The following is a 57518-nucleotide window of genomic DNA, read 5'->3' as shown; positions in this document are numbered from 1 at the left end:
CCCGCGGCGACCTTGCCGTTCAGGAAGTTCTCGAAGATCTTCGGCCAGTCCGCGAGCAGGATCACCGCGAGGAGGACGAGGACGAAGACGGCGTACTGGATGGCGAGGCTGACGCGGCGGCGCTGGCGGGGGCTGAGCCCGCTTTTCGCGGGCTCAGCCGTGGTCGGCGTGGTCGTCATGATCAGGAGGTGGGCGTCGGGGTCGTGACGGGCGCGGCGCCCATCCACTCCTGGTACTCCTTGGTCCAGGTGCCGTCCTTGATGGCCTCGGCCAGGGACTCGTTGATGACCTTGAGCAGCGCGGCGTTGCCCTTCTTGACGGCGAAGCCGTACTGGGCGTGGGTCGGCACCTGGCCGGACAGCTCATAGGCGGAGGAGACGTTCGGCTTCTTCATCCAGTCGACGACGACCGGCAGGTCCTGGATCACCATGTCGACCTGGCCGGACTGCAGCGCGAGCAGCAGCTTGCCGGAGTCCTTGAACTCCTTGGCCTCGATGCCCTTGCTCTTGGCGAGCGTGAGGCTGGTCGTGCCGGCCTGCACGCCGACGCTCAGGTTCTTGCTCTTGGCGGTCTCGAGGTCGGGCACACCGGCGCCCTTCTTGGTCACCAGGCCGAGCACTTCGTCGAAGTAGGGGTTGGAGAAGTCGAGGTGCTGCTTGCGATCCTCGGTGATCGTCATTCCGGCGGCGGCGACGTCGCACTTGCCGGCACTGAGCGCGGCACCGCCCTTGATCGAGTCGAAGTCGATGTCCACGATGTCCTGCGTCACGCCCAGCTTCTTGGCGACCAGGTCGATCATGTCCACGTCGAACCCGACGACCTTGCCGCTGGCGTCCTTGGACTGGAACGGCGGGTACGGCAGGTTGGTGCAGGTGGTCAGCTTTCCGGGGGCGACCAGCTGTACTCCGCCCGCCGCTGTGGCGGGTGCGGAGGACGAGGCGCTGGTGCCCGTCTGCGAGGTGCTGCCGCAGGCGGACAGCGCCAGGGCGGCGGTCAGGGCGAGCGCACCGGTGGTGTAGCCACGGCGCGTCCTGGGCCAGAGGGCCATGTGCGGGCCTCCTCGAGTGATATGTAAGGAAAGTTGGTTTTTGTGAAGTTTAAATGGCCTTTTGCTGCGGACCGTCATCTGAGAATTAACAATGCGTCAACAGAACGGAGTCGGTCCTGAGACAGACCCCATCTCAGCATGTGGCACTATGGAGCGACGGGTGACCCCCGTAACCCCTCTTACGAGACGATCGGGGAGGGGCACCTGGCGGCTACCGAAGCCAGGCCTCTCGCGCCGTCTGCCGAAGGTCTCATCCGTCCGATGACTACTGGGGTCGCTGTGACTACCACACCCGCTTCCGTTGAATCCCTCGATCTCGATCCCGCCTTCGCGTTGCATCGCGGCGGCAAGCTCGAGGTCCGATCCACCATCCCCGTCCGCAACGCCGACGACCTTTCCCTTGCCTACACCCCCGGGGTCGCCCGCGTCTGCACCGCGATCGCCGACACGCCGTCACTCGTCAACGACTACACCTGGGTCTCCAACGTGGTCGCCGTCGTCTCCGACGGCACGGCCGTGCTCGGCCTCGGCGACATCGGCCCGGCGGCCGCCATGCCCGTGATGGAGGGCAAGGCGCTGCTGTTCAAGGAGTTCGGGGGCGTCGACGCGGTCCCGATCTGCCTCGACTGCACCGACGTCGACGCCCTGGTCGAGACCGTCGTACGACTGGCGCCCTCGTTCGGCGGCATCAACCTGGAGGACATCAGCGCGCCCCGCTGCTTCGAGGTCGAAGACCGGCTGCGGGACCTGCTCGACATCCCCGTCTTCCACGACGACCAGCACGGCACCGCCATCGTGGCCCTCGCCGCGCTGACCAACGCGGCCCGGCTGACCGGCCGCTCTCTGGGCGACCTGCGCGCAGTGGTGGCCGGAGCCGGCGCGTCCGGGGTCGCGGTCACCCGGATCCTCCTGGAGGCCGGCATCGGCGACATCGCGGTCGCCGACTCCAAGGGCATGATCTACGACGGCAGGGAAGGGCTCAACCCGGTCAAGCAGGCCCTGGCCCGCGACACCAACAAGGCGGGCCACAAGGGCTCGACCGAGGAGGCCCTGGCGGGCGCCGACGTCTTCCTCGGCCTGTCCGGCTCGACGGTGTCGGAGGCGGCCATCGCCTCGATGGCCGCGGACTCGATCGTGTTCGCCCTGTCCAACCCCACCCCCGAGGTGCACCCCGAGGTGGCCGCGAAGTACGCCAAGGTGGTCGCGACCGGCCGCTCCGACTTCCCCAACCAGATCAACAACGTGCTGGCCTTCCCCGGCGTCTTCCGCGGCGCGCTCGACGTACGGGCCACCGAGATCACCGAGAACATGAAGGTCGCGGCGGCCGTCGCGCTCGCCGACGTGGTGGGTGCGGACGTCAGGGCCGACTACGTGATCCCCAGCCCGTTCGACGCGCGTGTAGCGCCCGCGGTGACCGCCGCGGTGGCCGCCCAGGCTCGCGCCGACGGGGTCGCCCGCCTGTAGTTCTGCGGGAAGCCGTAACTCCCTTAGGAAACCGCCAAATTTCCTTTACTCTCCGTGCTATAAAGAGGGCTCTCTGTAAGGATGCGGGCGCCGACTCCTGTTGCCGCGAGGAGAGCGATGGAACGCGAGCCCAATCGACTGCTACAGCAGCTGATCGCGGAGGCCGGCTTCTCCCACAAGGGGTTGGCCAGGCGCCTCAACGACCTGGGAGCCGCGCGTGGCACCCCTGGCCTGAAGTACGACCACAGCTCCGTGCTGCGCTGGATCGGCGGTCAGCGGCCTCGGGACCCTGTGCCGTGCCTCCTTACCGAGATTTTCGCACTCCGGCTCGGCAGGCCCTTCTCCCCCGTGGAGGTGGGCATGCCGGCCATCGTTACACCCCTGGATCTCGGACAGGAGTTCACGCACACGTGGAAGGAGGGGGTCGCGACCGTGACGGCGCTGTGGCGGGCCGATATGGAGAGGCGGCGCTTCCTGATCGATTCGACTTTCGCGATTGGTGCGGGCTCGGTAGGGGCCGTCCGCTGGCTGACGGCCCCGCCGGAGGAACGCCCGGGCGGCTCCGGCACACGCCGCGTCGGCAGGGCCGACATCACCGCGATCCACGAGGTCACCCGTTCCTTCGGTGAGCTCGACAACAGGTTCGGCAGCGGACGCGTCCGCGCGTCGGTCATCAAATACCTCGACACCGCGGTCTCGCCGCTGCTCAAAGAGGGCGCCTACGGCGAGGCCACGGGCAGGCAACTGGCCGGGGCCGCCGCGGAGCTGACCCGCCTGGCCGGTTGGATGGCCTACGACCTGGAGCAGCACGGCCTGGCCCAGCGCTACCTGATCCAGGCGCTGCGCCTGGCCCAGGGCGCCGACGACCACGCGCTGGGCGGCGAGATCCTGGCCGGCATGGCGCACCAGGCCATCTACATGGGCCAGCACGCCCACGCGCTCGACCTGGCCAGGGCCGCCCAGCTCTCGGCCCGCCGCGCGGGCGTCCACACCCTGCTGTGCTCCGGCCTGGTGCTGGAGGCGCACGCTCAGGCGGGCCTCGGCGACGCGCGCTCCTGCGGCAGCGCTCTGCACGCGGCCGAGGTGGCCTTCGACTCGCGGGCTCCCGCCGACGAGCCGGCCTGGCTGAGCTACTTCGACGAGGCGTACCTGGCGGCCAAGTTCGCCCACTGCTTCCGCGACCTGGGAGAGGGGGAGCGGGTCGTCCGGCAGGCGCACCGCTCGCTCGACATGGACGGCCGCTACGTGCGCGGGCGGATGTTCAACCTGTCGCTCCTGGCGGCCGGGTTGCTGCAGTGCGGGGAGCTGGAGGAGGCGTGCAAGGTGGCGGAGACCGCGTTCAAGCTGGCCGGTGAGCTGCAGTCGGTCCGGTCTCGTTCGTACGCGGCCGATCTGCGTCGGCGGCTGGAGCCGTACAAGAGCGAACCCGCGGTGCGGGCGCTGCGCGAGCTATCCGCTGTTTGAGCCTTCCGCTATTAGATGAGCCCGCCGCCGGATCTCCGGCGGCGGGCTCGTTATGTACCTATCTATTACTGCATCATCTCGCCGTTGGGCCCGACGATCGACTTGGTCGCGGCGTACTGGGCCTTGTTGTAGACGTCAGCGGTCTCGCCGTCGAAGTAGGCGGAGCTGATGAAGTCGATCCGGCCGTTGCCGTCCTGGTCGTGGAACATGCTCGTCACGCCGTTGACGAAGCCGGTGCGCTTGTTGTTGTCGTACTTCATCAGCCAGGGGCCGCCGTCGGCGCCGGGGGTCATGGAGCACTTCAGTACCTGGTGCGTCTCGACCTTGAAGGTGTTGACCTGGTAGGTCTTCGTACCGGTCTTGCCGGCGCACCACTTGGGCGTCACGCCGGTAAAAGCCTTGTCGCCGTCCGGGTGGGGGGCGCTGGGGTAGCCGAAGGCGGTGACGGTCTGGCCCATGGGCTGGTTCCAGGCGACGCCCTGGCCGCCGACGATGTCGCCGAGGCGGCCCAGGTCCTTGGCGATGCCGATGACGTACTCGGCCATGTAGAACTTGCGCGAGGTGCCGGGCTTGACCCACTTTTGTGTGTAGTAGTGGGTGATGGAGTAGTTGCCGAGCTTGTCGACGCCCTTCTCTCCCAGGCCCTTGTAGGCGGCGTGCTCCAGCTGCGTCACGGGGAGCGTCTCGGGCGCGCCGAACTTGAAGCCGTTGCCCTTGCCGGTCCTGGCCGCGTCGTACTCCTTCTTACCGACCTCGACCTTCTCCAGGACCGCGCCGGGATAGTCGGGGCCCACCTTGTCGGCCGGGGTGTCGGCGCCCTCGGACCAGCAGTTGCCGAGGGTCAGGACGCACTTGGCGTACTCGGCGGGGCTGATCTCAACCGGCTTGACCCACTTGTCGCCACGCCACTCCTGGAACTCCTTGAACGACACCTTCTTGTCGTTGGGGAGCGCGAAGCCGTTGTGCACGGCCACGAACGCGAAGTCGCCGTCGTAGTCGTCGTAGGTGTCGAGGTCGTAGGTGGTGAACGCGTAGGCGCCCGCGTACACGCCGAACGGCGCCTTGCCCTGGTAATAGCCGGGCACGAACACCCACTTGCGGAAGACGTCCTTGCCGCGCTCGTAGACGCAGTGGCCTGCCGTGGCGACCAGGTTGCGGTTCCTGGCCTGGACCGACGTGGCCGAGCACCAGCGGTAGTTGCCGCCGCTGTCGAGGAAGAAGACCTTGCCGATGGTCTTGGGCAGGTTCACGGCCTTGGTCTTGGTGGCGGCGGGCGTGGTGCCGGTGGGGGAGGCCGAGCCGGGCTTGCCGTCGGGCGCCTTCGCCTGCGTGGAGACCAGCTTCTGGACGTCCTTGGCGTCGACGTTGTACTGCGTGGCCTTCTTGAGGGCGGCACCGTTGGCGTCGAGCCAGAAGTAGGCGTTGCTGTAGGCCTCGGCGGCCTTGGGCGCGAGCGGGTCCTGTACCCAGTCGGGGGCGGCGGCGTTGGCGGGGAGGGTGAGGGCGGCGGCGCTCAGGCTGGCGGCGGTCAGGGGGACGAGCAGGCGCTTCACTGAGGATCTCCACAAAGTTAACAAGCAGGTTGTTAAGACCCTATCGACCCTCTGGTCACTCTGGTAACAGATTGTTCGGGAGTGTTACAGAAATGGTGGAGTACCAGGTCATGGCCTAGTTTGTGCAAGAGAAAGGCCGAAGGGCCCGGCAGGATGCCGGGCCCTTCGGTAAAGCTGGTGGACGATGACCTAAGCCCTCGTCCGGTTCAGCGAACTACTTGACGAGCTTGCCGGACCACGAGGCCGCAGCGGCCTTGTAGATCGCAGCGGTCTCACCGTCGAAGATCGGCGAGGTGATCGTGTCGTAGCGCTTGTTGCCATCGAGGTCAACGATGAGGCTGGTGACACCGGTGACGTAGCCGAGACGCTTGGCGTTGCTGTAGTTCGCCAGCCACGGGCCACCGTCGTAACCGGCGGTGACGGCGCACTTCAGCGACTGCTGCTCCTCGACCTTGCGGGCCGGGATCTTGACGACCTTGCTGGCGGTCTTGCCGTAGCACCACTTCGGCGTAACGCCGGTGTAGGGCTTGCTACCGTCAGGGTTGGGGCCGAAGGGGTACCCGAAGGTACGAACGACCTTGCCCGGAGCCTGGTTCCACGCCACACCCTGGCCGCCGACGTTGTCGCCCAGACGGCCGACGTCCTTCAGCGCGGCAGCGGAGGTGTACAGGTCGTAACGGACGAACTTGGTGTCCGTTCCCGGCTTGTACCACTGCTGCGTGAAGTACTCGGTGATGAGGAAGTTGCCGCGGCGGTCCTGGGTCTTGTCACCCTTGCCGTGGTACCCCTTGTACTCGCTCTCGGTCACGACCGAGGTGACGGGCTCACCGAAACGCTTGCCGTTGCCAGTGCCGAAGCCGGCCCGACGGTACTCGTCAGCGGTGACTTCGACCTTCTCGACGACAGCACCAGGGAACTCGGGGCCGGTCTTCTCCTTGGCCGTGCCCCGCTTGATGCCGTAGTAGTCAGCCCGCTTCGGGTCGAGACGCCCGGCGCGGTACTCGTCGAAGCCAACCTCGACTTCCTTGACGAACTTCTCGCCCTCGTAGGCCTTGAAGGTCGCCCAGTCCACCTTGGAGGCGCTGTTCTGCACGCCGCCGATGCCGTTGTAGACGGTGACGAACGAGTAGTCGCGGTCGAAGTCCTCGTAGACGTCGAAGTCGTAGTGGGTGAAGGCCTGCTTACCCACGTACAGACCGTAAGGCGTCTTGCCCTGGTAGTAACCCGGGACGAAGACCCAGCGCGAAACGACCTCGTCGTTGCCGGCGATGTCGTAGACGCAGTGACCGGCCGTGGCGACCAGGTTGCGGTACTGCGACTGGACCGAGGTACCCGAGCAGTAGTAGAGCTTGCCGTCGCGGCCCTCGAAGAACACCTTGCCGATGGTCTTCGGCATGTTGACGTTCTGGGACTTGACGGCGACCTTCTTCTCCTCGCCAATCGGCAGGGAGGAGCCGGGCTTCGTGTCGGCGCTATAACCGCCACCACGGGAGATCTTCTCAACCTCGAGGGAGTCGGGGTTGAAGGCCACAGCCTGCTTCAGCGCCGCGTTGTTCGACTTGGTCCAGAAGTTCAGGGTCTCTTCTGCCTGAGCCTGAGTCTTCGCCAGGGCGTCGGACGCGACGTCGCCGGTTGCGTTGGCCGCAGCGGTGCCGGCGAGGCCGGCAGCCAGCAGACCGGTGGCCAGAATGGCGCCACCGGCGGGGAGGAGGATGCGCTTCAAGGTAACTCCTTGGTCTGTCGTGGAGCGCTTCTTGCGCCCCATGCGTCAGTAAAGGGATAGCCAGGAACATACAGTGTCGATCTTGAAGTTAGGTAGCTGCTTTGGAGGGAAAAACAGCCCTAAGTCCGGCGTGATCGTTCTGTGATGTTTAAGTCGCGATAGAGGATGACTTGCCGGAAGTGCCGGATGACACCGTTTCCGCAGATCAACATAAGGAAGTTGTCAGTGTGACTGCGGTGGCTCCAGTGCTGCCCTCCCGACTGCGATCCGACTGATGTGACGCAGATCACACCACCTTGATGGCACCGTCCGGGCGCCCCATGCGTCCAAACGCCCTTCAGATTTGCCCGGGAACGCCGAAGGGCCCGGCGATGCCGGGCCCTTCGCGAGTTACCACTGTGCGCACCGTCCTGGAACGGTCGCGGTGTGTTACTTAGATGATCTTGCCGGACCACACGTTCGCAGCGGACTTGTAGACCGCAGCGGTCTCACCGTCGAAGTACGGCGAGGAGATGTAGTCGACTCGCTTGTTGCCGTCCTGGTCGTTGAAGGTGCTGGTGACACCGTTCACGTAGCCGAGACGCTTGCTGTTGCTGTAGTTGAGCAGCCAAGGGCCACCGTCGGCGCCCTCGGTCATCGCGCACTTGAGCGCGACGTGCTCTTCGATCTTCTTGGCGGCCGAGCCGACGACCTTCTTGCTGGTCTTGCCGTAGCACCACTTGGGCGTGATGCCCGTGTAGTTCTTGTGGCCGTCAGGGTGCGCCGCGGCCGGGTAGCCGAACACGCGGACGTACTTGCCCGTGGGCTGGTTCCAGGACACGCCCTGGCCGCCCACGACGTCACCCAGGCGACCGACGTCCTTGGCAGCGCCTTCGATGATGAAGAACTCGGTCTTGTAGAACTTGGTCGCCGTGCCGGGCTTGAACCACTGCTGCGTGAAGTAGTGGGTGATGGTGTAGTTGCCACGAGCGTCCTGGGCCTTGGTGCCCGGGCCCTTGTAGGCGTCGTACACCGCCTTGGTGACGTTCTCGGTGACAGGCTCGCCGAACTTGTACCCGTTGCCCTTGCCGACCTTGGCGGCGTCGTACGCCTCCTTGCCGACCTCGATCTTGGCGACCTCGGCGTTGGGGTAGTCCGGACCAGCCGGCTCGGCCTTGCTGCCGCGCTTGGCCCAGCACGCCTCGATCGACGTCGGGTCGAGCTTGCACTTGCGGAACTCGTCCCGCGAGATCTCGACGTCCTTGGCGTCCTTGATGCCCTGGTACTTCTCGAAGTCGGCCTTGGAGACCTTCTTCGCGGTACCGCCACCGAGCTGGATGCCGTTGTACACGGTCACGAACGCGTAGTCGCGGTCGTAGTCCTCGTACACGTCGAAGTCGTAGTGGGTGAAGGCCTGCTTACCCACGTAGATCCCGAACGGCGTCTTGCCCTGGTAGTAGCCGGGGACGAAGACCCACTTGGACATGACGTCCGAGTTGGTGGCCGTGTCGTAGACGCAGTGACCGGCCGTGGCGACCAGGTTGCGGTACTTCGACTGGACCGAAGTGGCCGAGCACCACTTCTTCTCGCCCTTGCTGTTGACGAAGAACACCTTGCCGATGGTCTTCGGCATGTTCACGTTCTGGACCTTGGTGGAGGTCTTCTTCTCCTGGCCGATCGGGACGGACGAGCCAGGCTTGCTGTCGGCGCTGTAGCCGCCCTTGCTCTGCAGCTTGGCGACGTCGCCGGAGTCCCAGACGTTGGACTCCTTCGCGGCCTTGAGGGCGGCGTTGTTGGTAGCCGACCAGAAGTCCGCGATGGCCTTGGCGTCAGCGGCGCTCTTCGCCATCGGGTCGGAGGCTACGTCGCTGGCGGCCGTGGCCGTACCGGCGAGGCCGGCAGCCAGAAGGCCGGTAGCCAGGATGGCGCCACCGGCGGGGATGAGGATGCGCTTCAAGGGAACTGCTCCTTGCTCTGTCGTGGGTCGCAACACGCGTCCCATGCGTCAGTAAAGGGATAGCAAGGAACATAGCGTGGTGATCTCCGCAGGTAAAAGCCGTTCTGCCCCATCCGGTAGGCGCCCTTACCGTCGTGACCTTTCCGTTACCAGTCAGAGATCTTAGCGGAGCGTGATCAAATTGCCACGTTTTCGCAGGGTATGAAGGGGGTTCGGTGGAAGGGTCGTGAGGGGTGCGACACGCTTCGCAGTCGCCTCTATGTGACTCAGATCACAGGAACCAGATTGGCGCGAGCTCCGTCTAATATCGCCAAATCCGCATAAATGATCTTGTGAGAGCACGCAAAAGGGGCTCGGCCGAACCCGGCCGAGCCCCTTTTTGGGTGTTGAGTGGTTACTTGTACAGCTCGCCGTTGGGGCCGACGATCTTGCCGGACCACGTGTTCTTGGCCGAGTTGTACACAGAGGCCGTCTCACCGTCGAAGTACGGCGAGGTGATGTAGTCGATGCGGTCGTTGCCGTCCTGGTCGGCGAAGGTGCTGGTCACGCCGTTGACGTAGCCCAGACGCTTGCCGTTGCTGTAGTTGGCCAGCCAGGGGCCGCCGTCGAAGCCGGGCGTCACGGCGCACTTGAGGCCGATGTGCTCCTCGATCTTCAGCCACGGAGCGCCCACGGCCTTGGCGGTGGTCTTGTTGTAGCACCACTTCGGCGTCACGCCGCTGTAGGGCTTGTTGCCGTCGGGGTGCGGGCCGGCCGGGTAGCCGAACGCGCGGACCTGCTTGCCGGTGGGCTGGTTCCAGGACACGCCCTGGCCGCCGACGACGTCGCCGAGACGGCCGGCGTCCTTGGACAGCAGGATGTAGTAGCGCCCGCCCCAGTTCCGCTTGGGGCCGACGAAGCCGTCGTACTCCTTCTTGGTCACCTGCTTGACGCCGTTGAAGGAGATGCCGTTGTAGACGGTCACGAACGCGTAGTCGCGGTCGTAGTCCTCGTACACGTCGAAGTCGGTGTGGGTGAAGGCCTGCTTACCCACGTAGATTCCGAACGGGGCCTTGCCCTCGTAGTAGCCGGGCACGAAGACCCAGTTGTCGAGCAGCGCCTTGTTGCTGTCGGTGTCGTAGACGCAGTGGCCGGCCGTGGCGACCAGGTTGCGGTAGTTCGACTGGATGGACGTGGCCGAGCAGTAGCGGAACTTGCCCTTGCCGTCGACGAAGAAGACCTTGCCGAGCGTCTTGGGCATGTTCACGTTCTGGGCCTTGCCGGGGGCCTTCTTCTCCTCCCCGATGGGAGTGGCGCTGCCCGGGTTGCCGTCAGGGCTGTAGCCGCCCTTCGAGACGACCTTCCTGACTTCCTTGGCGTCCCAGGTGTACGCGGTGGCGGAGCGGAGGGCGGCGAAGTTCGACGCGGCCCAGAAGGACGCGACCGAGGAGGCCTGTTGCGTGTTGCGGGCCATGGGGTCGGTGGCGATGTCGCCTTGTGCCTGAGCGGTGCCTGCCAGGCCGGCGGCCAGGAGGCCGGTCGCCAGGACGGCGCTACCGGCCGGGAGAAGGATGCGCTTCAAGGTAAAACTCCAGACGCGGGGCGCCTCGTGCACCCCAGAATGCAGCAAACGGACAGGCGGGAACCTATCGGTCTGACTCTGGTCGTGTGAATTACCCGATACTGGAGTCAAGCGCGACGATCATGGCCGTGACCATCTCGAGATGTGAAACCGGCTGATCACTCGGGGTGGCGATACGCTGGGTGTAACTTACGTCACATTTTGCGGTGTTGCGAGCCCTGCGGCGCGTCGGTAGACCTCGCCGGTCGTGGCGTTGAAGGTCGGGGAGGACACCGCGTCGTAGGCGCCCTTGGCGTCTCTGTTCCAGGTCAGGCTGTTGATCCCGGTGAGGAGTCCGAGCTTCTGCACGGGCTGGTAGTTGAGCAACCAGGGGCCGCCGCTGGCGCCGGCGCTGAAGTCGCACGGCTGGAGCTGCACGCCGTACTGAAGGTCGAGGCTGGGGGCGACCGTGCGTCTTGTGCTCCCCGAGCAGACCTTCAGCGTCTTGCCGTCGAACGGGTGGCTGCCGTCGGGCTGCGGGCCCGCCGGGTAACCGAAGGCGGTGATGGTGAGAGCCAGGCCCTTGCCGATTGTCAGGCCCTGCCCGCCGACGTTGTCCTGCAGTCGGCCCACATCCTGCATGGTGAGCTGGCCGTTCTTCTCGACCCACTTGAAGCCGCGGTGCACGGTCACGAACGCGTAGTCGAAGTCGTAGTCGCCCTTGCCCGGCCAGTCCTCGTGCATGCTGATCGACGCGCCCACGTAGATGCCGTCGGGCGTCGCCCCACCGGGACCCGGATTGGGGACGAAGATCCAGTAATCGGCGGGCTTGCCCTGGCGTGAGTCGTACGCGCAGTGTCCGGCGGTCGCTACCACGCTGCGGTTCTTGGCCGCGATCGAGCTGGCCGAGCACCAAAATTCCTTGTCGCCGAAGCGGAAGAAGACCTTGCCCATGGTCTTGGCGGCCGCGCTGTCCTTCGGGAGGGCGGGTCCGACGTTCGGCGGGATCTGCCGGCTCTTCGCCGGGACGACCCGCAGGCTCTTCGCTGGGACGATCTGGCCGCCCCCGGAGGCGGTCTTGGAGGTGGGCGAGGACTGCGAGGCCGGCGTGGCGGGGCTGTACTGGTCGGCATTCTTGAGCCGGTCGGGCTTCCAGTATTCGGCGACCTTCTTCATGTCCGCCGCCGACTTGGCCAGCGTGACCGAGTAGACCCGGCTGTTCGGCGCGGCCGAGGCGGTCCCCGCGAGGGCAGGCAGCATCAGCAGCGCGCTGAGCGCAGCCGCTACCAGGTGCCATGCCCGGGGGATCATGGAAATGCCTTGCCTTTGGGGGTTAGTACTTCTGGGGGTGTAACGATGGATTTTTCCAGATCACTCACTGTATTGCAGCTCGGATGGAGATTCGTTATCTGATCAAGCGTGACTTGTGTCCCATAAGGAGTGCGTCAAGGGGTTCGATCCGGATAGCGTCTCCGATCCATGTGAGGATCGTTTCCGCATGTCAGAGGCATAGTACATGAGCCGACTTCGTTGTCCATCCGCCTTTCCTGTGTGTTTCTTGATCACGCGTGAGAAGGGCCCCGGCCGGGAGTAGCCGGGGCCCGGGGTGGGTTGCTACGGCATGTTGCCGGTCCACCGGTTCGCGGCGGCCTTGTACACGTTGTAGGTGTCGGTGTTGAAGTACGGCGACGAGATGTGGTCGTAGCGGTCGTTACCGTCCGTGTCCCACGCGACGCTGTTGACACCGATCAGGTAACCGGTACGGGTGGAGCTCTTGTAGCTGTACAGGAGCGGTCCACCGCTGGCGCCGGCGGTGAAGGCGCACTTGAGGCCGATGTGCTCCTGGAGGTTGTACTTCGGCGCGGCGGGCATCGGGGCCGTCTTGCCGTAGCACCACTTCATCGTGCGGCCGGTGAACGGCTTGTCTCCGTCGGGGTGCTCGCCCGCCGGGTAACCGAAGGAGAACACGTTCGCCTTGGTGCTGCGGTTCCAGGTGAAGCCCTGGCCGCCGACGTTGTCACCGAGGCGGCCGACGTTCTTCCGCGTCCACTGCCACTTGTCGTTGACCTTCTCCCACTTGACCTTGATGCCGTTGTAGACGTTGACGAACGCGTAGTCGTAGTCGTAGTCCTCCTTCACCACGAAGTCGTCATGCGCGTTGAACGTCTTGGCGGCGTAGATGCCGTAGGGGGCCTTGCCCTCCCAGGCGTTGTTGCCGTCCCAGTACGACGGGATGAAGATCCAGTTGTCGTAGAAGGTGTCCTTCTTGGTGTCGTAGACGCAGTGGGCCGACGTTGCCACTAGGTTGCGGTACTTGCCCTGCACGGAACTGGCCGAGCAGTACCGCCAGCTCGCCGGGTTCGCCGGGTTCGACCCCGGCAGCGTGAAGAACACGCGTCCGACCGTGTTGGGCAGGTTGACCTGCTTACTCTTGATGCTTTTGGTCTTCTCCTCACCGATCGGGGGGACGGATCCGGGTGGGCCGTCGGGGGTGGAGTTGACGCCCTTGACGCCGTTGGAACGCGCGTCGAGGTTCGTGTCGTAGTCGGCCGCCCGCTTGATGCGGTCGGGCGTCCAGAACTGGACCGCCTGCTCCGCGGGAGTGGCCGCGTTCTTGGACACGACGTCGGAGGGTGGGGTCGCGTTGGCGGCGGTGCTGCCGACCATCCCCGCGGCCAGGCCGATGGCCGTCAGACCGGCGAGCGGGATCGCGATACGCCTTGCTCGGGAATACATGAAGCTCCTCTCAGTTCTCGGCGGCCCAGAGCGGGGTACTGCGCCCCGGTGGGCCAGGAAAACGTTCGGAACGTTAATGAATGGCGCAACCCGACAGCCAGGAAACGACGTGAAAAAGTCTGGCCCGGCTCCATTCCGTTATGGAAATAACCAGAACGCATGTATTCCTAGAAAGCATTTCTGCAGGTCGATGCCGGTGTTAATTTCCTCTGGCACCACTGGTAACAGTGATTATCAAATGCCACCGCTTATCAACCGAATGTTATTCTGGTTAGATGGGTGACATGGATCCACGCACCCCCTGTCTCATAGGTACGGCCCAGCGCACCGTTCACGAACAGCCGGGCCCGGAGCCACTCGACCTGTGGGAGGACGTCGCGCGCGAGGCGGCTCGCGAGGCGCGGCTGCCGGTCGAGCGACTCGACTCGATCCAGCTCGTCTACACCGACTCGTGGCAGTACGACTCCCCGGTCGGCCGGCTCGCCGACCGCCTCGGCGCCGCGCCCCGGCACCGGGCCTACTCCATGGTCAGCGGTACGGCCCCGCAACTCCTCATCGGCGAGGCCGCGGCCAGGATCGCGGCGGGGGAGCTCGACTCGGCGCTGATCGCCGGCGCCGAGGCGTTGGCCACGCGCCGGTCCTACCGGCAGGCGGGCGAGCACGTGCCGTGGAGCCATCCGGCCGATCCCAAGCCGCCCTACGGCTGGGAACGGCCGCCGCATCCGGCGGAGCTGGCCCACGAGCTGTTCCTGCCGGTACACACCTACCCGATCATGGAGACGGCCCGCCGCGCGTCCCTCGGTATGTCGATAGATGAGGAAATGGTGGACCGGGGGCGGATGATGGCGCCGATGACTGAAGTCGCGGCCGCGAACCCGCACGCCTGGCGGCGTACCGCCCGAACTCCGGAGGAACTGGTCACCGGCAACCGCTTCATCGGCTGGCCGTACACGCGCAACACCGTGGCCGTGGGGGAGGTCGACCAGGCCGCGGCCGTCGTCCTGGTCGCCGCCGGGCTCGCCGACCGGCTCGGCGTACCGCGCGATCAGCGCGTGTACCTGCGCGGCTGGGCTTACGGCGAGGACACGTGGGAGGTGGCGGCGCGGCCCGCGCTCGGCGCCTCGCAGGCCATCGCGCGCACCGCCGAGGCCGCGTTCGCGCGGGCCGGGCTGGGCCTCGACGACATCCACGCGCTCGACCTCTACAGCTGCTTCGCGATCGCGCTGCGGCAGGCGTGCGACGCGATCAAGCTGGACCCGCTCGACCGGCGCGGCCTGACGGTCACCGGCGGCCTGCCGTACGCGGGCGGCCCCTCCAGCGACTACGTCCTGCACTCGACGGCCACCATGGCGGGGCTGCTGCGCGCCCAGCAGGGTCACGGGCTGGTGACAGGGGTCGGCATGCACCTGACCAAGCACACGTACGCGATCTGGTCCACGGACCCGGGCGGCACCCTGGGCGATGCCGCGCCTGTCTTCACCGCCGATCCGGTGGAGATCGTCGCCCTGTACGACGGTCCCGCCACGGTGGCCGGCTACACGGTGACGCATGGGCGCGACGGGGCGCCGGAGAAGGGCATCCTCGTCGTGGACCTGCCGGGCGGGGGGCGCGCTCATGCTCACGTACTGGAGGCCGAGCTCCTGACGGACGCCATGTCCAGGGAGCTGGTCGGCCAGGGGGTGCGGCTGGCGTCCGACGGGAAGGTCAATGTGGCGCTCTGGTGAGGTTAAAGACTGTGCAAGAATTGTGACCGCGCGATTACTATCTGCTGTTGACATTTTTATGTCAGAGGCGGACGCTGGTGTCATGCGGAGGACCACGGTGCGGATCGACGACGCACTCCTCAACGAGGCCAAGGCGTACGCGGCACGAAACGGACGCAGTCTCACCTCAGTGATGGAGGACGCTTTGCGACAACTACTCAACCGCTCCACGGAAGTGGCCGACCGGCCTCGTGTGGAGCTGATCACGTCCGACGCTCGGCCGGGCTACCAGCCGGACGTCCAGCGACGGCTCGACGAGGGTGAGAAGCTCGAGCACATCATGTACGACCTCGACTTCGAGCTGAAGGTGCAGGATGTTCCTCGCTGACACCAACGTCCTCGTCAACGCCTTTCGAGCCGAGGTCCCTGACCAGAAGCGCTACCTGGCCTTCATCGACGACATGATCAACGGCGATTCGAGCTACGCCGTGAGCGACTTCGTCGTCAACGGCTTCATCAGGCTGGTGACCAACCGACGGGTCTACCTCAACCCCGACCCGCTCGACCGGGCTGTGGAGTTCGCACAGACCTACCGCAACCAGCCACATGCCGTCCTGGTCAGTGGCGAGGACAGGCACTGGCAGATCTTCACCCGGCTGTGCCGCCAACGGGGAGCGAAGGGCAACCTGGTGCCCGATACCTATCTCGCCGCACTGGCCATCGAGCACGGTTGTGAATTCGTGACCTGCGACGCTGATTTCGCCAAGTTCCAGGGCTTGCGCTGGCGGCATCCCCTCAACTGAACTGGGGAGTGAAACAGCACTCCTCGGCAGGGGATGTCCGTGGCCGATCAGTTCGACGTCATCGAGGCGGGCGCCCGTGGCCGGCGCCGGTGGGTCGGGATCGGTGTGGTGGCGGTGCTGCTGGCGGTCCCCGTCGTCAGCCTGCTGGCCAGCCGTGACCCCGAGCCGGATCGCGCGCCGCCGACGCCGACCCCCGCACCGCTGCCCATCCGGTCGTTGACCAGGATCGAGGGCGCGCCCAACGTCGTGAGCGCGCCGGTCAAGGCCAAAGGCGGCAACGAGGTCATCCGGGTGGTGTTCCCCGACGGGACGCGGGCGGCGGTTCGCTACCCCGCCGAGCTGCGGCTCAACGAGCTGGGCGCGCGGCCGTTTCAGGGGGCCTGGATCGCCGGGCAATACCGCAGCTTCTCTGCCCCCTACGGCGGTGAGATGGAGATCTCCAGGGGTGCTCAGCCGATCAGGAACCTCACGCCCAACGTCACGCTCTGGCCGGGACCGGCGGGTGTCGGTTCGGCTGGGCAGGTGCTGATGTTCGCGTTCGGCAAGTGGCGGCTGGCGATGTACGACCGGCGGGAGGGGCTGACCTTCGAAGATCGGCTGGCGACGGCCAAGGGCCTGCGCGGGAAGGTCGGCAAGGACGGCTACCTCGTCCTGAGTGGCGGTGGCTCGATCCGTCTGGCGAAGCCGGGCGAGACCATCCAGGGCGAACCGGTCGGGCCGCAGCTCTGGTTCGGCGGCGGGACCGGCGACATGGTCGTGTTCATCCCGACCCCCAGCTGCCGGAAAAACGCCAGGACGCCGTCGGCGACCAACGGCCTCAAGCGGCCCGCCCGTACCGTATGCAGGGGCGATGTGCAGATCGTCGCCTCGGGCTCGCGCGCTTTCGTCCAGCAGGCCATCGCCGGGATCCGGATCACCCTGAAGTAAGGTGCGGCCATGTTCGCCGTAACCGCCTCACATACCGATCCCGACAATCCTCTCGCCGGGCTGACGCTCGGCGAGCATCCGGAGCCGCAGGTCCCGGACGGCTGGACGACCGTCACCGTACGGGCGACCGCCCTCAACCACCATGACCTGTGGACGCTCAAGGGCGTGGGCATCAGGCAGGACCGGCTGCCGATCGTGCTCGGCTGCGACGCGGCCGGGGTGGACGCCGACGGTAACGAGGTCATCGTGCACTCGGTGATCGGCTCGGGGGCCGACGAGACGCTCGATCCCAAGCGTTCGCTGCTGTCGGAGGTCCACGACGGCACGTTCGCCGACCGGGTCGCCGTGCCGCGCCGCAACCTGGTGCCCAAACCGGCCGCGCTCAGCTTCGAGGAGGCCGCCTGCCTGCCCACGGCCTGGCTGACCGCCTATCGCATGCTGTTCGACAAGGCCGGTCTCGAGCCCGGCTCCACCGTGCTCGTGCAGGGTGCCGGCGGCGGGGTCGCCACCGCGCTGATCGCGCTCGGCCGGGCGGGCGGTTACCGGGTCTGGGCGACCAGCCGCTCGGCCGCCAAGCGGGAGCAGGCCGCCAAGCTCGGCGCGGACCGGGTGTTCGAGCCCGGCGCGCGGCTGCCCGAACGGGTCGACGCCGTCATGGAGACTGTCGGTCAGGCCACCTGGGACCATTCGCTCAAGTCGCTCAAGCCCGGCGGCCGCATCGTGGTCTGCGGTGCCACCAGCGGCGCGGTCCCGCCCGCCGACCTGAACCGGGTGTTCTTCCTCCAGCTCTCGGTGATCGGCTCCACGATGGGCACGCGTGACCAGCTCCAGCGGCTGGCCGTCTTCCTGGAGCAGACCGGGCTGCGGCCGGTCATCGACCGGACGATGCCGCTGACCGACGCCCGCGACGGCTTCGCCGCTCTGGCTGAAGGCGACGTATTCGGAAAAATCGTCTTTACGCGCTGAATAAGTGAAGGGTTACTTATGCGCACCCGGGATGATACAAAGAAGGTGAGGTTGTATCACCCGGGAGGCGCCGTCATGGACGTCGAACCGTTCGGCCCAGGCTCGTTGCACTGGGACACCGCCGGTGAATACCGCAACCTGCTCGTGGCGGGCAGCGCGCTGGTCCTCCAGACCATGCACCCCGCGGTGGGCGCGGCCGTCGCCCGGCACTCCACGTACAAGCAGGACCCGTGGGGCCGCCTCCACCGCACACTCACCTCGGTCCAGAAATGGGTGTACGGCGGAGTGGGCGGCCCGGCCGAGGGTGAGCGGCTGCGCGAACTGCACAAGCCGATCAGCGGGGTGGACGAGCAGGGCAGGTCCTACCACGCGCTCAACGGCGCGGCCTGGGCCTGGGTGCACCTGTCGCTGTTCGAGCGCTTCGTCACCCTCAATCGCTACTTCGGCACTCCCTACACCGAAGACGCTGAACGGCGGCTCTACGAGGAGTCGCGGCAATTGGGGGCGATCCTGCGGGTGCCGGAGCGGGAGATGCCCGCGACCGTCGAGGAGTTCTGGTGCTACTTCGACGAGATGACGGCCGAGCGGCTGGAGCCGCATCCGACGGCGATCGACGTGCTCGCCGTCATGCGGGGGACCCCGATGCCGCCCGGGCTGCCCCGGCCGCTGCGTCGGCTCTGGGCGCCGGTGGGGGTGGGATCGGGGGAGTTCAACTACTTCGTGACGGTGGGGACGCTGCCGCCCATCGTACGGAAGAAGCTGGATCTGCCCTGGTCGGCGCGGGACGAGTGGCGGCTGCGGCAGCTCGGGCGGGCGGTGGCGGTGATCGCCCCGCGCCTGCCGGAGCGGCTGCGGTATATGCCGATCGCCTATCACGCCCGGAAGACCGCCCGAAGCCTGCGCGGCTTGGAGCAGGCCCTTCGCTCGGCGTAGCGACCAGGGACTGCCGGGCCCTCCGCTCGGCGTAGCGACCGGGGACTGCGTGGCTTGGAGCGGGTCCTTCGCCCGGCGTAATGGCCCGTCGGGGTCAGGGTTTCAGTGAGTCGCGGATCTGCCGGGCGGCCTCGTCGAGTGTGGCGCGTACCTCGTCGATCGCCTTGCGGGTGAGCGGGGCGGCCGACGCCTCGCGGCGCACCTGCGCGACGAAGTCGGCCAGGCGCTCGCCCAGCTCCGCGTCGAGCTCGGCGCGGTTGGGTGGCGCGCCGCCCAGCGTGCTCCAGACCTCGGACCAGATCCTGCGCCACTCGCCGGTGAGCCGCTCGCCCTGGTCCTGCCAGTTGGTGGCGTGCTCCATCCACTGGCGTTTCTGCTGCTCCTTGAGCCGCTGGATGTTGGCCTTCTGCTGGTCGCGCACGCGCCTGGGATCGTCGGCGACGCCGGTGCGTACGTCCTTGGCCATCTTGGTGAGCTCGTCGCGCAGCGACTTGACCGTTTCGCGAACGTCCTCCTTCACCTCGCGCGCGATGTCGCGCACCGAGGCGGAGATCTCCTGCTCCAGGTCGTCGAGCTCGTCCAGGCGGGCGTTGAGCTCGTCGCGACCCCGGTCGGTGATCGAGAACACCTTCTTGCCCTCGATCACCTCGTGCGTCACCAGGCCCTCCTCCTCCAGGCGGGCCAGGCGCGGGTAGATCGTGCCGGGGGAGGGGGAGTAGACACCGAGGAAGCGGTCCTGCAGCAGGCGAATGACCTCGTAGCCGTGCCGAGGGCTCTCCTCCAGCAGCTTCAGCAGGTACAGCCGGAGTCGGCCGTGACCGAAGACAGGGCTCATCGCTTCTCTCCCTTGAGCAACGTGACCTCGCCGGAGACGGTCGTCGCCGTCACTGAGGCCATGCCACCACCCAGCCGTCCGGACACCGACTTGTTGCCCGGGCGGCTCGCGTCTGACAGGTTTTCGAACGTGCTGACCAGCCTGCCGGAGGTGGATCGCATGCTGACGTCCGCCTCCACGTTCTCGGGCAGCCTGACCAGGATGTCACCGGACACGCTGTTGAAGGTCACATATCCGGTCGGGCGCAGCTCCAGATCGGCGGTGATCCGTCCGGACACGGTGTTGGCGCGCAGGCGGCGCGGCGTGCCGTCGGCGACGGTGAGCTCGCCCGAGACGCTCTTGAACGCCAGATCGCCGTCCATCGCCCGGCTCTCCACGGTGCCCGAGACGGTCGTGGCGCTCACGTCGCCGCTCACCCCGTCGAGCACGATGTCTCCGGAGACGCTCCTGACCTGGGTCGCCTTCTCGAATCCGGCGACGACCGCCGAGCCGGAGACGACTCCCACGTTGACCGTGCACTTCTTGGGCACCGCGAGCGTCAGGACGCTCTTGCGCCGGTCGCGCCGCAGCCAGCCGAGTATGCCCTCCCAGGTGAGGTCTTTGTAGGCGACGCTGAGCTCCCCGCTCTCCTCGTCATAGGTCACGATCAGCGGAGCGGAGTCGATCTCGGCCACCTCCAGTGTCGGTGGTCCGTCGGTGGCCAGCACGGCCACTCGTCCCGCGACGATCCGCACGTCAAGCGCGGTCACCGAGCCGAACGTCAGCTGCTCCGGCCGCTCGATCGTCCACTGCCGCATGATGCCTGTCCCTTCCGACGACACGTCCACACAAGACACGATATGTCGCGTCTGTCGAAAACTCAAGATGTATCGCGTGTGGCAGGCGATGAGCGCCGTCCGTGCTTCTCATCGGGCGCGAGGGTCCGGCGCGCCTCCGTCTTCTCATCGGTCGTGGCGGTCCGGTCCGTCGCGCCGCGTCAGTCGTCTTCGTCGTCGAGCCGGGCCAGCCAGGTGGCCAGGCGCTCGACCGGCGTCTCGAACTCGGGATTGAGGTCCACGAACTCACGCAGCCGCTCACCCAGCCACAGCAGGCTGACCTCTTCCTCGCCACGCCGCTCGACCAGCTCCTCGATCCCCCGGTCGGTGAAGTACATCGCTCTCCATTCATCAGTCGCGCAGCCGCGTCGTCAGGTCGCCGGCTGGGGTCCAGGCATCGGCGCGTCCACGTCTGACTTTAGTCAGCAGGCCGCGCCGCTCGAGCTCGCGCGGATCGGTCCGCGCGGTCGGCAAGACGATCTTGTGAGTACGCGCATGGCCTGCGACCCGCACCTCTTTCAGCAGTAAGCCCCCGCCGATAGCGGCGAGGGCTTATGCGGTGAAGCGACTGGCTGACTAGCCGAACAGCTCGCTCAAGATCCCCTCGAGCTCGTTGTCGTGGGAGGAGTGCGAGCCGGTCGCGGGCGAACTGTTGGGAGTCCGCGAGACGCGACGCAGCGCGCGGCCGTTCAGCAGGTCCGGGTCCTCGGCCAGCTTGAGCGTGAGGTAAGGCCACGGCCCCATGTTGACCGGCTCGTCCTGCGCCCACACCAGCTCGGCCTGCGAGCCGTAGCGGGAGAGCTCGGCGGCGAGCTCCTCCGCCGGGAACGGGTAGAGCCGCTCCAGGCGGACCAGTGCGACGTCGTCGCGGCCCGACTTCTCGCGCCGGTCGAGCAGGTCGTAGTAGATCTTGCCCGAGGAGAGCACGACCTTGGTGACCTTGCCCGGCTCGACGATGGTGTCGCCGAGGACCGGCTGGAAGGTGCCCGAGGTGAAGTCGGACGCCTTCGAGACCGCCCGCTTGTGACGCAGCAGCGACTTCGGCGTGAAGACGACCATCGGCTTGCGCCTGCCCGACTCGACCTGCCACCTGAGCAGGTGGAAGTAGTTGGCCGGAGTGGACGGCTGCGCGACCGTCATGTTGTCGAGCGCGCAGACCTGCAGGAACCGTTCGATGCGGGCCGAGGAGTGGTCGGGACCCTGGCCCTCGAAGCCGTGCGGCAGCAGCAGCACGACAGCCGACCTCTGGCCCCACTTCTGCTCACCGGACGAGATGAACTCGTCAATGATCGTCTGGGCGCCGTTGACGAAGTCGCCGAACTGGGCCTCCCAGGCCACCAGGGCGTCGGGACGCACGACGCTGTAGCCGTACTCGAAGCCCAGCGCCGCGAACTCGCTGAGCAGCGAGTCGTAGATGTAGAACTTCGTGGTGCCCTGGTTGAAGACCTTGAGCGGGGTGTGGTCCTCGCCGGTCACCCGGTCGACCAGCACCGCGTGGCGCTGGGTGAACGTGCCCCGCCGGGTGTCCTGACCGACCACGCGGACCGGGTGGCCGTCGATGAGCAGCGAGCCGAAGGCCAGCGTCTCACCCATGCTCCAGTCGATCGCGTCCTGCTCGACCGCCTGGCCGCGGCGCTGCAGCACCGGCGCCAGGCGCGGGTGCGGCGTGAAGCCCTCGGGCAGGTTGAGCTGGGTGTCGACGATCCGCTTGAGCGTCTCGTCGGTGATCGCGGTCGGCGTGTCGTTGTGCGACCACTTGATCACCTCAGCGGGCGGCACCCGCATCGCGCCCGCCTCCGGCGGCTTCTTGGCCGCCTCGCGGGTCTCGGTGAACGCCTGCTCCAGCTTGGCCTGGTAGTCGCGCAGCGCCTGCTCGGCCTCCTCCACCGTGATGTCGCCCCGGCCGATCAGCGCCTCGGTGTAGAGCTTGCGAGTGGAGCGCTTGGCGTCGATCAGGTCGTACATCAGCGGCTGGGTGAAGGCGGGGTTGTCGCCCTCGTTGTGGCCGCGGCGGCGGTAGCAGATCAGGTCGATGACGACGTCCTTGCGGAACGCCTGGCGGTATTCGTAGGCCAGCTCGCCCACGCGGACGACGGCCTCGGGGTCGTCGCCGTTGACGTGGAAGATCGGCGCCTGGATCATCCGGGCCACGTCGGTCGCGTAGACGCTCGACCTGGACGAGGCGGGCGACGTCGTGAAGCCGACCTGGTTGTTGACCACCACGTGCACGGTGCCGCCGGTGCGGTAGCCGCGCAGCTGCGACAGGTTGAGCGTCTCGGCCACGACGCCCTGGCCGGCGAAGGCCGCGTCGCCGTGGATGAGCACCGGCAGGACCGTGAAGCCCTCCTCGCCGCGCTCCAGCAGGTCCTGCTTGGCGCGGACGACGCCTTCGAGCACCGGGTCGACCGCCTCCAGGTGAGACGGGTTGGCCACCACGGAGGCGGCGATCGTCTTGCCGCTGGGAGCGGTGAAGGTGCCCGACGCGCCCAGGTGGTACTTCACATCGCCCGAGCCGTGCGCGGTACGCGGGTCGATGTTGCCCTCGAACTCACCGAAGATCTGCCCGTAGGACTTGCCGACGATGTTGGCCAGGACGTTGAGCCGGCCGCGGTGGGCCATGCCGATGACGACCTCGTCGAGGTCCTCGTCGGCGGCGTCGCTGATCACCGAGTCGAGCAGCGGGATCAGGGACTCGCCGCCCTCCAGCGAGAAGCGCTTCTGCCCGACGAACTTGGTCTGCAGGAACGTCTCGAAGGCCTCGGCCGTGTTGAGCCGGCTCAGGATGTTGAGCTGCTCGTCACGGGCCGGGGAGGCGTGCGGCTTCTCCACCCGCGCCTGGATCCAGGCCCGCTCCTCGGGGTTCTGGATGTGCATGTACTCGATGCCGACCGTGCGGCAGTAGGAGTCGCGCAGCACGCCCAGGATCTCGCGGAGCTTCATCAGCGGCCGGCCGCCGAAGCCGCCGGTGGCGAACTCGCGCTCCAGGTCCCACAGCGTCAGGCCGTGAGACTGGATGTCGAGGTCGGGGTGCTTGCGCTGCTTGTACTCCAGCGGGTCGGTCTCGGCCATGAGGTGGCCGCGGACGCGGTAGGCGTGGATCAGCTCGATCACGCGCGCGGACTTGGCCACGTCGTCATCGTGCGAGGCCGAGATGTCCTGGACCCAGCGGACCGGCTCGTAGGGGATCCGCAGCGCCTCGAAGATCTCGTCGTAGAAGCCGTCCTCGCCGAGCAGCTGCCGGTGGATCGTGCGCAGGAAGTCACCCGACTGGGCGCCCTGGATGATCCGGTGGTCATAGGTGCTGGTCAGCGTCATGACCTTGGAGACGGCCAGGCGCGAGAGCGTGTCGGGCGAGGCGCCCTGGTATTCGGCCGGGTATTCCATCGCGCCGACGCCGATGATCGTGCCCTGTCCGGGCATCAGGCGCGGGACCGAGTGGACGGTGCCGATCGTGCCGGGGTTGGTCAGCGAGATCGTGGTGGCCGCGAAGTCGTCGACTCCGAGCTTGCCCGAGCGGGCCTTGCGGACGACCTCCTCGTAGGCCATCCAGAACTGCCGGAAGTCCATGTCCTCGGCGCCCTTGATGGAAGGCACCAGGAGCTGCCGCTCGCCGTTGCTCTTCTGGACGTCGATGGCCAGGCCGAGCCCTACGTGCTGCGGCTTGACCAGGGTCGGCTTGCCGTCGATCTCGGTGTAGGAGTAGTTCATCTCCGGCATGGCCCGCAGCGCCTTGATGACGGCATAGCCGATCAGGTGCGTGAAGGAGACCTTGCCGCCGCGTCCCCGCTTGAGGTGATTGTTGATCACAATGCGGTTGTCGATGAGCAACTTGGCCGGGATGGCCCGGACGCTGGTCGCGCTCGGAATGACGAGCGAGGCGTCCATGTTGGCGGCGGTGCGTGCGGCGGCACCGCGCAGTTTGACTTCCTCGGCGCCCGCGGGCACCGGGGCCGCAGGCTGCTTCGGCTTGACATCGGGGACCGGGGCAGCCGGTGCAGCCTTGGGTGGAGCCGCCATGGGAGCCGGAGCGGTCGCTGTGCCGTTCGCCGCCTCCTTGGCGGGCATTCTGCCCGGTCCATAATCAGGGTTGTAGTCAGCGAAGAAGTTCCACCAAGCCCGGTCCACAGACTCAGGATCTTGGAGGTACTTCTGGTACAGCTCGTCGACAAGCCACTCGTTCTGTCCAAAGCTTGCCAGCGGGTTTGTCCGCGACGACTCAGACGACACGGCGGAAATCGCCCTCTTCCGCAGATCGGCGTTGATGTTAGAGAACCTGTCCAAGGTTACTCGTCTTGCCCGGCGGCGCGCGCAAGAGACGCCCCGCGGCCTCGCCCGATCCTCTCAAGAGAGTCCGAAGAGGTCACGCCCCCCTAGTCAATCCAGGGGGTGCCGCAATTATCACTGTTTGGTATCAACAGCTGTGCGGCAGGTTTATTTCACTCCAGACAGCACTCTGGTGCTGATCCGCACCTCGGGGGACAGCTCGGTCAGCAGGTTCGCCAGCTCCTCGCCCGCCTCCTTGAGCTCCTCCATGGACATCGGCTCCAGCCGCTCCAGGATGAAGATCGCGTTCGTGGTCTCCTCGGTGAGGCGGGTGCGCGCCACCTGGCGCCAGTTCCACCTGCGGCAGGTGACGCCGATGTCGTCGCGCCAGATCACCTCGCCGGGCTCCGGGGCGCCGAGCGCCTCCGCCTCCTCGTCGCCTTCGGCCCTGACCAGTCGCGGCGGGCCGGCGTAGTGGTCGAGGTCCTCGCCGCCGATCGGCAGCGCGTGCTTCACGCTGATCGAGTTGTACGCGTCGACGGCCTGGTTGATCTCCGGCAGCGGCAGCCTGCGGGTCAGGGCGTCGACCGAGGGCCTGGTCTTCTGCGGCTTGGCGCCGAACGCGCGGTAGGCGTCCTTCCACGCGTCGATCTTCTCGGTCTGTACGGGCTGCTCCGAGGCCGCGGCCAGCCAGGCGCGGGAACGGTCGTCGGTGGGCCCGTTGCGCAGGCCGTGCGCCGTCATGACCAGCACCGCGAAGTCGGGACGCAGGGCGAAGACCGCCTCGTCCACCCAGATCTCATCAAGCATGCGGACCAGTTTATTCGCCAAGGAAACTCGCAAAATTCTCTTTGCAAAATTGACTTTGCGGTTTAGCCTTCGTCTATGGAAGAGCAGTTCAAGATCAGTGATCCTCAGGTGCTCAAGGTGGTGGCGCACCCCCTGCGGGTGCGGCTGCTCGGCCTGCTGCGGGGCGACGGCCCCGCGACGGCCAGCGAGCTGGGGCGCAAGGTGAGGGAGAGCTCCGGCTCGACCAGCTACCACCTGCGCGAGCTGGCCAAGTACGGCTTCATCGAGGAGGACCCCGAGCGGCGCGACGGCCGGGAACGCCGCTGGCGGGCCCGCCATCAGTACACCTCCTGGGACAACCTGGAGATGGCGGCCACACCGGAGGGGCAGGAGGCCGTCCGGATCATGCAGCTGCGCCAGTTGGAGGCGCTGGGACGGGCGGTCGAGGCGTTCGAAGCGGGGGAGTGGCCCGCCGAGCTGGTCGAGGTCTCCGGGATGAGCGACCATCTGGTGCGGCTGCCCGCCGCGGGTGTCCGTGAGCTCAGTGAACGCGTCGACGCGCTGGTGCGCGAGCTCAGCGAACGTTACGCGGACGACCCCGGCGCCGTGCCGATGACCGTCTGGTCGGCGGCCTTCCCTCGAAGGCCGCGGGAAGGGCAGGACGGCTGATGACTCCCCGATCCGCGTTACGCCGCTACCTGCTGGTCAGCTTCCTGACCTGGCTGCCGCCCGGCCTGATGACGGCCGTCATGGTGTTGCTGATGACCGACCGGGGTCTCAGCCTGGCCCAGATCGGGTTCGCCGTCATGGTGTTCTCGATCGTCACCATCGGCCTCGAACTGCCCACCGGCGGCCTGGCCGACGTGATCGGCCGCCGGACGGTCCTGGCGATCTCGGCCGCGTTCACCGTCGCCGCGCTCGCGCTGATGGCGGTCTCGACCACGTTCTGGATGTTCCTGGCCACCGGCGTGCTCAAGGGCGTCGCCCGCGCCCTGTCCAGCGGCCCCGCCACCGCCTGGTACGTCGACACGCTCCACGACCTCGAAGGACCGGACGCCGACCTCAAGCCGGGCCTGGCGCGCGGCGGCGCGATGGAGTCGGTGGCGCTGCTCCTGGGCGTGCTGGTGGGTGGGTTCGCGCCGCTCGCGGTGCCGCCGGCGGTGATGACGCCGCTGGCGCTGCCGCCGCTGCTGGGCGCGGCGGCCGGGATCGTACTGCTGGTGACGGTGCTCTTCGCACTGCCCGAGGCCGCGCACCCGCAGCGCGTCGGGCGGTCGCTCGGGCGGGTTGTCCGGGACGTGCCCGCGACCGTGGCCGAGGGTGTCCGGCTGGCGGCGGGTGGACCGTTGCTGCGTCGCCTGATGCTGGCCGCCGCGGCGTCGGGCGTCGCACTGGCCAGTGTCGAACTGCTCACCCCCGGCAGGCTGGCGGCGCTGGCGGGCACGGCGGAGCTGGGCAGCACCGGCTATGCCGTCGTGGCGGCGCTCGGCTTCGCCGGCAGCGCGTTGGGCAGCACGATCGTGCCCAGGGTGGCCAGGGCCGCGGGCGGTTCGGTACGCGGCGCGGTGGCGGGCGTCGTCCTGACCGCCGTGGCCATCGCCGCCCTGGCGGCCACGGCGGGCCTCGACGGGGCGCCCGGTTTCGCGGGCACCGGGCTGGCTTATATCGTCATGTTCGTCGGCCTTTCGGTGGCCGGGGTGCTGTGCTCGGAGATGACGCACCACGCCGTCACGGCCGCGCAGCGCACGACGGTGACCTCGACAAGCTCACTGTCCCTGCAGGCGGGGGCGGCGCTGCCCAACCTGATGTTCGGCACCCTGGCCGCCCAGGCCGGGCTGTCCGCCACGTGGTCGCTCGCCGCGGGGGTGGTCCTGGCCTCCGCGCTGCTGTTCGTCCGCATGCCCGCGCTCCGGCCGGCTCGCCCAGCCCGGTAAAGGGGCCCGTACGGAGCATGACTCAAGGGAGAGCGGGCACCGACGGGGCGGTGTCGGTCCAGCCGACCTGGAGCATGGTCGAGGTACCCGTGGCCGGCTTGCCGTCGACCTCGGCCGTCAGGCTTTCGGCCAGCGACACCATCTCGTCGGTGTCGACGATCACCTCGGTCTCTGGCCTGTGACGGACCCGATCGAGAGCGATGAAGAGTTTCGTACCGGTCCTGCCCAGAGCGTCCTTGGCCGTCCCCCGGGAGCGTACGCCGGGCATCGTCAGCAGCGCTCGGTAAGCCGCGGCGCGGACTTCCTTCGGCGCGGGAAGATCGCGTAGCAGAGTGAGCAGCGCCGCTGCCACGCCGCTGTCGACGGCGTCCTCCGGAGCCCTCGCGACCCGCACGGCCTTCGTGAGCCAGGCTTTCAGACCACTCGGGTCCGCGGGCAGCTTCTGGACCTCCTCGTACGACAACTTCTGTTCAGCCAGATAGAAGGGGCTCGAACGCTTCGGGGCGATGAGCCGGCCCTTGTCCACTTTGGTGTCCAGGGTCACGGGGCCGTCACCGGCAGGGCGGCTCAACCTGGACGGGGAGCCGTCGCGGCGCCATGCCTTCTCGTCCGCCGCGCTCTTCGGTCGTGCCCCCAGACTCCGGAGCCCGAACCAGGCCTTGCCATCGGTCGAGGTCCAGACTTCCGCGATCTGCCGCTCCTCCACCCAGTAGCGGTTGGCGCCCCTCCCGAACTGCTCGGGCTGGGTGCTCCGCAGCAGCGTCCTGGTATGCCAGTAGGCGCCTTCCGCCGGAGTCGTCACCGTACGGGTGGTGGCCGCGAGCCGCAGGTCCGGCGCGGCCAGGAGGCCGGGCGCGTTCGGCATAGTGATGGCGCTCACCACGGCCAGGCCGATCCCGATGGCGATCAGCGGCCGGATCAGGGTGGTCACGCGTTTCATCTGTTTCACGCCTCCCTATACGCCTGAACGGCCCACGGGGTTGCCTGTGGGACGGCCCTTGATCCGAGGCAACGCCCGGCGTGGCCCAGGCGTATTAGGAGGCGTGAAATCGGACGGACAGACGTGAGCAGCGCGGAGGAACAGGCATTCGCCGCGTTCGTGGCCGCTCGCGGCACCAGCCTGCTGCGGGTCGCCTACCTCACCTGCGGCGACGAGGCGGAGGCGGAAGACCTGCTGCAGACGGCGCTGGAGCGTACATGGCGCAGCTGGGACCGGGTGCGGTACGCCAACCCCGAGCCCTATATCCGCCGCGTCATCGTGAACACCGCCATCAGCCGGGCCCGGCGGCGGGCGATCCTGCGCGTCATCCCGGTGCACACCCCGCCGGAGTCGGCGGCGCCGGAGACCGACGTCGACCTGCGCCGGATGCTCATGGACGCCCTGCGTGCCCTGCCTCCCCGGCAGCGCGCGGTGATCGTCCTGCGGTACTGGGAGGACCTCGGCGAGACGCAGACCGCCGAGATCCTCGGCTGCTCGGTGGGCACGGTGAAAAGTCAGGCATCCAAGGCTATGGCCAAGCTCCGTTCGGCGCTCGGCGACGGAACGCTGGAAGGAGTGATCAGGAATGTCCGTACTTGAGGAGCGCCTTCGCCAGATCATGGCGGACGAGACCGCGAGATTGCGGGCCGCGCCCGACCTGGTGGAGCGGGTGCTCCGGTCCTCGCGGAGGAGGAGGCAACGAGTCAAGTTCGCCGCCTTGGCCGCGTCGGCGGCCGTCGTCGCGACGGCGGTCCCGGCCTTTCTGATCCTCGGGCCAGGCCCCGCGACCGTGCTGACGCCCACGGTCAGCACGTCAGCCGCGACCCCTGATCCGACGCAGCCGGACACTCCCGCCATCGACGACACCCCGCCGCCCCCGTCTCCGACCCCCGATTTCGGGGACCTGGGCGACGGAAGGGCCTTCGGGCACGTCAAGGTGGGTTACCTGCCAGACGGGTTGAAGTGGGGCAACTGGTCCCTGAACTTCGGCGACAAGTACACGACCTCATGGAACTACGACGGGGACAAGCACGGCTTCTACTGCGTCCAGATCTACGTGTACGAAGGCGAGACCGTCCAGGAAGTCGATGACCGCATCCAGAAGTACCGCAGGGAGGGGAAGGGCGAAGAGGTGACCATCGGCGACCGGACCGGGTACCTGATCACGCAGCGGGTCGGCGAGGACGGCGGGAACGGTACCCCGACCTTCACCCTGACCATGAGCGAGGGGCGGAGGGCCGACGTGATGATCAGCCCGGTGTACGCCAAGAAGCTTGGCGGCGCCAAGACGAAGCGTGAGCTGTTGAAGATCGCCGAAGGGCTCACAGCCGACTGAAACCAGGCCCGCCAGCGGTTCTGCGGCCGGACAAAGCGGCCGTCACCGGCCGTTTCCCGGGCCAGCCCGCCGATCGGTAGTAGAACATGGTTCGGGCACAATGCTGAGCATGGCGAAGTTTGTGGTGACTCCATCCAGCGAGACTCAACGCGCGGCGTGGCTCGGCGGCACGATTCCCGAGGTCGAGCGGGTGCGGCCGGGACTGTGGTCGGTTCCGGTGCCGATCCCGGTCAATCCCCTGCGTTACGTGCTGGTCTACGTCCTGGAACTGCCCGACGGGGTCGCCATCGTCGACGCCGGATGGAACACCGACGAGGCGTACGAAGCGCTCGTCGCGGGGTTGCGGGTCGCCGGGTATGCGATCACCGACGTCAAGGGCGTACTGGTGACCCACATCCATCCCGATCACTACGGCCTGGCCGGGCGGGTCCGGGAGATGTCGGGCGCGTGGATCGCCCTGCACCCCGCCGACGCGCGCCTCGTCCACGATCGGTACGACGACAGCGCCATCGACTCGCTGGTCGAGCGCGAACGGGCGCAGCTGGTCCGGTCCGGCGTGCCCGAGCTGACCCTGGACGAGCTGGCCGGCGCCTCGATGATGATCAGGCACATGGTGTCGATGGCCAAGCCCGACCGGCTGGTCGAGGACGGCGATCGGCTGGACCTGCCCGGCTGGGACCTGCGGGCCGTCTGGACCCCTGGGCACTCGCCCGGCCACCTCTGCTTCGTGTCGCCGTCCAGGAAGCTGCTGTTCTCCGGCGATCACGTGCTGGCCAAGATCACGCCGATGGTGGCCGTGCATCCGCAGTCGGCGCCCAACCCGCTGGCCGACTACCTCGACGCGCTGGCCGCCGTACGGAAGCTGGATGTGGAGGAGGTGCTGCCCGCGCACGAGTACCGGTTCCTGGAGCTGGCCGAACGGGTCGACTACGTGATGGCGCATCACGAGGAGCGGCTGGCGGAGATCGAGCGGATGCTCGGGGGCGCCTCCGGCGGGGTCTGCTGCTGGGACATCGCGACCGGCCTGACCTGGTCGCGGCCCTGGGAGACGATCCCGCCGTTCATGCGGCGCGCGGCCACCAACGAGACGCTGGCGCACCTGGTGTGGCTGGAGTCGCGGGGACGGGCGCGGCGCGTGCTCAGCGAGCCGGAGCTGTGGTTCGCGGGCGCCTGACCAGGCGACATTTATTTCATGTAAACCCAGTAGGAAATGTTGACTTCTTGACCGCGGCTGCGTAGCGTCGAGTGCATGAGCCCGGACCTCACCCGGCGCGCGCATGTCGACTTCTGCCGCGTCGTCAGCGCACAGTGTCACTGATCACGACTTAGTCCCCGTCCCCCCTTTATTTGAGGACATCTCGTGATCAAGCGTCTCGCTTCCCTTGTCCCTCTTCTCCTCGCCGTCACGGCGTGCGGCACCGCCCAAGGCGCCGCCGAAACCCAGGAACTGCGCTACCAGGGCAGTGTCGGCACCGTCACCTTCCCCGAGCTGGCCGAGGAGCTCGGCTATCTCAAGCCCGTCAAGCTCAAGTGGATCGGCAACACGACCAGCGGACCGCAGGACATCCAGACGGCCGCCACGGGACAGAGCGACTTCGGTGGCGCGTTCAACGGCGCCGTGGTCAAGCTCGTCGCCGCCAAGGCCCCGATCAAGGCCGTGATCAGCTACTACGGCAGTGACCAGAACTCCTACCAGGGCTACTTCACCCTCCAGGACAGCCCGATCCACAGCGCCCGCGACCTGATCGGCAAGAAGGTCGGCATGAACACCCTGGGCGCCCACGCCGAGGCCGTGCTGAAGGAATACCTCAAGCGCGGCGGCCTGACCCCGGCCGAGATCAAGCAGGTCGAACTGGTCGCCGTCCCGCCCGTCAGCACCGAGCAGTCGTTGCGCCAGAGGCAGATCGACGTGGCCGTGCTCGGCGGCATCCTGCGTGACAAGGCGCTGGCACGCGGCGGTCTCAAGGTCCTGTTCAAGGACGTCGACCTGTTCGGCGACTTCTCGGCCGGGACGTACGTACTCACCGACCGCTTCATCAAGCAGAACCCGAACACGACCAGGAAGTTCGTCGAGGCCACTGCCAAGGCCATCCAGTGGACCCAGACGCACACCCGTGAAGAGGTCGTGGCCGAGTTCAAGAAGATCATCGCCAAGCGGGCCAGGAACGAGGACTCCACCACCGTCGGCTTCTGGAAGAGCAGCGGTGTCGCGACCAAGGGCGGGGTGATCGAGCCGCAGGAGTTCCAGCGGTGGATCTCCTGGCTGGAGGGCGCCGGCGAGATCAAGCCCGGCCAGATCAAACCCCAGGACGTCTACACCAACGCCTACAACCCGTTCGTCTCGGGAGGCTCCTGATGAAGATCGAGTTCGTGTCCGTGACCAAGGAGTTCGCCGTCCGTGGCAGCTCGTTCACCGCTCTGTCCGACATCTCGCTCGACGTGGCCGAAGGCGAGTTCCTCACGCTCGTCGGCCCCAGCGGATGCGGCAAGTCCACCCTCCTCGACCTGCTCAGCGGCCTGACCCTGCCCACGCGCGGCGAGATCCGCATCGACGGCGTCCCCGTCTCCGGTCCTGGGCTCGATCGAGGCATCGTCTTCCAGCAGTACGCGCTGTTCCCCTGGCGGACCGCGGTGGCGAACGTGGAGTTCGGGCTGGAGGCCAAGGGGGTGCCGCGGCGCGAACGCCGTGAGCGCGCCCGCGGCTACCTCGACCTGGTCGGGCTGCGCGGCTTCGACGAGCGCTACCCGCACGAGCTGTCGGGCGGCATGCGGCAGCGGGTCGCCATCGCCCGCAGCCTCGCCTACGACCCCGACGTCCTGCTCATGGACGAGCCCTTCGCCGCCCTCGACGCCCAGACCCGCGAATCCCTCCAGGAGGAGCTGCTCCGCATCTGGAACAAGACCGGCAAGACCATCGTGTTCATCACCCACGGCATCGACGAGGCGGTCTATCTGGGGCAGCGGGTGGCCGTCATGACGCCCGGCCCCGGTCGTATCCGGGCCGTCGTACCGGTCTCGTTCGCCTCCCGCGAGGGGGACCTGCGCGCCGATCCGGTGTTCGGTGAGTACCGCCACGCCATCTGGACGCTGCTGCGCGAGGAGGTGACCTCCGTTGGCCAGACCCTCACTCAGCCTCTCCGCCTCCCCGCTTGACGACGACCACCTCCACCCGCCCGCCGTCACGACCCTCGCGCCGGTGCGTCCCACCGCCGTTCGGCGCCGTAGCCTCTGGGGCGTCGCCCGCCGGGTGGTCAACGCCTCCGCCGCGATCGTCGTGCTGGCCGCCGTCTGGGAGATCCTGCCCAGGGCCCAGGTGGTGGACCCCACCTTCCTCCCGCCGTTAAGTGACGTCTTGACCGCCTGGTACGACCTGCTCCGCAGCGGCGAGCTGGCCGACCATGCCCAAGCCTCCCTGGCCAGGTCGCTGGCCGGGTTCGGGGCGGCCATCGTGGTCGCCATCCCGCTGGGCCTGCTGATTGGCTGGTACCGCCCGGTGGCCGAGCTGCTGAACCCGGTCCTGGAGCTGTTCCGCAACACCGCCGCCCTGGCCCTGCTGCCCGTGTTCGTGCTGGTCCTGGGGCTGGGGGAGACGTCCAAGGTGTCGATCATCCTGTACGCCTGCGCCTGGCCGATCCTGCTCAACACCATCGCGGGCGTCAAAAGCGTCGACCCGCTCCTGATCAAGTCGGCGAGGTCCATGGGGCTCGGGCCGTACCGGCTGTTCCAGAAGGTCATCCTGCCCGCCGCGGTGCCCACCATCTTCACCGGCATCCGCCTGGCCGGGGCGTACTCGATCCTCGTGCTGATCGCCGCCGAGATGGTCGGCGCCAAGGCGGGGCTCGGCTACCTCATCAACTACGCGCAGTACAACTTCCGGGTGCCCGACATGTACGCGGGGATCATCACGATCTCGGTGCTCGGCCTGCTGTTCAACCTGCTCCTCGTACGCCTGGAGCGACGCTTCTCCACCTGGAGGACCACGTGACCATGCATCTGAACGCCTTCCTGATGGGCGTCGGCCACCACGAGGCCGCGTGGCGGCACCCGCTGACCGAGCCGAGCCGTATCACCGACATCCGGCACTTCCAGGAGCTGGCCAGGATCGCCGAACGCGGCAAGCTGGACTCGGTGTTCCTGGCCGACGGCCTCGCCCTGTGGGGAAATGTCCGGCACAACGCGCTCGGCGGGCTGGAGCCCCTCACCCTGCTCGCCGCCCTGGCCGCCGTCACCGACCACATCGGCCTGATCGCCACGGTGTCCACGACGTACAACGAGCCGTTCCACGTGGCGCGCAAGTTCGCCTCGCTGGACCACATCAGCGGCGGCCGGGCGGGCTGGAACATCGTCACCTCCGCCGGCGAGGCCGAGGCCCGCAACTTCGGCATCGAACGCCCGCCGCACAGCGAGCGCTACCACCGGGCGGAGGAGTTCCTCCAGGTGGCGAACGCCCTCTGGGAGAGCTGGGCGGACGGAGCGGTCGTCGGCGACCGGCGCACGGGGGTCTACGCCGACCTCTCCCTGGTCCGGCCGATCGATCACGTGGGCACACACTTCAAGGTGCAGGGCCCGCTGAACGTCCAGCGCTCGCCCCAGGGCCGCCCCCTCCTGGTCCAGGCCGGGTCGTCGGAGGACGGCAAGGAGTTCGCGGCGCGGTTCGCGGAGGCGGTGTTCACCGCGCAGCAGACCCTGGAGGACGCACAGGAGTTCTACGCCGACCTCAAGGGCAGGCTCCCCGCGTACGGGCGCCGGCCCCAGGACCTCAAGATCCTGCCCGGCGTCTCGCCCATCATCGGCTCGACCGAGCGCGAGGCGCTGCGGCTGGAGAAGGAGCTGGAAGACCTCATCGTCCCGGCGTACGGCGTGCAGCAGCTCTCGAACATCCTCGGCGTCGACCTCACCGCCCACCCCTTGGACGGCCCACTGCCGGACATCCCGCCCAACCCGGACGGCCAGCAGAGCCGCATCAAGCTGATCAAGGACCTGGCGGCCCGTGGCGACCTGTCGATCCGCGAGATCATCGGCAAGCTCGCCGGCGGCCGCGGCCACCGGGTGGTCGCGGGCACGCCCGAGCAGATCGCCGACCAGCTCCAGGAGTGGTACGAGAACGGCGCGGCCGACGGCTTCAACATCATGCCCCCGCACCTGCCGGGCGGCCTCGCGGACTTCGTCGAGCAGGTCGTCCCCGAACTGCAGATCCGCGGCCTGTTCCGCAAGGAGTACGAGGCCCGCACCCTTCGCGACCACTACGGATTGGCCACCGCCTCATGAGCATCGTCACCGTCGTCGGCAACCCGCGCTCCGGATCGCGCACATTGGGGGCGGCGGTCGCGGCCACCGACGCCATCGCCGCCCGGCTCGGCCACACGGGCCCGAGGGACGTCATCGACCTGTCGGCCCTCGCACCGGAACTGCTCCTCCCGCGGAGCACCGCGAATGTGGAGATCGCCCTCGAACTCCTCACCAGCGCCTCGGTGGCCGTCGTGGCCAGCCCCACCTACAAGGCGACCTACACCGGCCTGCTCAAGGCGTTCCTCGACCGGCTGCCCCCGAACGCCCTGGCCGGCACCGCCGCCCTGCCGATCCTCGTCATGGGAGACCCCAAACACGCCCTGGCGGTGGAGGTCCACTTCCGCCCGCTCCTGGTGGAGCTGGGGGCTTTCGTCCCCACCCCCGGCCTGGCCCTCCTGGAGTCGGAGCTGCCAGGAGACGACGGACCCTTGGCCCGCTGGGCGGATCACGTCGTGCCACAGATAACGGTCAGGCAAGGAGTGTTGAGATGACCATCTCCCTGGATCGCGACGAGTTCCGCACGGCCCTGGCCCAGCACGCCGCCGGAGTGGTCATCGTGACGGCCAGACCGGAGGGCGTCCCGGTGGGCCTCACGGCGACCTCGTTCTCCTCGGTGAGCCTTGATCCGCCGCTGGTGTCCTTCTACGTCGACCAGTCGTCCACCACCTGGCCCTGGCTCCGGCTGGCCGATCATTTCGCGGTGAACGTCCTGGCCGGCCACCAGCACGACCTGGCCACCCGCTTCGCCCGGCGCGGCATCGACCGCTTCGCCGAACCCACCCGGTGGCAGCCCGGCCCGCACGACACGCCGTTGCTGGAGGACGTCTCCGCACATCTCATCTGCATTCCGCACACGACCGTGGAGATAGGCGACCACACCCTGGTGGTCGGCCTGGTCACCGCCGCCCAAACCACCCCAGCCCGCCCGCTCCTCTACCACCGAGGGCAGTACGGACGCTTCCTTCCGCACAACTGACTGTAGGCGGCCCGCTCCCCGCCGTACGTGGCCCGCTTAACGGATGCGGACCCGGGCGCGTGCGGTGGGGAGGGGAAGATCAAGCAGAGTGCGGACGCCGGGCGGGGCGGCGCAGACGGCGGGGATGGCGTTGATGGCGTGGGCGGCCGCGGCGGCCAGCCCGTGGGAGACCTCGTCGATCGACATCGTCATCTGCGGCACGCCCTCGATGTGGATCGCGAAGCCCGGCTCCGGCCAGCGCGCCACCTTGCCGGCGTCGGCCTTGTAGATCACCTCGACCGTCATGAACGGCCGCCCCCGCACCAGCCCCGAGAACACCCAGCGTGACGCGCACACCGCGCCCTCCTCGACCCGGCCGGCCGCGATCTCGAACTCCCGCCCGGCCACCTCGAACTCGTCCCGCTCCTCCACCTCGTCCAGCCGCACGTCGAGCGCGTCGGCCACGAGTTGCACGCTCTCGGCGAAGAGCGAGCGCTGGAAGGTACGGAACGGCCGGACCGCTTCGGCGTAGTCCTTGGCCGTGCGGGTGAACCCGACCATGTCCACGACGACCTGGCGCGACGGGTGGCCGCGGAAGTCCGACGACTCGCGTACGTAGATGTGGTCGACCCGGTCCGACAGCCCGGTCAGCGCCAGCGGCAGGAAGTCGCTCATGAAGCCCGGGTTGATGCCGGTGCCGTGGAGCGTGGTGCCGCCCTTGTCACAGGCGGCCTCGATGCGTTCCACCACGTGGGGGCCGTACGACTTGGGGTAGACGAAGCCGGTGGTCGTGATGACGTTCTTGCCCGAGGCGAGCAGCGCGCAGATGGTCTCCAGGTCCAGACTCCGGTCGGGGCCGAAGTAGAAGGACGGCAGCGGCATGTGCAGCACGCAGTCGGCCTCGATGGCCATGACGCGCGCCGGGTCGTCCGTGCAGCTCACGCCGGCGTACGGCAGGCCGACCAGCTCGCCGGCGTCTTTGCCGATCTTGTCGTTGTCATAGACGAGGACTCCCGCGAGCTCCAGCCCCGGCCTGCTGAGCACGCTGCGCAGCGCATAGCGGCCGACGGCTCCCGTGGCCCACTGAACCACGCGAAGGGGCGCGTTTACCGGCATGTCCGGCCTCCGAAGGCCCGGTGGAGGGCGGACAGGAGCTGGAGGTCGCCGCCCATTCGAAGCCCAGAACTCTAGCAGAGAACGAACCTTCTGATCACTATCCGCGACGATCAGTCGTAGTGCGGCGGACTCGGGTTATTGTGCCATTACTAGAACGATGTTCTCCTGCGCTGGAGGTTCGATGCTTCGGTTCGATGACAGGGTCGCGATCATTACGGGAGCCGGGCACGGTCTCGGCAGGTCGCACGCGCTCCTGCTGGCCGAGCGGGGTGCCAAGGTCGTCGTGAACGACCTGGGCGGCGCGCTCGACGGCACCGGCGCCTCCGCGGGTCCCGCCGCCGACGTGGTCGAGCTCATCACCAAGAACGGCGGCCAGGCCATCGCCAACGCCGACAACGTGGCCACGCCGGAAGGGGCCAGGGCCATCGCGCAGGCCGCGGTCGACGCGTTCGGCAAGATCGACATCGTCGTCAACAACGCGGGCATCCTGCGTGACAGGTCGTTCGGGAAGATGGCGGTCGAGGACTTCGACAATGTGCTGGCCGTACACGTGCGCGGCTCCTACCTGGTCAGCCAGGCCGCCTACCCGTACATGAAGGAGGCCGGCTACGGCCGGATCGTCAACACCTCCAGCCCGGCGGGCCTGTTCGGCAACTTCGGCCAGGCCAACTACTCCACCGCCAAGATGGGCCTGGTCGGCCTGACCAAGACGCTCGGCATCGAGGGGGCTCGCAACGGCATCAAGGCCAACGCCATCGCGCCGATCGCCTGGACGCGGATGACCGAGTCGCTGCTGCCGGCCGAGTTCGAGGCCAAGTTCACGCCCGAGCGGGTCAGCGCGCTGGTGGCCTACCTCGTACACGAGTCGTGCGAGTCGAGCGGCGAGGTGTTCAGCGTCGGCGGCGGCCGGGTGGCGCGGGTGTTCGTGGCCGAAGGGCCCGGCTGGAAGTCGGACGAGCTCACGCCGGAGTCGCTGGCGGACAACTGGGCGGCGGTCATGGCCGAGCAGCCGTACGTGCTGTCGGCCGCGGACTCGATGAAGGCCATGCTCTAGGAACGCCGGAGGGGGCTACCTGCAGCCCCCTCCGGGTTTCACAGCCGCTCGACGTTGGGCCCCCGGCAGCGGTTGCGCGTGTCGAAGACGAAGGTGCTCACCTGCTCGACCAGCTCGTAGTCGAAGCAGTCGTGGTCGGTCAGGATCAGCACCGCGTCCGCCTGGGCGAGTTCCTGGCGCGTGGCGTCGATGATCGCAATTCCCTGCGGCAGCAGGAAGTGGTCCACGTGCGGGTCGGCGGCCCGTACATCCGCGCCCAGCTTGCGCAGGGCCCTGGCCACCTCGATCGCCGGCGACTCGCGGCAGTCGCCGGCGTTCTTCTTGTAGGCGAGGCCGAGCACGATCACCCGGCTGCCCTTGATCGGCATGGAGCGCTGGTTCAGCGCGAGCGTCAGCCGGTGGACGACGTGATCCGGCATGTGGTCGTTAATGTCGTTCGCCAGCTCCACGAACCGGAAGTTGTGCCCCAGGCTGCGCTTGACCTTCCACGACAGGTAGGACGGGTCGATCGGCAGGCAGTGCCCGCCGACGCCCGGGCCTGGGGTGAAGCGCATGTAGCCGAACGGTTTGGTGGAGGCGGCGTCGATGGCCTCCCAGACGTCGATCCCGAGCTGCCGCGCGAAGATGGCCAGCTCGTTCACCAGGGCGATGTTGATGTGCCGGAAGGTGTTCTCCAGGAGCTTGCTCAGCTCGGCCACCTGAACCGAGGAGACGGGAACGGCATCGCGCACGATGCGCTCGTAGAACGCCTGGACTCTCTTCAGCGAGGACTCGTCGATGCCGGACACGATCTTCGGGGTGTTGTCCAGCCGCCAGCGGGTGTTTCCCGGGTCGATCCGTTCGGGGCTGTAGCCAAGGTAGAAATCCTCGGGCGCCTGCAGTCCGGAGCCTTCCTGAAGCAGGGGCAGGAGATATTCCTCGGTGGTTCCGGGATAAGTCGTGGACTCCAGCACCACTGCGGCGCCCGGCCGGAGGAGCGGCGCGATGGATTGCGCGGCCGAGGCGATGTGCCGGAGATCGGGCACGCCCTCGCGAAGCGGCGTCGGCACCGTGATCACACAGATGTCGAACATCTCGGCGTCGGCGTAATCGGTGCTCGCCAGATAGCGGCCGCAGCGGTGTGCGGCGATCAGCTCGTCGTCCCCGATGTCCTCGACATAAGATTCGCCGGCGGCCAATCGCTTGATCCGCCACTGGTCCACGTCGATGCCCACAACGTCGAATCCCGCGCTTACCGCCCGCATCGCCAGAGGCAGGCCGACATAGCCTTGGCCGACGACCACCAGTTTCTCTCCCATGTCAGGAGCCCCCGTTACATCGAGATGAGACACGATCCGACTGTAGGAGGCCGGAGTTCTCATATCGCCGATTTGATGGCGATGCCCGGCGTGTCGTCTGATGGCGTTTCCGTGGCAAGGCCAGCGATTAGGGGTGCATAAGGGCATTAAACGGAATATTTCCGCGCGCCCAAGAAAAGGTCGCCCGTACGGGGATACCTTGTTCAAGCTTTCCGGTAAGTGTTGCAAGCGGCTATTGAAGGGTAAAGGGCGGTTCAATAGGACGCTATCCTAGGCTTTTCTTGATCACATATAGGTTTTTCGCGTCATGCCGTTCAAGGCGTGGTCCTCCCGAATGTCGTAGCGTCTTCAGCGGGATTGGCGACATTCGAGTCGCATTTCTCATGGCTGGACTTTAGCCGCATTTATGGCAAACGAGACGAATCAGGCGAGCGGCGACGCTCGCCGTATGTGTTCTTGACGAGCCGCAGGCTGCGGCGAGCCAGCCGATTGCCTGAGTAGCACAAGATACAGTGAGGAGTTGTGGCGCATGTCAAAATCACATAGCGATGCGCCCGATCGAGCAGTCCGCAAGGCCCTCCCCGAAGCTCTCAAGCGCGAAGCGACCAGCAAAGTCAGCTATTCCCGTTCTCTGGGGAATGTCGGTCGGCTGTGGACGGGGGTGAGTGCGGCGGTCGTGCTGGTGGCAGGTGCGGTGGTGGGGCTGCCGCAGGCCGCGAGCGCGACGCCGCCGGTGGACATCGGTGTCGCGGAGCCCTACGCGGTCGTGGCCGGGGTGTCGGTCACCAACACGAATCTGACCACGGTCACCGGAGACCTCGCGATCAGTCCCGGCAACACACTGACCGGCTTCCCGCCCGGCACCGTGAACGGTGACCGGGACCTCGGCAACGCGGCCGCGGCGGCGGCCAAGGCCGACGTGGTCGCCGCCTACAACGACATCGCCGGGCGGACCCCGGACGCCACGGTGGCGCAGCAACTGGGCGGCACGACCAAGGGGCCCGGCCTGTACGCCTCCAACACCAGCGCCTTCGCGATCAGCGGCACGCTCACCCTCGACGCGCAGGGGGATCCGAACGCCGTCTTCATCTTCCGGGCGACCACCCTGACCGCCGCCAACGTCTCCAACATCGCCCTGGCGCGCGGCGCGCAGGCCGACAACGTCTTCTGGCAGTTCAGCGACACCGTGACGCTGGGCAACTACTGCACCTTCCGCGGCAACGTGCTGGCCCAGAACGCCGTCACGGTTAATGTCGGTGCCTACACCAACGGCCGCATCTTCTCCCTGAACAGCTCCATCAACATCACCGGCACCAACAGCACCCCGGCCACTCAGATCACCCTCCCCAACGACCCGCCGACCACGACGACCCTGACCACCTCGCCCAACCCCTCCTGGAGGGGGCAGCCGGTCCTCCTCACCGCGGTCGTGCAGCCGGTCAGCGGCACCCTGACGCCCGCCGGCGAGGTGGTCTTCAAGGACGGCTCGACCGTACTCGGCTCGGGCTACCAGGACGCCGACGATCCGGCCACGCTCACGACCCCGAGCCTCAGCGCCGGGGATCACCACCTCACCGCCGTCTACCTGGGCGGGGACGTCTTCGACCACGAGGCACTGATCCACTTCGCGCCGAGCTTCTCGCCGGAAGTGGTTCAGCATGTGTCGGACAGCCTGTGGGACAGATTGGCCACGCCGGCCGTGCAGTCCCAACCCGACACGCAGGCGATCACGGTCGGCGTGAAGTTCCGGGCCTCGACGAGCGGGACCATCATCGGCATCCGGTTCTTCAAGGGCTCCCTGAACACGGGGACACATACCGGGAGCCTGTGGAGCAGCAGTGGTCAGCTGCTCGCGAGCGCGGTCTTCAGTAGTGAGACGGCCTCGGGCTGGCAGCAGGTGAATTTCTCGACACCTGTCTCGATAACTGCCAATACCACTTATGTGGCCTCGTATCACACTACGTCGGGATATTATTCGATGACCCGGCCTTACTTCACCTCGGCATTCACGAACGGTCCGCTCACCGCACTGGCGAACGGTACGGACCCGAACGGGGTGTACACCTACGGGGCGACCAGCACCTTCCCGACGACCTCCTTCCAGTCCACCAACTACTGGGTCGACGTCGTGTTCGAGCCGTCGGACAGCCTGTGGGACAAAGCGGTCACTCCGGCCGTCCAGTCTCAACCCGACACGCAGGCGGTCACGGTCGGCGTGAAGTTCCGGGCCTCGACGAGCGGGAACATCGTCGCCATCCGGTTCTTCAAGGGCGCTTCCAATACGGGCACTCACACCGGGAGCCTGTGGAGCAGCAGTGGCCAGCTGCTCGCGAGCGCGGTCTTCACCAGTGAGACGGCCTCCGGCTGGCAGCAGGTGAATTTCCCGACGCCTGTCGCGATCACTGCCAATACCACCTATATCGCCTCGTATCACACCACGTCGGGATTTTATTCGGTAAACCGGCCCTACTTCACCTCGTCGTACACGAACGGCCCGCTCACCGCACTGGCGAACGGTACGGACCCGAACGGGGTGTACACCTACGGGGGGACCAACACCTTCCCGACGACCTCCTACCAGTCATCCAACTACTGGGTCGATCCGGTATTCGACTCCTAGCGAGCCCGTGATTCTCCACCGGCCCGGCCGTGCGGTTCCGCACGGCCGGGCCGCGCCATGTCTCTGGCGCGAATACGACACGGGCCGCGTCGCACGTCATTTCTCTGGAACGGCATCGATGCCCGCTAATGTCGAATATCCAGAGTCTTATGGCTGGCGGAGTATCTTCCCCGGATCGCAGATAAAGGGATCGGCTCATGGCGAATGTTGATTTGTCCCGTTTTTCAGGGAAATTCGGTCGGTTGTCACTGGGAGTGGTGGCGGCGGTCGTGCTGGTGACTCTGCCGGAGAGTGCGCGCGCGACACCGCCGGTGAACATCGGCGGTGGGAAGCCGTACGGGGTTGTGGCCGGGATGTCGGTCAACAACGCGCATCTGACCACGGTCTCCGGAGATCTGGCGATCAGTCCCCACAGCACGCTGACAGGCTTCCCGCCCGGCACCGTGAACGGTAACCGGCAGCTGGGCAACGCGACCGCGGCGGCGGTCAAGTCTGACGTGGTCGCCGCCTACAACGACATCGCCGGGCGGTCCGGCGGTTCCACGGTGCCGGGGGAGCTGGGCGGTACGACCAAGGGGCCCGGCCTGTACGACGCCGGCAACGGTGCCTTCGTGATCAACGGCACGCTCACCCTCGACGCCCAGGGGGATCCGGCCGCGACCTTCATCTTCCGGGCGGCCACTCTCACCACCGCCAGGGTCAGCAATATCGCCCTGCTGCGCGGCGCGCAGGCCGACAACATCTTCTGGCAGTCCAGCGGCGCTACGTCGCTGGGGGTGTACAGCACCTTCCGCGGCAACGTGCTGGCCCAGGGCAACGCCACCGTGAACTTCGGCGCCAACGTCCAGGGCCGGGTCTTCTCCCTGAACGGCTCCGTCAACGTCACCGGCACCGACGGCATCCCGGCCACGCAGATCAGTCTTCCCGACGACCCGCCGACCACCACCACGTTGACCAGCTCCCCGAACCCCTCCGCTGCTGGACAGCCGGTGACGTTCACCGCCACCGTGGCATGGGTCAGCGGCAGCCAGACCCCCTTCGGCGAAGTGGTCTTCAAGGAAGGTTCGACCATTCTCGGCTCGGTATTCCTCAACACCAGCACCGGTCGTGCGATGTTCACGACGTCGAGCCTGGCCCCAGGGCAGCACCGGATCGTCGCGGTCTATCTGGGCGGCGACGTCTTCGACCACGAGGCCCTGATCCACCTGGCCCCGAGCACGTCAGGCCCGGTGAACCAGACCGTCACCCCATAGTGCGGTGACGACGGGCGTACTCCCTCTCCCCCCGGAGGGGGCGTCCCCGAGGGGCCCCGGCGGGCCGTGGTCTTTCACTCCCCCGGGAGGCGGTATCTCCCGAGGGACCTCAGCCACCACGGACCGTCACATAGATCGAGGCGTGGCAGGAGCCTTCAGCGGCCGCCACCACCGCTGGTTGTCCTGGTACCAGCGCACCGTCGCCGCCAGACCGTCCGCGAACCCCATAAGCGGTTCGTACCCGAGGGCCCGAAGCTTGCCGCAGTCGACGGAATAGCGACGGTCGTGCCCGAGCCGGTCCGGCACGTTCCTGACCATCTCCCAGCCCACCCCGAGCGCGCTGAGCAGCAGCTCCGTGAGCTCCCGGTTGGTGAGTTCGGTGCCGCCGCCGATGTTGTACGTCTCTCCCGGCGAGCCCTTCTCCAGCACCAGCTGAATGCCCCGGCAGTGGTCGTCGACGTGCAGCCAGTCCCGTACGTTCAGCCCGTCACCATAGAGGGGGACCGGCTCGCGGTCGAGCAGGTTGGTGACGAAGAGCGGGATGAGCTTCTCCGGGTATTGGTAAGGGCCGTAGTTGTTGGAGCAGCGGGTCACCCGGACATCGAGGCCGTACGTCTGGTGATATGCCCGGCAGAGCAGGTCACTGCCGGCCTTGGCCGCCGAGTAGGGCGAGTTCGGCAGCAGGGGCTCGTCCTCGGTCCAGGATCCTTCCGCGATCGACCCGTACACCTCGTCGGTGGAGACGTGCACCACCGTGCGGACGCCGGTCTCGAGTGCCGCCTGCAGGAGCCGCTGCGTGCCCAGCACGTTCGTCGTCAGGAAGTCGCCGGCGCCCGTGATGGACCGGTCGACGTGCGTCTCGGCCGCGAAGTTCACGATCACCTCGCACTCGGGAACGATCTCCGCGAGCAGCTCCAGATCGGTGATGTCCCCATGGACAAACCGGTAGCCGGGATGTCCGGCCACCGGCGCGAGATTGGCCAGATTTCCGGCGTAGGTGAGCTTGTCGAGAACGGTGATGTTCACGGCCTCGTAGCCCGGATGCGAGCCGAGCAGCAGCGACCGCACGTAGTGCGAGCCGATGAAGCCGGCGCCGCCGGTGACCAGAATCCTCATGTACGCACCTGTATCTTGCTGTGATCGCCCACCATGAGCTCGTGGGTGTTCGGCATGCCTTCCGCGCGGTTCACTTCGACGTTGCGCCCGATGAGGGAGTGTCCGATGCGCGACACGCCGCGGATGGACGAGCTGTCGAGCACGATCGAGTACTCGATCTCGGCGTCCTCCAGCACGCAACTGGCCCCGATCGAGGTGAAGGGGCCGACGAAGGAAGAGACGATCTTGGAGTCGGCGCCGATCACGATGGGCCCGCGGAGTACGGAGTTCTCCACGACCGCGCCCTGCTCGACGACGACTCGCCCGGTGATCTCGCTCCGGCCGTCTACGGTGCCCCGGATGTCGGGCTCGATCTGTTCGAGGATGATCCGGTTGCATTCCAGCATGTCCTGCAGCCGGCCGGTGTCCTTCCAGTAGCCGTTGACGAAGTGGGAGTGGACGCGGAAGCCGTTGTCGATCAGCCACGTGACGGCATCCGTGATCTCCAGCTCGCCGCGCGCGGACGGGGTGATGCACCGGACGGCCTCGTGGATGACGGGGGAGAAGATGTAGACCCCGACGATCGCGAGATCGCTGCGCGGGTGCTCCGGCTTCTCCGCCAGCCCGATGATCTCGCCTTCCGGCCCGAGCTCGGCCACGCCGTAGAACTGCGGTTCGGCGACCTTGGTGAGCAGGATCTGCGCGTCATGGTCGGCCTGGCGGAACGCGTCGACCAGGGCGGTGATGCCGCCCACCAGGAAGTTGTCGCCCAGGTACATCACGAACGGCTCGTCGGCGAGGAACTCTCTGGCGATCAGGACGCAGTGAGCCAGGCCCAAGGGGGCCTGCTGCGGGATGTAGGTGACCTCGAGGCCGAACTGCGAGCCGTCTCCGACGGCCTCGCGCACCTCCGCGGCCGTGTCGCCGACGATGATGCCCACGCTGGTGATGCCCGCGTCCCGTAGCGCTTCGAGCCCGTAGAAGAGGACCGGTTTGTTGGCCACGGGGACCAGCTGTTTCGCTGAGGTATGGGTGAGCGGGCGCAGCCTCGTCCCCTTGCCACCCGCTAGAACGAGCGCCTTCATCGGCTCCCTGAGTCCTTCCGCGAGGAGGACATGGCGGCGATGGCCGCCTGTCCGCTGGAGTTTATGCCGATCCCCGGCCAGGAAAACTGTGCGGTTCCGCGCGCTTGTCGAAGAACGCCCGGCACGTTGCCGAGACTAGATGGATCAGCGATCACGAAAAGTCCATGTTCGGTGTATCAGATAGCTTAGTGAGGGACTTATGAGAATTATCAAACCCTGTGCGATCATGATGGGAATTCCGATGACGCCCACGAGGATCGGCAGGCTGATGAGGGACGCCCCGAGGAAGCTCAGGCCGACCACATAGAATCGCAGGTACCCCCGCAGCCAGGAATCGCCGGAGACTCGGAACACCACCAGTCGATACCACGGATAGACGATCACCACGGTGACGAAGTGGCTGGTCACGACCAGGACAAGGTAGGGCACCGCACCCTCGGCGGCGAGCAATGCTAGGCCAAGGAGACAGTAATAGACAACTGCCGTCATGGCGCCGGCCATTAGGTATGTGATGCGGTTTCCAGCAAAAGTGGAGATCAGAGCCCGCCACCAGAAATGCGGCTTCTTGTCGCTTTTGGTGTGGCTCTCCACGTCAACCATGTCGCCCGCACTCCAGTTCGTCACGTGGTGGGGGCGGCACGATTGTAACCGGCTCACACTGGATGATCGGGGGATCAATGTCGGTGTCGGTGGTAATTCCGTGTTACCGATCCGCGCGCACTCTTCCAGCGCTGGTGGCCAGGATCCTGTCGACCATGAGCGAGGCATCCGTCCGGCACGAGGTGATCCTCGTCGTCGACGGCAGCCCGGACGACACCTGGGCGACGGCCGCCGGGCTGGCCCGGCGAAACGAGGCCGTGCGGGCGATCCACCTCTCCCGTAACTACGGTCAGCACAACGCGCTGATCGCCGGCATCAGGGAGGCGGCCTTCGAGGTCGTCGTCACGATGGATGACGACCTGCAGCATCCGCCGGAGCAGATCCCCCTCCTGCTGGCCGCCCTTGAGGGCGACCGTCTCGACCTCGTCTATGGCGTCTCCTACCGTGAGGAGCACGGCTTTCTCCGGAGCTTCGCCTCCCGATCGGTGAAAGCCGGGATGTCCAGCGCGCTGGGCATCCGCTCCGCCCGCGCGATCAGCGCCTTCCGCGCCTTTCGTACGCGGCTGCGCGACGGGTTCCAAGAGCTGTCGGGGCCGCATGCCTCGGTCGACGTGGCCCTGTCGTGGGCCACCTCCAAGGTGGGGTCGGTCAGCGTACGCATGAACGAACGCCATCACGGGCGCTCCAACTACTCCCCGCGGCTGCTGATCCGGCACGCGGTGAACATGCTGCTCGGCTACAGCACGGCGCCCCTGCGGGCGGCGAGCTACCTCGGATTCCTCGTCGGCATCGTCGGCCTGCTGCTGGGCGGTGCCGTTCTGTGGCGGTTCGCCATGGGAGAGACCACAGTGGCAGGCTTCACGACGATCGCCTCGATGGTCGCGCTCTTCTCCTCCGCGCAACTCATCTCCATCGGGGTCCTCGGGGAGTACATCGGCCGCATTCATGGCAGCGGCATGGGCCGGCCGACCTACGTCGTGCGCGAACGTGTCGGACCGACCGCGTCCGCCGACGTGGCTCCCGGTGGTCCTAGTGTTCCGGCCCAGGCAGGAGCGCGCTCCGGACCAGATGAACAGTGAGGACCGTCCGTACGGGCTCGAACCCGTATCGGGCCCACGCCCGCTGCACGCGCGTGTTGTGCCCCTGGGTGGAGATGACGACCTCGTCCCCGCCGCGCGCCAGCGTGCGGTCCTCGACCGCCTTGAGCAGGTGGGCGTACAGACCGCGCCCCTGCGCCTTCGAGACCACGCCGGCGAGCAGGATCTCCGTCCGGGATTCGGCCTCGTCCAGGGTGGCCAGCGCGAGGACACGCGAGGCCGCCCCGGCGGCGGGCCGATCCAGCAGCGCCAGGCAGCCCCCTTCTTCGGCCGAGCGCAGCGCCCATTCCTGGTAGCCGGCGAGCGCGTCGGCGGCGTCGAACAGGGGATTGGCCAGGTAGTGGTTTCCGTACGCGGGGAAGATGTCGGACACCAGATCCTCGATCACGGCGGTTCCGGTCAGCTCCGTCGCCCGCAGATCGGGTGACGCCACGGGCGCCCGGCCCTCGCCGGCGCGCAGCCGCCAGTACACCAGGGAGTCCGCGAAGATGGCGGTCCGGCCCAGGGCGGTCAGCCGGGCGTACCAGCCGACGTACTCGGCCGGGTAGCGAAGGATGATCACGTCCGCGGCGGATCGTACGACGGCCTCACGGACCGCGGCGAACGACGATCCGGAAACGGCGAGCCGCTCAATCGAGCAGCCGAACCGCGCGGACTCGAGCGGGGACTCCCGCGTCCGCACGGCTTCCGCCTCGATCACGTCATTCCACGCCATTCAGCACACCTCGTAGGCTCGGACCGCGTCGATCACGCGGGACAGGTGGGCGTCGTCCAGGTCGGCGAAGAGCGGCAGCCGTACGAGACGGTCGGCGACCTCCGCCGTGACCCGGCAGCCGCCCGGGGCCGTCCGCCCGTACCGCAGGCCGGCGGGTGAATCATGGAGCGGCTGGTAGTGGAAGGCCGCCTGCACGCCACGCTCGGCGAGATGAGCGATGAAGGCCTGCCGGTTCGCCAGGTCGGGGAGCAGCAGGTAGTACAGGTGCGCCGGATGCGTGCACTCGTCCGGGATCGTCGGCTGGGCGACCCCGTTCTCCGCGGCCCAGTCCGCCAGTTCCTCGTGATACCGGTCCCACGCGTAGTGGCGCCGGAACTGGATCTTGTCGAACGACTCCAGCTGGGCGGTGAGCTGCGCGGCGAGCACGTCCGACGGCAAGTAGCTGGACCCGATGTCGACCCAGCGGTACTTGTCCACCTGGCCGCGGAAGAACCGGCTCCGGTCGGTGCCCTTCTCCCTGACGATCTCCGCGCGCTCGCCGAGGCCGGCGTCGTTCAGGAGCAACGCGCCGGCCTCTCCGCACTGCACGTTCTTCGTCTCATGGAAGCTCTGGGTGGCCATGCGGCCGAACGACCCGAGCGGACGGTCCTGGTAGAACCCGCCCAGTCCATGGGCGTTGTCCTCGATGACCGCGAGCCCGTGCCGTTCCGCGAGCTCGCCGATCTCCTTCATCGCGCACCCGACACCCGCGTAGTGGACGACCACGATGGCCCGGGTGCGGTCGGTGATGGCGGCTTCGAGCTGTCGTTCGTCCAGGTTCAGCGTGTCCGGCCGGCAGTCGGCGAACACCGGGACGGCGCCGCGCAGCGCGTAGGCGTTGGCCGTCGACATGAAGGTGAACGACGGCATGATCACCTCGTCGCCGGGCCGCAGATCGAGCAGGAGCGCCGACATCTCCAGCGCGTGCGTGCACGAGGTGGTCAGCAGCACCTGGCGGGCCCCGGTGATCTCCGCGAGGAGACCGGTGGCCCGTTGGGTGAAGGGCCCGTCTCCGCGGGTGAACCGCTGGAGTACGGCCTCCGCCAGATAGTCGAGCTCGTTCTCCGAGATATGCGGCACGTTGAAAGGGATCGCCATCAGGCCGGATGCGTTCACGAACGCAGTGAACAACGGGCCGGACCGGCCGACACGCGTGGCGCCTGGTGGCTGGATGAGGCATTGCACAAGCCTTACCTGCCCACCTCACAATGAGTCGTCCGGCAGCTGATAGACGGCGTAATCGCCGGACCGGAACCGGAACTCCGCGAACTCGCCGATCCGCGGGCTGGGATTCCCCCGAAGCTCGTCGACGAAGAGCCAGCGCACTCCGTAGCGCTCTCGCAGGCCCCGCATGGCGGTCTGGCTCGGCGACTGGAAGGCCGTGTCGTTCAGCTTGATCAGTTCGGTGTCCCAGAACGGCAGACCCTCCGGCAGCAGCCCCGGACGCCAGTGGCTCAGGTTCGTGGCCGTGTAGGCCCAGCCTTCGACCAGCACATGCCGTTCCGACAGCGCGGCCACCCACGGGTAGCGGGTGTCACACGGGTTCTCGTACCCCAGGCGGCAGTGCGTGTTCGTGGCCACCAGGTCGTCCGGCCCGGAATGGTCGCGCAGCCATCGTCCGGCCGCCAGGGCCCCCTGGGGGATCACCCGGTTCTCCACCGGTCTGACCACCGGGTTGGGATCGTCCCCTGTGACGTTGTCGACGGCGGAAAGGACGCGGGCGTGCCAGTACGCGGGCAGTCCGATGGTCGTGAACGCGACGATCACGAGGGCCAGGGCGCGAGCGCGTCCCCTCAGGATCGCCACGAGCAGGCCCGCCAGTACGGCCAGGGCCACCAGGGTGAGATAGGGCCGGTACAGGATCCCGTCGCCCTGGCCGGCGCTCAACGGAATCGTGACGCCACAGAGGATGGGGATCAGGTAGACGGCGAGGAGTCCCGCGCCTATCGAGCACATGACCGCCTTGGGCGACACCCGTGCCCGCCGCAGGAGGATGAGGATCCCATAGGCCGCGACGGCCGCCAGATAGGGGTAGGCCCCCCAGAAGAAGAAGAGCTGGCTCTGGCCAGGATGCCCGAGGAGCAGCACCGCGCCGAGCCCGGCCGCGCCCATGCCGAGCATGAGGCTCACCCGTGGTCGCAGGAGCAGCCGCGGCCTGCTCAACAGCCCGAGGATGCCGGACCAGGTCATGGCCCAGCAGAGCAGGTACACCAAGGTGAGGCCGAGCAGCGAGCCCGCCGAGGGCGTGGTCAGGCCGGTGAGTTTGCTCCAGGTCATGCGCATGAAGGACAGAGGGTCCGCGACCAGCCCTTGCCGCTCCCGGCCGAACAGGACGAACTGCGCGAACAGGATGCATGCCGTGGTCATGCCCAGCATGATCAGTACGTTCGTGGACGGTCGGCGTCGCCTCAACACCTCGACCGCCGCCACCAGCACCAGCCCGGCGCCGAGCAGGGGTAGATAGGTGGCTTTGGCGCCGGTCAGCACTACCAGGAAGAGCCCGGCCAGCAGCCATTTGCCGGTGTCGGGCCGTCGGCGCTCGAGAAGGTCCAGGAGAACGAGGACGAGGGGAGCGAACAACAGGGCGCCCAGCGTCTGCGTGGGGCTGATCCACGCGGTGTCCGGAACCCCTCCCCAGGTGAACACCCCGTTCGTACCCAGGTACAGGGTCGGGGCGCCCACGAAGACCGTACCCACGACAGTGACGGCCCCGCCGATCCATGAGCCCGTGACGCGGCGCCCGGTCATGCCGGCCAGGACGACGAGCCCGGCCAGCATGGGCAGCATGGCCAGGCGGTACAGCAGGACAAGGGGTTCCACTCCGGACAGCCAGCTCGCCGCCGCCAGATGCGCGTAGACGAACCAGTGGTACGCGAGAGGCTCGCCCACGACCATCGGCACCGAAGGCGGCACATGGTGCTTCAACTCGCCGATCAGCGCCAGATGGAACGGCATGTCGGGATACGACGCTCCGAGACCGGGCCAGGTGATGGCGTGGGTGCCGAAGAACTTCAGTGCGCTCCCGGCGACCAGGACGGCGATGACGAGGGCGAGGCACCACGACCACCACAGGGGAGTCGCCGGGCGGGATCCCGCCCGCCAATGCCCGCGCAGGGACGGGACCACGAGGAAGAGCGCGTAAGTGGTCAACGGCCACACCGCGACGAGCAGCGGCATTCCGATCGCGCGAGCGCCTATGTAGACCAGGATCTCCACGGCGTAACCGAACGCCAGGCCCAGCGCGATCTCCTCTGCCGCCGTGCGCGGGCCGTGGTACAGGGCCCTGATCACCAGGACTCCGGGCAGTACCACTCCCAAGGCGACGTAGACGGCGAACAACGCCATGTCCGTGACGGATACTCCGTAGCGGATCAGTACGGCAGCGGTGAAAGCCGTCACGGAGGCGGCCGCGAGCCGTCCCGACAGTGCGGGCCTCCAACGCGCTGGGCGCCGGGTGGCCCGTGCGGGCCGAGCCGGATGCGCTGTCTCCACAGTGCTCGGCGCCGAACCGTTGACAGGCAAGATCTTGTCCATGGCCGCAAGCTTGATGCGGAGAGCGCTTCGATCGGGCTTGTCCCCCTGCTCACGGTTGTTTCTTGCCGCTTCCTTGTCCGGGCCAAAGGGTGATGGCTCGCGTTCTCCGGAGATATGCCGATCTCTGCGGCGATTGAGTTCTTAGCGGAGAATCAACATCGGCGTCCGTCCTGCTGGGAAATCGCCCTTCCCTCATCCGGTTCACGAGAGAACCGGGCATCGTTGTATTTAGTTGCTCATGACCCCCCACGACCGGCTGAAATCAGAGCGATCGAGGGATGCATCATGGCAGAAAGTGGGAAAAGGACCGGTTTGCGATGGCGGGCCTTTCGCAGCCCGCCCCTTGTTCTGAGCGCAGGAATTGCGGCCGTGCTCGCCATCCTCGGCGCCGCCCAGGCGCCGGCGCGCGAGGACGGCGCGGTCGGCATCACCGCGAACCTCGCAGCCACCCCGGGCCAGGGCGCGACGGTGAGTCTCAAGGGAGGGACGCCGCAGTCCGCACCCGCGGGTGCTCGGACCAGCAAGGCCACGCGCAAGGATTTGAAAGCGATCAAGGCTGCTGCCCACGGCCGTCCGCCGGGCCCGCTCAGGAAGAAGGGCGCTCGGCCGGCGACCTGCCCGCCGACCTCGGTCATCTGCCTGGAGAATTCCCTTCCCGGCAATCCGCCGAGCGAGTGGGACATCGTGGGGGCGGGCAGTCCCAGCATTCAGGGATATGCGGCGGATATGAGCGTCAATAAAGGGACGACCGTCGACTTCAAGATCGATACAGACGCCACCGACTACCGGTTGGACGTCTATCGCATCGGCTACTACAGCGGCATGGGCGCGCGGCTGATCACCACGCTGCAGCCGTCCGCCACGCTGCCTCAGGTTCAGCCCACGTGCGTGAGCGATGATGCCACCGGACTGGTCGACTGCGGGAACTGGGACGTCTCCGCGTCCTGGGCGGTGCCGGACACCGTCGTTTCCGGCGTCTATCTCGCCAAGCTGGTACGCGAAGACGGCACCCCCGGCGAGAGCCAGATCACCTTCGTGATCCGAGATGACACGCGTGGCGCGGACGTCCTGGTCCAGACCTCTGACTCGACGTGGCAGGCGTACAACGACTACGGCGGAAACAGCCTGTATACCGGAAGCCCGGCGGGGCGTGCCTTCAAGGTCAGTTATAACCGGCCGTTCCTCAACCGGAGCGCCGACATCAGCGGTTCGGCGGAGTCTTTCTTCTTCAACTCCGAATACCCCATGGTCAGATGGCTTGAGGCCAATGCCTATGACGTGAGCTATGCCACCAGCGTCGACACCGCCAGGATGGGGGCGGAGCTGCTCGAGCATCGCGCGTTCCTGTCGGTCGGCCACGACGAGTACTGGTCCCTGGAAATGCGGAACAATGTCGAGGCCGCCCGCGCCAGCGCGGTCAACCTCGCCTTCTTCTCGGGAAACGAGATGTTCTGGAAGACCAGGTGGGAAAGCAGCATCGCCGGACCCGTCCTCGCTTTCCGGACCCTCGTCTGTTACAAGGAAACGCTGGCGAACGCCAAGATCGACCCGAGTACACAATGGACCGGTACCTGGCGTGACCCGCGTTTCTCGCCGCCGTCGAACGGCGGGCGACCGGAGAATGCCGTGACGGGCACCATGTTCCAGGTCAACGGGACCGTCTCAGATTCGGTGGCCGTTCCCGCGGCCTACCGGAGCATGCGGCTGTGGCGCAACACATCCGTGGCGAATCTCCTGCCCGGCCAGACGGCGATCTTTCCGGCCGGAACGCTGGGCTATGAATGGGACGCGGCGCCCGACAACCTGACGACTCCCGCGGGCTCGGTGAAATTCTCCAGCGCGACGATAGGCAGGCTGGACAAGATCCTGCTCAACTTCGGTGGCACGTACGGCCCCGGGGTCGCGACCCACAATCTGATCCTGTACCGGCACTCCAGCGGCGCGCGCGTCTTCGGCGCGGGCACCGTGCAGTGGTCGTGGGGGCTCGACGCCGTTCACTACCGCCCTGGGACGCCTACGGACATCCGGATGCAGCAGGCGACCGTCAATCTCTTCGCCGACATGAACCTGCAGCCGGCGAGCCTGCAGGCGGGCCTGGTTCCGGGAGTCCCGTCACCGGACACGGCCCCTCCGACGACGACGATCACGAGTCCGTCCGCCGGCGCCACCGTGCCGAGCGGCACCACGGTCTCCATCCGAGGGACGGCGGTCGACGTCGGGGGCGGTCAGGTGGGAGGTGTCGAAGTCTCTCCGGACGGCGGCACCAGGTGGTTCCAGGCGAAGGGGCTCACGGACTGGCAGTACAGCTGGACGACCGGCTCGGCGGGGCCGGTGACGATATTGGCGCGAGCGGTCGACGACAGCGGGAATCTTCAGACGTCGCCGACCCAGAGGCCCGTCACCATCTCCACACCATGCCCCTGCACCACATGGCCGCCGTCCGCGACTCCCGCCACCGCTTCGCAAGCGGATCCCGCCGCAGCGGAGCTGGGCGTGAAATTCCAGCCCACCAGTCCGGGCCACATATCCGGCATCAGATTTTACAAGGGGACCCTCAACACCGGAACGCACACGGGTGATCTCTGGAGCTCCACAGGTCAGCTTCTGGCCAGAGCGACGTTCACCAATGAATCGGCGAGCGGCTGGCAGCAGGTGAACTTCTCGACGCCCGTCGCGGTGAGCGCCAACACCACCTACGTCGCCGCCTACCACACGACATCCGGGAGGTATTCGGTAACCCGGCCGTATTTCACCCAGCAGTATTCGTCCGGGCTGCTCATCGGGCTGGCGAACAGCGCCGTCACCCCAGGTAACGGCGTTTATTCGTACACCGCGACACCCGCCTTTCCCACCAGTACCTACCAGGCCACGAACTACTGGGTGGACGTGGTGTTCTCCCCGTCGAGCACGCTGTGGGACGAGACCGCGCAGCCGGCGATCGATTCCACCGGCGACAGCAAGGCGGTCGTCGTCGGGGCGAAGTTCCGTCCCACCTCGAACGGGGTCGCCACTGGAGTCCGGTTCTACAAGTCGCCGCAGAACACGGGAACCCACGTCGGGTCTCTGTGGGCGGCCGACGGCACGCTGCTCGCCAGCGCTACCTTCACCGGCGAGACTCCATCCGGATGGCAACAGGTGAATTTCGCGACACCGGTCCCGCTCACCGCGAACACCACGTACGTGACCGCCTATTCCATGAATCCGGGGAACTACTCGATAACCAGGCCGTTCTTCACGACGGGATATGGCCGCGGTCCGCTCTATGCGCCGGCCGGTGAGGAGGTGGCGGGAAGCAACGGGGTGTACAAGTACGGGCCGCCGCTCACGTTCCCGAACAATACCTACCAGCTCACCAATTACTGGGTCGACGTGCTGTTCGACGCCACGAGTTAGCACTGTCGTAGGGAAATCCTCCGGCCCGAGGCCGAAACTCGGGCCGGAACACCCCGCGATCCTTAAGAACCCACCAAGGGTCGGCAAGAACATCGCCGCACTCGGGCGTTCGCCCCTGTCCGAGGCGCCGGTGTGGTCAAGCTTGCGTTCATGGCCGACGCTCCACCCTTTCCGCGCTCCGCGCCGCCTTCCTACGCACTCACGCCGGAGCCGGGCGCGGCCCGGCCACCGTCCGGGAGGAAACGCGCATCGCTGCTGAAGCGCTGTTCGACCTGGCTTCCGGCGACGGCCGTGGTCGCCTGCGTCGGGGTCGCGCTGGGGTTCTATGGCGTCTCCGCCACGGACCTGGCTCTCTTCAGCCTCTACATCGCCCTGGGCGTCGCGCTGCCGGGCCTGTTGTGGGTCCGGGCGCTGTACCGGGGTACGCCCACGCTGATGGAGGGGCTCGCGCTCGGCCTGATACTCGGGTACGCGCTGGAGGTCCTCACGTACATCCCGGCTCGCGCGCTCGGCATGCCGCTGCTGGTGATGGCCTGGCCGATCGGCACCTACGTGCTCTTCCTCGCCGTCCCCCGGCTGCGCGGACACTGGAAGGGCGCCCCCGACGCCGGGAGAACGCCGCTCTGGTGGTCGTGGTGCACCGCGCTGATCATGATCTATCTGATCGTGTGGTCGGCCGTCAACGTCTTCAGAACCCAAGCCCTCACCTGGCCGGCGATGGGCACGTCGTTCATCGACATGCCCTTCCACCTGGCCCTGGTCGGCGAGTTGAAGCACCACATGCCGCCCATGGTGCCGACGGTCACCGGCGAACCCCTCGTCTACCACTGGTTCGTCTACGCGCATCTCGCGGCCGCCAGCTGGGTCACCGGGGTGGAACCCCTGGTTCTGCTCTTCCGCCTCGCCATCCTGCCCATGCTCGCCGCCCTCATCGTCGTCCTCGGGATGGTCGGCCGTCGCATAACGCGCTCGTACGGGGGAGCGCTGGCCGGCCTCGTGAGCATCATCTTCATCACGGCGCCGAGCCTGTATCTCGGCGAGACCACCGGGGTGTTCACCTGGAAGACCGTGCAGTCATGGTCGAGCCCGACCCAGACCTTCGGCGCCCTGTTCTTCGCCCCGATCGTCCTGCTCCTCATCGACCTTCTCGGCCAGAAGCCGCAGCCTCGGGGCAGGTGGGTCCTCCTGGGGATCCTGCTCGCGGCGGTCATGGGGGCGAAGGCCACCTATCTGCCGCTGCTCGTGGTGGGCCTCGTGGCGGTCGCGCTGGTCGAAACGGTCAAGTTGTTCAGCCTGCCCCGACGCCCGCTCGCCGCGCTCGGCCTCACCACGGCGTGCCTGCTGTTCGCCCAGTGGGTGCTGTTCGGCGGCGCACGGCAGGGGATCGTGCTCGATCCGTTGTCGATCATGCGCCTGACCCTGCGGGGAATGACCGGCCTGGCGGCCGGGGCCGAGCCGCCGGCGGCCGTCACGATCGGCGCCGCCCTGCTGTGCGTGCTCTGCGGGGTCATCACGTGGTGCGGGATCATCGGGCTCGTGGGCCGGCCGAACCTGCTCGCGCGGCCCGTGGTGGTGCTGGTGCTCAGCATGAGCGCGGCCGGTCTCGCGGCGGCGTTGGTGCTCGGCCATCCGCATCAGTCGGAGGGGTACTTCCTCCAGGCGTCCTATCCCTACCTGGCGATGCTCGCGGTCTACGGGCTCATGCTCATCGTACGGAAGGCGCGCGTGCGGCTCAGGGCGATGGTGTGCGCGGCCGGTGTGGGGGTGGTGGTTGTCTACGCCATCCGGACGCTCTGCGGCGTCAGGCTCCCGCTGGCTCCGGGCGCCGACTACACGGTCCTGTTCCTGCCGTACCTCGTTCTGCTGGGCGTGGTCCTGGTGGCCGTTGCCGTGCTGCGTGCCGCACGCCAGAGCAGGCTCCGTACCTGTGCCCTGGTGATCTGCATGGTCACGGCCGCCGGCACGCCCGCCGCCTGGTTCGCCCGCGTCATGCCCGGCACCTTCAGAACCCCCGTAACCACCGCTCAGAACCCGGCCGGGGCGAACTCGCCTGGAGTGGCCGCTGTACCGGCCCCGCCTGGGGCGGCCCCCGTTCAGGTCCCGAACGGGACCGTGCCGCTGCAGGCGATTCCCAAGGGGGCCTTCACCGCTGGGCGGTGGCTGCGCGCCCACTCGGCTGTCGACGATCTCCTCGCGACGAACGTGCACTGCCGCATGGGCTACGAAAACCCCTGTGACAGCCGCGCGTTCTGGGCGACGGCGCTGAGCGAGCGGCGGGTGCTGGTCGAGGGATGGGCCTACACGGTGACCAACATGGACAGCTGGCGCCCGGGCGAGGTGGTGGAGACCCGCCCATTCTGGGATGGCGAACGGCTCCAGGCCAACGAAGCGGTGTTCCAGGCACCCTCAGCGGAGGCGATCCGGCGGCTGCGGGACGACTATGGGGTCCGATGGCTCTTCGTGGACGAGCACCGGCTGAGTCCCGGCACCAACCTCGCCGCCTTCGCCGACCTCCGGTTCCGTGACGGCGACTACGCCGTCTACCGGCTCCCCACGGCGGACCAGCCGCCGGGAGCGCTCTCTGACGACGTGAAGCCGACGCCCCCGGGTCTCTCCTCGGGAGCACGC

At 67.4% G+C, this 57518-nt stretch carries 47 protein-coding genes (2 of these 47 running past the window's edge); 25 read left to right on the top strand and 22 right to left on the bottom strand.

The features are described 5' to 3' along the window. Together ACGFJ2_RS15515 and ACGFJ2_RS15510 are read right to left on the bottom strand one after the other, a co-directional pair. Positions 1–227, bottom strand: partial view of an amino acid ABC transporter permease gene (locus ACGFJ2_RS15515; RefSeq protein ID WP_357949610.1) — the 5' end (the start) only. Its footprint begins 652 nt before the window's first position; 227 of the gene's 879 nt are visible here — the first part of the coding sequence; it begins with the start codon at positions 225–227; its stop codon lies beyond the left edge, outside the window. Beyond that, complete coding sequence (locus tag ACGFJ2_RS15510; RefSeq protein WP_358203729.1) at positions 182–1048, bottom strand: ABC transporter substrate-binding protein; 867 nt, start codon at positions 1046–1048, stop codon at positions 182–184. The genes ACGFJ2_RS15515 and ACGFJ2_RS15510 overlap by 46 nt, the downstream gene beginning before the upstream one ends. A 261-nt stretch (positions 1049–1309) precedes the next feature. Between ACGFJ2_RS15510 and ACGFJ2_RS15505 the strand changes: the two genes are divergently transcribed. Next, positions 1310–2512 carry an NADP-dependent malic enzyme gene (locus ACGFJ2_RS15505; protein ID WP_393468448.1) on the top strand — a complete coding sequence of 401 codons (1203 nt, stop codon included), beginning with the start codon at positions 1310–1312 and terminating at the stop codon, positions 2510–2512. A gap of 117 nt (positions 2513–2629) precedes the next feature. Further along, positions 2630–3976: a hypothetical protein gene (locus tag ACGFJ2_RS15500; protein WP_393468445.1), complete on the top strand. Its 1347-nt coding sequence runs from the start codon at positions 2630–2632 to the stop codon at positions 3974–3976. Positions 3977–4041: 65 nt separating this feature from the next. Here ACGFJ2_RS15500 and ACGFJ2_RS15495 read toward each other — a convergent pair whose 3' ends face one another. From ACGFJ2_RS15495 to ACGFJ2_RS15470, 6 genes are all read right to left on the bottom strand, one after another. Beyond that, positions 4042–5529: a hypothetical protein gene (locus ACGFJ2_RS15495; protein ID WP_357949620.1), complete on the bottom strand. Its 1488-nt coding sequence runs from the start codon at positions 5527–5529 to the stop codon at positions 4042–4044. A 214-nt stretch (positions 5530–5743) separates the two neighbouring features. Beyond that, positions 5744–7252 carry a hypothetical protein gene (locus ACGFJ2_RS15490; protein ID WP_357949622.1) on the bottom strand — a complete coding sequence of 503 codons (1509 nt, stop codon included), beginning with the start codon at positions 7250–7252 and terminating at the stop codon, positions 5744–5746. A 433-nt stretch (positions 7253–7685) separates the two neighbouring features. Continuing rightward, a complete protein-coding gene (locus ACGFJ2_RS15485) occupies positions 7686–9188 on the bottom strand; it encodes a hypothetical protein (RefSeq protein WP_357949625.1) in 1503 nt (500 codons plus the stop codon). Between the two features lie 394 nt (positions 9189–9582). Beyond that, positions 9583–10749, bottom strand: a complete 1167-nt coding sequence (locus ACGFJ2_RS15480) for a hypothetical protein (protein WP_357949628.1) — start codon at positions 10747–10749, stop codon at positions 9583–9585. Positions 10750–10938: 189 nt separating this feature from the next. After that, positions 10939–12039, bottom strand: a complete 1101-nt coding sequence (locus ACGFJ2_RS15475) for a trypsin-like serine peptidase (RefSeq protein ID WP_393468440.1) — start codon at positions 12037–12039, stop codon at positions 10939–10941. 303 nt (positions 12040–12342) lie between these two features. Continuing rightward, complete coding sequence (locus ACGFJ2_RS15470; protein WP_357949632.1) at positions 12343–13464, bottom strand: serine protease; 1122 nt, start codon at positions 13462–13464, stop codon at positions 12343–12345. Between the two features lie 275 nt (positions 13465–13739). Here ACGFJ2_RS15470 and ACGFJ2_RS15465 point away from each other — a divergent pair, with 275 nt between their 5' ends. From ACGFJ2_RS15465 to ACGFJ2_RS15440, 6 genes are all read left to right on the top strand, one after another. Then, a complete protein-coding gene (locus tag ACGFJ2_RS15465; RefSeq protein ID WP_393468437.1) occupies positions 13740–15188 on the top strand; it encodes an acetyl-CoA synthetase in 1449 nt (482 codons plus the stop codon). 82 nt (positions 15189–15270) lie between these two features. After that, positions 15271–15555 carry a DUF6364 family protein gene (locus ACGFJ2_RS15460; RefSeq protein ID WP_393468434.1) on the top strand — a complete coding sequence of 95 codons (285 nt, stop codon included), beginning with the start codon at positions 15271–15273 and terminating at the stop codon, positions 15553–15555. After that, positions 15542–15970 carry a type II toxin-antitoxin system VapC family toxin gene (locus ACGFJ2_RS15455; RefSeq protein ID WP_393468432.1) on the top strand — a complete coding sequence of 143 codons (429 nt, stop codon included), beginning with the start codon at positions 15542–15544 and terminating at the stop codon, positions 15968–15970. Before ACGFJ2_RS15460 ends, ACGFJ2_RS15455 begins: the two co-directional genes overlap by 14 nt. Positions 15971–16009: 39 nt before the next feature. Further along, on the top strand, positions 16010–16897 hold the full coding sequence (locus tag ACGFJ2_RS15450) for a hypothetical protein (protein ID WP_393468429.1): 888 nt from the start codon (positions 16010–16012) through the stop codon (positions 16895–16897). A 9-nt stretch (positions 16898–16906) separates the two neighbouring features. Next, on the top strand, positions 16907–17863 hold the full coding sequence (locus tag ACGFJ2_RS15445) for a zinc-binding dehydrogenase (RefSeq protein WP_393468426.1): 957 nt from the start codon (positions 16907–16909) through the stop codon (positions 17861–17863). A gap of 75 nt (positions 17864–17938) precedes the next feature. Further along, positions 17939–18796, top strand: coding sequence for an oxygenase MpaB family protein (locus tag ACGFJ2_RS15440; protein WP_358203691.1), 858 nt, complete (start codon positions 17939–17941; stop codon positions 18794–18796). A 94-nt stretch (positions 18797–18890) separates the two neighbouring features. Here the strand turns inward: ACGFJ2_RS15440 and ACGFJ2_RS15435 are convergent, their stop codons facing one another. The 5 genes from ACGFJ2_RS15435 to ACGFJ2_RS15415 all read right to left on the bottom strand — a co-directional run bounded on the left by ACGFJ2_RS15435 (position 18891) and on the right by ACGFJ2_RS15415 (position 25519). Beyond that, positions 18891–19631, bottom strand: a complete 741-nt coding sequence (locus tag ACGFJ2_RS15435) for a helix-turn-helix transcriptional regulator (RefSeq protein WP_357949651.1) — start codon at positions 19629–19631, stop codon at positions 18891–18893. Further along, the gene (locus ACGFJ2_RS15430; RefSeq protein WP_357949654.1) at positions 19628–20458 is read right to left on the bottom strand and encodes a DUF4097 family beta strand repeat-containing protein; all 831 of its coding nucleotides are present in this window, start codon (positions 20456–20458) and stop codon (positions 19628–19630) included. The genes ACGFJ2_RS15435 and ACGFJ2_RS15430 overlap by 4 nt, the downstream gene beginning before the upstream one ends. A 149-nt stretch (positions 20459–20607) precedes the next feature. Next, complete coding sequence (locus ACGFJ2_RS15425) at positions 20608–20784, bottom strand: DUF6104 family protein (RefSeq protein WP_225301873.1); 177 nt, start codon at positions 20782–20784, stop codon at positions 20608–20610. A 238-nt stretch (positions 20785–21022) separates the two neighbouring features. Next, positions 21023–24673 (bottom strand): multifunctional oxoglutarate decarboxylase/oxoglutarate dehydrogenase thiamine pyrophosphate-binding subunit/dihydrolipoyllysine-residue succinyltransferase subunit, encoded by a 3651-nt coding sequence (locus ACGFJ2_RS15420; protein WP_393468421.1) that lies wholly within the window; start codon positions 24671–24673, stop codon positions 21023–21025. Positions 24674–24877: 204 nt separating this feature from the next. Further along, positions 24878–25519, bottom strand: coding sequence for a phenylalanine--tRNA ligase beta subunit-related protein (locus ACGFJ2_RS15415; RefSeq protein WP_357949657.1), 642 nt, complete (start codon positions 25517–25519; stop codon positions 24878–24880). Between the two features lie 75 nt (positions 25520–25594). Between ACGFJ2_RS15415 and ACGFJ2_RS15410 the strand changes: the two genes are divergently transcribed. Next, the gene (locus tag ACGFJ2_RS15410) at positions 25595–26167 is read left to right on the top strand and encodes a winged helix-turn-helix domain-containing protein (protein WP_393468418.1); all 573 of its coding nucleotides are present in this window, start codon (positions 25595–25597) and stop codon (positions 26165–26167) included. After that, positions 26167–27432 carry an MFS transporter gene (locus ACGFJ2_RS15405; RefSeq protein WP_393468415.1) on the top strand — a complete coding sequence of 422 codons (1266 nt, stop codon included), beginning with the start codon at positions 26167–26169 and terminating at the stop codon, positions 27430–27432. Before ACGFJ2_RS15410 ends, ACGFJ2_RS15405 begins: the two co-directional genes overlap by 1 nt. A gap of 22 nt (positions 27433–27454) precedes the next feature. Here ACGFJ2_RS15405 and ACGFJ2_RS15400 read toward each other — a convergent pair whose 3' ends face one another. Then, positions 27455–28372 (bottom strand): CU044_5270 family protein, encoded by a 918-nt coding sequence (locus ACGFJ2_RS15400; protein WP_357949665.1) that lies wholly within the window; start codon positions 28370–28372, stop codon positions 27455–27457. Positions 28373–28495: 123 nt separating this feature from the next. On the opposite strand from ACGFJ2_RS15400, the gene ACGFJ2_RS15395 reads away from it, so the two are divergent. The 9 genes from ACGFJ2_RS15395 to ACGFJ2_RS15355 all read left to right on the top strand — a co-directional run bounded on the left by ACGFJ2_RS15395 (position 28496) and on the right by ACGFJ2_RS15355 (position 36012). Continuing rightward, entirely contained in the window at positions 28496–29011 is a 516-nt protein-coding gene (locus tag ACGFJ2_RS15395) for a SigE family RNA polymerase sigma factor (RefSeq protein WP_393468412.1), read from the top strand. Next, a complete protein-coding gene (locus ACGFJ2_RS15390; protein ID WP_393468409.1) occupies positions 28998–29747 on the top strand; it encodes a hypothetical protein in 750 nt (249 codons plus the stop codon). The genes ACGFJ2_RS15395 and ACGFJ2_RS15390 overlap by 14 nt, the downstream gene beginning before the upstream one ends. 109 nt (positions 29748–29856) lie before the next feature. Continuing rightward, entirely contained in the window at positions 29857–30921 is a 1065-nt protein-coding gene (locus ACGFJ2_RS15385; protein WP_393468406.1) for an MBL fold metallo-hydrolase, read from the top strand. A 186-nt stretch (positions 30922–31107) separates the two neighbouring features. Then, positions 31108–32103: an ABC transporter substrate-binding protein gene (locus tag ACGFJ2_RS15380; RefSeq protein WP_357949676.1), complete on the top strand. Its 996-nt coding sequence runs from the start codon at positions 31108–31110 to the stop codon at positions 32101–32103. Then, positions 32103–32900 carry an ABC transporter ATP-binding protein gene (locus ACGFJ2_RS15375; RefSeq protein ID WP_357949679.1) on the top strand — a complete coding sequence of 266 codons (798 nt, stop codon included), beginning with the start codon at positions 32103–32105 and terminating at the stop codon, positions 32898–32900. Before ACGFJ2_RS15380 ends, ACGFJ2_RS15375 begins: the two co-directional genes overlap by 1 nt. Further along, a complete protein-coding gene (locus ACGFJ2_RS15370; RefSeq protein ID WP_357949682.1) occupies positions 32860–33732 on the top strand; it encodes an ABC transporter permease in 873 nt (290 codons plus the stop codon). The genes ACGFJ2_RS15375 and ACGFJ2_RS15370 overlap by 41 nt, the downstream gene beginning before the upstream one ends. A gap of 2 nt (positions 33733–33734) precedes the next feature. Beyond that, positions 33735–35015 (top strand): LLM class flavin-dependent oxidoreductase, encoded by a 1281-nt coding sequence (locus tag ACGFJ2_RS15365; protein WP_357950744.1) that lies wholly within the window; start codon positions 33735–33737, stop codon positions 35013–35015. Continuing rightward, on the top strand, positions 35012–35527 hold the full coding sequence (locus tag ACGFJ2_RS15360; protein ID WP_357949685.1) for an NAD(P)H-dependent oxidoreductase: 516 nt from the start codon (positions 35012–35014) through the stop codon (positions 35525–35527). Before ACGFJ2_RS15365 ends, ACGFJ2_RS15360 begins: the two co-directional genes overlap by 4 nt. Next, positions 35524–36012, top strand: coding sequence for a flavin reductase family protein (locus ACGFJ2_RS15355; RefSeq protein WP_358203655.1), 489 nt, complete (start codon positions 35524–35526; stop codon positions 36010–36012). The genes ACGFJ2_RS15360 and ACGFJ2_RS15355 overlap by 4 nt, the downstream gene beginning before the upstream one ends. Before the next feature lie 36 nt (positions 36013–36048). Here the strand turns inward: ACGFJ2_RS15355 and ACGFJ2_RS15350 are convergent, their stop codons facing one another. Then, positions 36049–37107: a dihydrodipicolinate reductase gene (locus ACGFJ2_RS15350; RefSeq protein ID WP_393468401.1), complete on the bottom strand. Its 1059-nt coding sequence runs from the start codon at positions 37105–37107 to the stop codon at positions 36049–36051. Between the two features lie 181 nt (positions 37108–37288). Between ACGFJ2_RS15350 and ACGFJ2_RS15345 the strand changes: the two genes are divergently transcribed. Next, on the top strand, positions 37289–38161 hold the full coding sequence (locus tag ACGFJ2_RS15345) for an SDR family oxidoreductase (RefSeq protein WP_357949694.1): 873 nt from the start codon (positions 37289–37291) through the stop codon (positions 38159–38161). 38 nt (positions 38162–38199) lie between these two features. Here ACGFJ2_RS15345 and ACGFJ2_RS15340 read toward each other — a convergent pair whose 3' ends face one another. Then, positions 38200–39459 (bottom strand): nucleotide sugar dehydrogenase, encoded by a 1260-nt coding sequence (locus tag ACGFJ2_RS15340; protein WP_358203650.1) that lies wholly within the window; start codon positions 39457–39459, stop codon positions 38200–38202. Positions 39460–40120: 661 nt separating this feature from the next. Between ACGFJ2_RS15340 and ACGFJ2_RS15335 the strand changes: the two genes are divergently transcribed. Then, positions 40121–42079, top strand: a complete 1959-nt coding sequence (locus ACGFJ2_RS15335; protein ID WP_393468397.1) for a DUF4082 domain-containing protein — start codon at positions 40121–40123, stop codon at positions 42077–42079. 242 nt (positions 42080–42321) lie between these two features. Next, positions 42322–43332, top strand: a complete 1011-nt coding sequence (locus ACGFJ2_RS15330; protein WP_393468394.1) for an ice-binding family protein — start codon at positions 42322–42324, stop codon at positions 43330–43332. A 126-nt stretch (positions 43333–43458) separates the two neighbouring features. On the opposite strand, the gene rfbB is transcribed toward ACGFJ2_RS15330, so the two are convergent. From rfbB to ACGFJ2_RS15315, 3 genes are all read right to left on the bottom strand, one after another. Continuing rightward, a complete protein-coding gene (gene rfbB / locus ACGFJ2_RS15325) occupies positions 43459–44448 on the bottom strand; it encodes a dTDP-glucose 4,6-dehydratase (protein WP_393468391.1) in 990 nt (329 codons plus the stop codon). Continuing rightward, a complete protein-coding gene (locus ACGFJ2_RS15320; protein WP_393468389.1) occupies positions 44445–45512 on the bottom strand; it encodes a glucose-1-phosphate thymidylyltransferase in 1068 nt (355 codons plus the stop codon). The genes rfbB and ACGFJ2_RS15320 overlap by 4 nt, the downstream gene beginning before the upstream one ends. Positions 45513–45656: 144 nt before the next feature. Continuing rightward, the gene (locus tag ACGFJ2_RS15315; RefSeq protein WP_358178696.1) at positions 45657–46112 is read right to left on the bottom strand and encodes a GtrA family protein; all 456 of its coding nucleotides are present in this window, start codon (positions 46110–46112) and stop codon (positions 45657–45659) included. 62 nt (positions 46113–46174) lie between these two features. Between ACGFJ2_RS15315 and ACGFJ2_RS15310 the strand changes: the two genes are divergently transcribed. Next, on the top strand, positions 46175–47191 hold the full coding sequence (locus tag ACGFJ2_RS15310) for a glycosyltransferase family 2 protein (protein WP_358178694.1): 1017 nt from the start codon (positions 46175–46177) through the stop codon (positions 47189–47191). Here the strand turns inward: ACGFJ2_RS15310 and ACGFJ2_RS15305 are convergent. From ACGFJ2_RS15305 to ACGFJ2_RS15295, 3 genes are all read right to left on the bottom strand, one after another. Continuing rightward, the gene (locus ACGFJ2_RS15305) at positions 47142–47924 is read right to left on the bottom strand and encodes a GNAT family N-acetyltransferase (RefSeq protein ID WP_358178692.1); all 783 of its coding nucleotides are present in this window, start codon (positions 47922–47924) and stop codon (positions 47142–47144) included. The genes ACGFJ2_RS15310 and ACGFJ2_RS15305 overlap by 50 nt on opposite strands. Then, positions 47925–49079 carry a dTDP-4-amino-4,6-dideoxygalactose transaminase gene (gene rffA / locus ACGFJ2_RS15300; protein WP_358178690.1) on the bottom strand — a complete coding sequence of 385 codons (1155 nt, stop codon included), beginning with the start codon at positions 49077–49079 and terminating at the stop codon, positions 47925–47927. 87 nt (positions 49080–49166) lie between these two features. Beyond that, positions 49167–51497: a hypothetical protein gene (locus ACGFJ2_RS15295; protein WP_393468386.1), complete on the bottom strand. Its 2331-nt coding sequence runs from the start codon at positions 51495–51497 to the stop codon at positions 49167–49169. A 114-nt stretch (positions 51498–51611) separates the two neighbouring features. Between ACGFJ2_RS15295 and ACGFJ2_RS15290 the strand changes: the two genes are divergently transcribed. Both ACGFJ2_RS15290 and ACGFJ2_RS15285 read left to right on the top strand, forming a co-directional pair. Then, positions 51612–54890: a N,N-dimethylformamidase beta subunit family domain-containing protein gene (locus ACGFJ2_RS15290; RefSeq protein WP_393468384.1), complete on the top strand. Its 3279-nt coding sequence runs from the start codon at positions 51612–51614 to the stop codon at positions 54888–54890. 150 nt (positions 54891–55040) lie between these two features. Then, on the top strand, positions 55041–57518 hold the 5' portion of the coding sequence (locus tag ACGFJ2_RS15285; protein ID WP_393468382.1) for a hypothetical protein. The gene runs 12 nt beyond the window's last position; the window shows 2478 of its 2490 coding nt (coding positions 1–2478); it begins with the start codon at positions 55041–55043; its stop codon lies beyond the right edge, outside the window.

The organism is Nonomuraea sp. NPDC049028 (assembly GCF_043197735.1).
Classification (GTDB): domain Bacteria; phylum Actinomycetota; class Actinomycetes; order Streptosporangiales; family Streptosporangiaceae; genus Nonomuraea.
The sequence above is the reverse complement of the archived record's forward strand: the minus strand, read 5'-3'. Positions and strand labels throughout refer to the sequence as shown.

Bases quoted from the DNA above. Each gene is read 5' to 3' on its own strand.
- ACGFJ2_RS15510 (WP_358203729.1), bottom strand. From the start codon at position 1,048: ATGGCCCTCTGGCCCAGGACGCGCCGTGGCTACACCACCGGTGCGCTC.
- ACGFJ2_RS15505 (WP_393468448.1), top strand. From the start codon at position 1,310: ATGACTACTGGGGTCGCTGTGACTACCACACCCGCTTCCGTTGAATCC.
- ACGFJ2_RS15500 (WP_393468445.1), top strand. From the start codon at position 2,630: ATGGAACGCGAGCCCAATCGACTGCTACAGCAGCTGATCGCGGAGGCC.
- ACGFJ2_RS15475 (WP_393468440.1), bottom strand. From the start codon at position 12,039: ATGATCCCCCGGGCATGGCACCTGGTAGCGGCTGCGCTCAGCGCGCTG.
- ACGFJ2_RS15470 (WP_357949632.1), bottom strand. From the start codon at position 13,464: ATGTATTCCCGAGCAAGGCGTATCGCGATCCCGCTCGCCGGTCTGACG.
- ACGFJ2_RS15465 (WP_393468437.1), top strand. From the start codon at position 13,740: ATGGGTGACATGGATCCACGCACCCCCTGTCTCATAGGTACGGCCCAG.
- ACGFJ2_RS15460 (WP_393468434.1), top strand. From the start codon at position 15,271: ATGCGGAGGACCACGGTGCGGATCGACGACGCACTCCTCAACGAGGCC.
- ACGFJ2_RS15455 (WP_393468432.1), top strand. From the start codon at position 15,542: ATGTTCCTCGCTGACACCAACGTCCTCGTCAACGCCTTTCGAGCCGAG.
- ACGFJ2_RS15445 (WP_393468426.1), top strand. From the start codon at position 16,907: ATGTTCGCCGTAACCGCCTCACATACCGATCCCGACAATCCTCTCGCC.
- ACGFJ2_RS15440 (WP_358203691.1), top strand. From the start codon at position 17,939: ATGGACGTCGAACCGTTCGGCCCAGGCTCGTTGCACTGGGACACCGCC.
- ACGFJ2_RS15435 (WP_357949651.1), bottom strand. From the start codon at position 19,631: ATGAGCCCTGTCTTCGGTCACGGCCGACTCCGGCTGTACCTGCTGAAG.
- ACGFJ2_RS15425 (WP_225301873.1), bottom strand. From the start codon at position 20,784: ATGTACTTCACCGACCGGGGGATCGAGGAGCTGGTCGAGCGGCGTGGC.
- ACGFJ2_RS15415 (WP_357949657.1), bottom strand. From the start codon at position 25,519: ATGCTTGATGAGATCTGGGTGGACGAGGCGGTCTTCGCCCTGCGTCCC.
- ACGFJ2_RS15410 (WP_393468418.1), top strand. From the start codon at position 25,595: ATGGAAGAGCAGTTCAAGATCAGTGATCCTCAGGTGCTCAAGGTGGTG.
- ACGFJ2_RS15405 (WP_393468415.1), top strand. From the start codon at position 26,167: ATGACTCCCCGATCCGCGTTACGCCGCTACCTGCTGGTCAGCTTCCTG.
- ACGFJ2_RS15400 (WP_357949665.1), bottom strand. From the start codon at position 28,372: ATGAAACGCGTGACCACCCTGATCCGGCCGCTGATCGCCATCGGGATC.
- ACGFJ2_RS15390 (WP_393468409.1), top strand. From the start codon at position 28,998: ATGTCCGTACTTGAGGAGCGCCTTCGCCAGATCATGGCGGACGAGACC.
- ACGFJ2_RS15385 (WP_393468406.1), top strand. From the start codon at position 29,857: ATGGCGAAGTTTGTGGTGACTCCATCCAGCGAGACTCAACGCGCGGCG.
- ACGFJ2_RS15375 (WP_357949679.1), top strand. From the start codon at position 32,103: ATGAAGATCGAGTTCGTGTCCGTGACCAAGGAGTTCGCCGTCCGTGGC.
- ACGFJ2_RS15365 (WP_357950744.1), top strand. From the start codon at position 33,735: ATGCATCTGAACGCCTTCCTGATGGGCGTCGGCCACCACGAGGCCGCG.
- ACGFJ2_RS15360 (WP_357949685.1), top strand. From the start codon at position 35,012: ATGAGCATCGTCACCGTCGTCGGCAACCCGCGCTCCGGATCGCGCACA.
- ACGFJ2_RS15355 (WP_358203655.1), top strand. From the start codon at position 35,524: ATGACCATCTCCCTGGATCGCGACGAGTTCCGCACGGCCCTGGCCCAG.
- ACGFJ2_RS15350 (WP_393468401.1), bottom strand. From the start codon at position 37,107: ATGCCGGTAAACGCGCCCCTTCGCGTGGTTCAGTGGGCCACGGGAGCC.
- ACGFJ2_RS15345 (WP_357949694.1), top strand. From the start codon at position 37,289: ATGCTTCGGTTCGATGACAGGGTCGCGATCATTACGGGAGCCGGGCAC.
- ACGFJ2_RS15340 (WP_358203650.1), bottom strand. From the start codon at position 39,459: ATGGGAGAGAAACTGGTGGTCGTCGGCCAAGGCTATGTCGGCCTGCCT.
- rfbB (WP_393468391.1), bottom strand. From the start codon at position 44,448: ATGAGGATTCTGGTCACCGGCGGCGCCGGCTTCATCGGCTCGCACTAC.
- ACGFJ2_RS15320 (WP_393468389.1), bottom strand. From the start codon at position 45,512: ATGAAGGCGCTCGTTCTAGCGGGTGGCAAGGGGACGAGGCTGCGCCCG.
- ACGFJ2_RS15315 (WP_358178696.1), bottom strand. From the start codon at position 46,112: ATGGTTGACGTGGAGAGCCACACCAAAAGCGACAAGAAGCCGCATTTC.
- ACGFJ2_RS15310 (WP_358178694.1), top strand. From the start codon at position 46,175: ATGATCGGGGGATCAATGTCGGTGTCGGTGGTAATTCCGTGTTACCGA.
- ACGFJ2_RS15305 (WP_358178692.1), bottom strand. From the start codon at position 47,924: ATGGCGTGGAATGACGTGATCGAGGCGGAAGCCGTGCGGACGCGGGAG.
- ACGFJ2_RS15295 (WP_393468386.1), bottom strand. From the start codon at position 51,497: ATGGACAAGATCTTGCCTGTCAACGGTTCGGCGCCGAGCACTGTGGAG.
- ACGFJ2_RS15290 (WP_393468384.1), top strand. From the start codon at position 51,612: ATGCCGATCTCTGCGGCGATTGAGTTCTTAGCGGAGAATCAACATCGG.